We start from the raw sequence: 57,671 nt of genomic DNA, 5'->3' as shown, positions 1-57,671 counted from the left end.
TTGTAGTTGCCAAAAAATGGCAACCACCGTCGCCGTTATGATTGCGGCCACCATGGCGAGTTCGGGCTCAAAGCGCCGGTAGCTAAAAAGAATCAGAGCTGCAATCGGTGCAACCGTTATCCAGGGGTTTAAATCGAATTGTTGAGCCAGTGCCTGTTGTAAATTTGCCACCTGCTGTAAACTGCTGTCATGAACCGGCAACTGCCAGCCGACAACAAAGAAGACAATCAACACCAGCACAAAAGTCGGCCCGGTGGTCATGGCCATAGATTTTATGTGGTCATATAAATCCGTGTCGGTGCTCATAGCCGCCAGATTGGTGGTGTCGGAAATGGGCGACATTTTATCGCCAAAAGTGGCACCGGACACCACCGAGCCGGCCACCCAATACAAAGGTAAACCCACCGTTTCGGCCATACCCATCAACACCACGCCCAAAGTACCGACGGTGCCCCAGGAAGTGCCGGTGATCACTGACATCAAAGCACACAATACAAAGCCAATCGGCAACATAAGAGCGGGCGTCAGCCAGTCCAGTCCGTAATAAATTAACATCGCGACCGTACCGCTTTTCATTAAAGCCGCAATCAGCAAACCGATAAGCAAGAAAATATATATGGCCGGTAAAGCGCGTGCAATGGCGCTGTTCATAAATTCCCGTTGACTGATGTACTGAAAGCCAATCAGGCGGGCATTCAAGCCGACCCACAGCAAAGCGAAGAACAGGGCCACCTGTAATAGATGATCCAAATAAAACATGCCGGCGGCGATAATCAGAAATACCCCGGTAAAAACCATGACAGCGTGACCGAAACGGACTGTTTTAGGTTGCATAGAAACCTCTTTTAGGGGTTTAGTTTACTTCAATCAGTTTAAGACGCCAATAAAAAACCACCGCTTAGCTGACAACAACGGTGGTCTCTCATAATGACAATACTTAAAAAAACTGGTGGTTTAGTCCAATATAAAAACCGGCGCCCGGACGGGCATAACCATACACTTCTTGGTAGTTTTCATCAAAAGCATTCTCGGCGCGTAAATAAGCCTGCGTTCTTTCGCTAAAGGCCCAACTGGCATTAAAGCTGACTGTGGTAAACCCGTCAAGATAAACTTTCTCAGTGACAAAAGTACTGGGTGAAAAGAAATTATCCAACTGACTGCTTTGGTGATGAATGGTGCTGTACAGTCGGCCGCGCTGTTGGGCAAAATCATAGTTTATGGTGAGACTGGTAATATGCGCCGGGCGTCGAACTTCTTTGTGGGACTGACCTTGGGCATCTTCTTCGGTGGCATCCGTGTAGGTGTAGTTGAAACGACTTGATAAATGTGTTGTCCACTGCCCGAGCCAACTGAATTCAAGACCCTGTCGCTCACTGTCATTCAGCTTATTTCGGGCGGTAAAAGCACCGGCATCCAAATCAAATACAAACCCATCAATCTCATCGGTTAAATCCTGATTAAAGTAAATAAAGGCGAGCTGATGATTGTGATAATCCATTTCATAGGCCAGTTCATAGGATCTGGATTGTTCGGGTTTCAGGTCCGGGTTACCGATAAATTGGGCCGGGAAATAGCCAAAGCGTTCAATAAATGAAGGGGCTTTGCTGCCGGTGCCAAAAGTGGCGCGAATTCTCTGTTGCTGACTCAGTTGATAGCGGCCGGCGAGCTGAAAATTGCTGACATCTTCAAACACACTAAAATCATCATGCCGGGCGGAGGCTTGCCAGTTGAATTGCTTATTGATTTGACCTTGCAATTCAATGGCAACACCAGTGACTTGATAGGATTGACTTTGATTGGGATCACCAAAATCAGTGGCAGTTCCGGCTTGGGTAAAATCAACCGAGCGGTGATCCATTAATATATTCAGACGATCTTTGGCCTGACTGCCAAGCCGCCATGAATTGAGCACTTTCACTTCATGGGTTTCTGCGGTGGTGCGGCTGTCGCGACCGTATAGCGAAAAATTTTCACTCTTGGTATCACTGTAATGGTAATCAAAGCGACTGGACCAGCGGCTGTTTTCGGGTTTTATTCGAAACTGTGCCATGGCGGTCGTTAAACCACGCTCTGTCCATAAATCTGCATCCACCGGTAAACCTGTGACCATAAAATCAGTGCCGTCATATTCATTCATGGCATCACTGTGAGAAAAACGCACACTGCTGCTGATTGCATCAGACCAGCTATTATCCAAACCAAATCGTGCCGTGAGGTTTTCAAAACCATCCTTTTCATCACCTTGCAGACTGATGTTACTACCACCGCTGTCGACACCGGTGATACCGCCGTGAAGCCCCCAATTGGATTGTGCATAACCACCTGAAACTGCGGCTTTCAGGCTGTTAAAACTGCCATACTCCAGTTCAGTTTGCAGGTTTTTTTCTTCGGTCTGTTTGGAAATAATATGAATCACTGCCGCCAAAGCATCGGTGCCCCACAGGGCACTTTGCGGACCACGGATAATTTCGATGCGTTCAATGTTATCCAGCAGCGCATAATTAAACAGAAATTCATCGTTACCGCCGGCATCATTTAAGCGCACACCATCGCGTAAAACCAAAACATGGTTGGCTTCGGCACCGCGGATACGTAACTGGGTCTGGGTGCCGATACCGCCTGACTGGTTGATGGCAAAGCCGGGAACGGAGCGCAATAAATCACTCAAATAAAGGCTGCCCGAAGCATCAATTTCATCACCATCAATGATGGTTAACGTGCCACCGTAATCAATCGCTTCCAGCGGTGTTAAACCGGCGGTCACCACCAGTGGCGTTAAGTTTTTTTCAGAAGATGTTGTGTCAGCAGACACAGTTAAAGATAAGCATGCAATGAGCACACCCAACAAATAGGAATAAGGCATTTTACGCGCTCCTGTTCCACCCGAACATGGGATTGAGTTAAAAGATCAAACAGGCCGGTCTCCGGACTCAAGGTGTGTCTTTATGACAATTTACCATGCCTTCCCATGAAATTTCACAGTGGCTTTTATGGCAAACGATATGAACGGCTCCGTCCATATCCACTTTTTACCGTTGCGGGGGCAGTGTTGGGATTGAAATACTCGGTTTGATTTCGCACCAACTTCCCGTTTTGCACATCACAATCGGATGCGCACACCTGTTCGGCTAAGTGGCTGTAGTGTAGTGAAAAGCCAATGCGCTGTCAATGTGCACATCCGGTCAACTGTCGGTTTACAGGAGAAAAACCGGACACCAAAGCATGTCCGAATTGGCGCTTATTAATTCAAATAACTTATTGGGCTTCAAAAACTGCCAACGGCGCACGGCGACCCACATTCAGGCTTAATTGACCGTTTTGCAGGCTGTAGTTGTCGGTTAATTCAAAAATCTCTAAAAAGGCCTGTTCATCAAAATCCACATCCGAACAGGCTTTTAAGGTCGATAACATCTGGGTAAACCGGATTCGCATGCCTTCTTCTATGTGGTAAGTGCCGTTAAAAGTATTACAACCACTAAATCCAGTGACCCGGTTGTTATCTTGGTGTAATTCAAAGAAAACGGGTCGCTGCTGATTGTTGACCATGCCAACCGCTTGTCCCTCCAGGGTTTTCAGTTGCCAGGTTTGAGCGACTATATCCGCAACGTTTGAGGGCGACTTGTTGTCTGCCACAGAATCCTTTTGTGTTTGTTTGTTGACCGACATGTCTCCATCATTCTGAGAAGATCAGGCCGCCACCGAAAGCGATGCCAAAAGTATCATCCAAAATTTACTGTGGAGTGCTGCTGAGCAGCACGACCCGCCGAGCCGGTTGGTGAGCGTAGCGAATCAGAGGCGAAGAGCGCGAAGTTATACGAAGTGTTCGCCGTGGCCGCTTTCACTTTTGTCGGGAACAAAAGTGAATGAAGTCCCAAGAACACACCTTTCATTGCTTTTAAATCTCTTATTAAAAACCTCAGGTTATCACAGCCAACATTAAGGTGACGTAAGATTTAAATTAATTCAGAATAATCTCAGGGGCGGTGCTTTTTTAAATAATTGTATTTGGCCTGATATAGGGCAGTTGTTGTCTGATCATGGCTGTTTAACATGGCTTGTTTCATGGCATCAAGCGCCTGCTCTGGCTGTCCCAGAAAAAAATAGGTTTTGGCCAGACCGGCATCGGGTTCATGGAGGTATGGGGCCTGTCGACGTGCTTTTTTGTAGTAATTTAAAGCCTGTTGATATTGACCATCATGTAAGGCCTGATCGGCGATATCTATCCACTTAAAAGGGTCCGGTTCATTATAATCGTTGATGATATCAGACACCTTGTTTGCTTCCACGTGGCGGTTTTTTTGGGTTAAATAACGGTGGTAATTGCTCAGCAGCTCCAACTGATTTTTAGTTAAAGACAAACCGTAAACAAAGACCTTTTGAGCATACAGATCATGGCCCTGATTTTGATAAAGCACCGCCAGTAAATTCAAAGCGATGGTATTTTCAGGATCCAACTGAAGGGCTTTTTTGAGGTTCCAGTAAGCATTTTTTAGTTGCTTTCGTATTAAAGACTCAGCCGCCACATTGCTGTAATACATGGCTTTAAAGGCCTCCTCGTTAACCCGTCTTAAGGTTCGTGAGCCGGCGGTAGAAAAATAATCAATCTTCAGTTTGAGCGGTTTGCTTGAATAAAAATGAGTGTGGGCGACATTCTTTTCATAGATAACCGTTTGAATGTGTTGTGAACTGAGTATGTAACCACTGTCACGCTGAAAAACCGGCGGGGTTCGAGCCAGTTCATAGTAAATACCGACATGGGTGGTTTCAGCCAGGGCGTGGGTTAACATGGCTAAGGACAGACAGTTGCCGGCATTTTGTGCTAAAGCCTGTTCCGCGGATAAAGTTCGGGTGTAGAAATTAAAGTTGCTTAAGCGCTCTTGTAAAAATTCATAAATAACCTCAATCTCGAGTTTTGATCGGTTCTTTGGCCGCCGCAATTCACGTTTAAAAATCTCTTTTTGTTCAGCAGACAATGAAAATACCGAGGCTTCTGATTCCACCGGAATTTCCGGTTGCATCAATTCATCGATAAACAGATCATTGATGTTATCCTGAGTGGTGACGTGATAAGTTCGGGTTGTGCCACATCCACTGAGCAGGCAAGCGATGCTCAGCAGTAGAATAAATGTTAACGATGTCTTGTTAATTGGTGCCATACTTTTATTATAACCTAAGACGGCGGTTTAAGGCGACAATCAAATGGCCTCTTCGCCGGTTTCACCGGTTCGGATTCGAATAACCTGTTCCAGATTCTGGATAAATATTTTGCCGTCACCGACTTTGTTGTTGCCTGCGGTTTGTAACAGGGTATCAACAATGGTCTCCACCTGATCATCGGGCGCGGCGATTTCAATTTTCAATTTTGGCAGAAAATCAATCACATATTCGGCACCGCGATACAGTTCAGTGTGGCCTTTTTGGCGGCCAAAACCTTTTACTTCCGTTACCGTGATACCCCGAATGCCGGCATCTTCCAGTGCATCACGCACATCATCTAATTTAAAAGGTTTGATTATGGCGGTTATCATTTTCATCATCGGGCTCCTGAAATTACCATGGCAGCAACGCACCGTCGGCATGCCAGAATCCGCCGCTGTTGTCGAGATTGAGTGCTTCCATACGTTGAATTAAACCAGCGGCCGCTTGCGGCGCATCCACATACCCCTGGTGATCGGTCATATCGGTTTTCACATACCCCGGGTGTAAAGCCGCCACCGAAATACCCCGGTCTTTAAGATCAACGGCCAGACTTTTGGCGGCCATATTGGCTGCTGCTTTGCTCATGCGATAACCGTAACTGCCACCTGAATCATTGTCTTCAATAGACCCCATGCGACTGGTCACAATACCAACTTTCGCATTATCTGCCAAAACCGGTAATAGTTTTTCAGTGACCCGCAAAGGCCCCATGGCATTCACCACAAATTGCTGCAGAACAGAGTCATAATCGATGTCACCCAATCGGTTGCGCTTTAAAATACCGGCATTGTTGATTAAATAATCAATTTCACGGCCTTCAATCTGGTGTAATAAGCGCTGTATATCATTGTCATCGGTGACGTCGATGTCGGCGATGACTTCGACATCCAGTGCCAACAATTGTTGGCTCGGGGTGCGGCAAACCGCCAGCACATGATGACCTTTCTCTTTCAATTGCCTGACCAGTTCCAGGCCGATGCCACGATTTCCGCCGGTGACTAAGGTGTTGTGCATGTTTAGCTCCAAATATTAATATAATTAAATGGGACCTCTGCACAAGTCGTGAATTAAGTAAAAACGTCTGAAATCCCGAATTTCCGCGTCAGCATAATTCATCTGGAATGAATTATTACGGAAGCCCCGCAGGGGTGAAGCGCATGGAAGCGCTGAATAAAACTTAGCAATAGCTATTGCTATTACTTACGTTTCCTTCCTTGAACTTCAGAATTTCAATCATTTTTACAATAACTCAGACTTATGCAGAGGTCTCAAATGTTACGAACTTATTTTAACAAAACAACCTAACTGCGAACAGGGCATAAGCATTGTTTAGCGATTGACAAGACTGCGATTCAACGGAAACAACATGGTAAAACAACTGCCCTTATCAGGTGCACTGTCGATGTGCAGTTCTGCACTGTGTTTTAAACCAATGTGCTTCACGATGGCCAGTCCAAGACCGGTGCTGCCCTGTTGTTGTCTGGCGGAATCGGCCACCCGGTAAAACCGTTCAGTCACATGGGGCAGGTGCTTGGCGGCTATTCCAGGCCCGTTGTCTTTTACTTGTAGGCAAGCCCGGCCGGAGCGGTCAAACCAGTGCAGTTCAATGTGGGTGCCCGGCGGGGTGTGCAGTACGGCATTGTGCAGTAAATTCAAGCACACGCCTGTGATTTCAGAGGCATTACCTTTAAGCCATAAAGTTGAATCAATTTGTGCACTAAAATGATGCTGTCTGGCATCCACGCCGTGGCGAACATCTCTGAATAAGCGATTTAATAACCCCGGCATGTCAATCTGTTCGTCTTCACCGGCCAGCACGCTGTCATGTTCAATCCGGGATAAGGTCAGCATATCGGCAATAATTTGTGACATCCGCTGACTTTGGCCGTAAGCCTGATCAACGGCCTGTTTTACTGACGGCACATCCTTGCTGTGATTTTGTAAAAATTCCAGATAACCGGTAATCACGGTCAATGGTGTCCTCAGTTCATGCGAGGCATTAGCCATAAAGTTTTTGCGCGATTTTTGCAGGGCTTCCATGGCACTGATGTCGTGTGCCAACAACAGGGTTCGGTAACGATTAACCGCAATCAAGCGAACCTTAATTAAGTGCTCAGGTGCGGTTGGTTGGGCCATTTTTAAGCCTTCTTTGGCCGCCTTGTCCGGGGTAAAAAGCCGTTCATCAAATAAACGCATGATTTTAGAATCAGCAAACACCTGCTGTAAGTTTTTGTTTACATCTGATTGCGACAACCCGAACATCTGCTCGGCTCGTTCATTCACATATTTAATCATCAGTGATTTATTCACCAGCACCGTGGCATACGGCAAAGCCTCCACCATAGTTCTGAATTGTTGAATGAGCTCTTTGTTATTATCATGAACCGCTTTGGCTTTTTGCCGCTCATGAACCAGGCGATTAACCGGCGCAACCAATATCCCAAACATGTTCGGCGGTTCTAATCGCTGCTCACTGTGCTGAAACCATCGATACAGCCGAATCAATCGGCTTAGCCACCAGGCCAAATAGATCAACAATACAGCACCCGCCACAAACCAAAACCAAACCCCAAACCAGAAGCCGCTTATAATGGCTGTCGTACATACAACAACCAGACCTGAAAAAATCCACTTCTCTTTCACTAAACCGCCAGTTTGTAATGTTTTTGTCATATTTGATAGATATTTTTAACAGTCCAATATTAGTCGATAATTATGACAAACCAAGGATAAATCTGAAAATTTTAAATTCATTGAAGAAATTGTGTTTTAGCCATGTTGAAAAAAAATATAGTTGCCATTTTTTTGGTTCTCGTATCAGGTTCATTATGGGCCGAAACGGATGCAGAAACTGAATTGCAACGCTTAAAAGCGGAACTTAAGGTATTAACCGCCCAAGTTAATCGTATAGAACAGCTTTTACAAGCAGAAAAGGGTGACAGAACCGACCGCTCCGAAGCCGGTTCTGATGACAGTTCCGATACCAGCTCACAGCGCGTTGATATGACGCAACCAAAACTGCGTTTTTCCGGTGATATGCGTGGTCGCCATGAGTATTCTGACAATCGCCTTAAACCCGACAGACAACGCACTCGTATTCGATTACGTCTGGCCGCTGAAGCCGATCTCAATGACTCAACCACTTTACACATGCGTTTCGCCACCGGTGGTGATAACCCAACTTCTACCAATTTTACCTTAGGTGATAGTTTTAGTCGTAAAGAATTCGGGCTTGATCGGGCTTATGCCTCACACCAATTTACTCAACAGCAACGGGTTTTTTTAGGCAAAATGAAAAACCCTTATAAAAGGGTCGGCGGTCATGGCATCCTGTTTGACAGTGATTTAAACCCCGAAGGTCTGGCCTGGCAGTATTCGGGATCTGCCTGGCAATCCACACTGGGTGCTTTTTATCTGGACGAACGCAGTGATGATGACAATATCATGTTGTATGCGGCTCAACTGGGTATTCAGCAGGCGTTTAGTGACAGCCATTTACAACTGGGTGTGGGTTATTACGATTATAATCATTTGCAAGGAGCAATGCCCATCTATCAAAATAAACAACTGGGCAATCGATTTGACAGCCACAACCGGTTAATCAATGACTTTAATATCGCAGAACTGTATGCACAGTATGATGTGAGTCATTTCCCCAAACCTTTGTCCTTTTTCACATCTTATCTCAATAACACCGCCGCAGATGATGAAAATGAAGCCTTTATGGCCGGTTTTAAATACGGCTCAAGCAAACAAGCCGGTGACTGGCAGCTGGGCTACAGTTATCAATACACCGAAGCCGATGCCGTTTATGCCTTGTTTAATGATTCTGATTTTGCCGATGGTTATACGGATGCCCGTGGTCACAGCTATCGGTTTGGTTATGGTCTGAACCGCAACCTATCTTTTTCATTGACCTGGCTGGATGCGGTCAGGAACATGCATCTGGGCAACGCCGCGGACTATGACAGTATAATGCTGGATCTCAGCTATGACTTTAAATAGTCGCACCCACAATTAGGTTGGTCAGGGGCCTTTGGAGGTGTTAAAATTTAATCATGTCCCCATTCAACGTTGAGCCATGACCGATCAGAACAAACACGCAGACAACACTGACAACCTCGTATCAGACCCGATTGAAGAGATTGATAATCAGTCGGCAGACCACGATGAGAAGGTCTTAGCCAATGCGCTCAAAGCCACCCCAAAAAGGGGTCGCACAATGGCCGCACTGGGTTTGTTGGTGGCTGTGGTGGCCCTCATAACTGTCGGATGGCTCTATTATCAGATCGAATTCAAAAAAAATGAACCATCGTCATCACAACAATTATCAAGCAAAGCCGATCAACAGGATCTGGACAGCTTACAAAGCCGGGTTGACCGGTTAGCGCGTCAGTTGTCTGAACAGCAACAATCGATTCAAGAAAATCGGGAAAATCTAAAGCGGTTACAACAAGGCCTCGACAACCTTCCCGACGCCCGCTTTGACAGTGGTCCTTTAGAACAACAAATCAGCCGTCTTCAGCAACAAATCAATTCACTCAAAGATCAAACCGGGTCCGCGATTTCTGAGCCCCAGACAGCGTCGTATTTATCCGCTTTGGTTCGTGCCCAAACCATTGAGGCTTTAAAAATGGTGCAATTACTGCTTGATCAGCAACAGATCACACAAGCGGTGCAAGTTCTTAAGCAATGGCGCAACAACGAACATCTGCCATTGGCGGTACTAACTCGCATACAACAACTCATCACCACCTTGAGCAACACCGAAAAACCCGATGTAAATCGCCTCCGACAGCAATTGAACATGGTTAGAGAACGCCTCGCTGACGTGAAGTTAACCACTGAGAAGCCTCAATCTGAAAAACCGGCGTGGTATGAACGCTTTATCACCGTGCAAAAAATTAAGCCCGAACAGCAGGCCTTGAACAGTGCTGATCTACTGCAGCTTAAAGCCAATGTCGGTTATTTCATCGACCAGGCCGAATTGGCCCTAACCCTCAAACAACCCGATGGGTGGCGTGAAAATCTGCACCAGGCCGAACAAACGTTGACGAACACGGCTTTGGAGACCAAAGCGTTGGAACAACAAATTCAGCAATTAAAAGCCCAAAAAATCACCACCCAAATTCCCCAAGGGTTGGGTATTGATGCCCTGATTCAACAGCTTGAGGGCATCACCGAATGAAAAAATTAATCCTCACTGTGGTTATTTTGCTGTTGCTGCTGACCGCCGCCTGGTTGACGCCCCTGTTGTTAAAAAATCCCGGTTTGTTACAACTAGAAATTCTCGGTTATCAGGTGCAAATGACGGTGATCACCGCAGGTCTTATTATACTGGCCTTGCTGGTGGTGGTGTGGTTGCTGTGGAGTTTACTCAAAGCACCTCAAAAACTGGCCCGCAAGGTCGCTGATTACCGGCATCAGAAAAAATTTGATCAGGGTTTGCTGGCATTCAGTGAAGGTCATTGGCAGAAAGCCGAAAAGCTCCTGTTAAAATCAGCACAAAACAGTAAAAATCCTCAGCTCAGTTACATGGCTGCCGCCCGCGCTGCCCTGGCCCAACAAAATTTAGAAGCGGCCATGGCACATTTAGATGCGGCTGAAAAAACCGTGGAAAATCCCCTCACCATCGATTTAACCCGTTGTGAAATCTGGCTGAAAGCCGGCCACTTGCAACAAGCCCGGGATTTACTGGAAACCATTTTAAACAGCTATCCCAACAATCCGCGGGCAGTTCGCATGATGCTGCAAGTCAGTGAGCAGCAAAAAGATTTTCAACGCCTCAAACAATTGCTGCCCAAAGCCCACAAATTGGCTTTGGTCGATAGAAGTCAGACCGAAACCTTGCGGGATCAGGCCATACGTGAAAGTTTAATAAACGCCATCGACGAGCCGCATTTATTGTCATTGTGGTCAGAACTCAGTCGTAAACAGCAAAAATTTTATTTGTATGAATACTGTGAAAGTGGTTTGCGATTGGGTGCCTATCAAGCGGTCACCGATGAAATTGAACGCGCCCAGAAGTACAATTTTGACAACCAACTGGTGGGTTATTGGTCACAATTGCCGCATAATTTAAACCATCGACTGAAAATCGCTGAAAAATGGCATATTCAGCACCCCAAAAACCGAACGGTACTTATGTGTCTGGGGCAACTATATATGGCCAAAAAAATGTGGACAGAAGCCAGAGAAGCGTTACAAAAAGCCCTGATTCTGCAATCCGATGACCGGGTTAATCGGTTGTTGGCAGAGATCTATGAACATCTGGAAGAACCCCAATTGGCATTACAACATTACAGTCAGGCGAACAAAAACCCGACATCTTTATTGCCGGTTGACAAATCTTGATGTGATTTTATACACAAGTTCTGCACCCACAAACAAACAACAATCGGTTAAAAGCATTTACTCCGGTTTAACTTGCAAAAAATAATACAAGTTATTGATTTATAAACACAAAACCAGTTTGGATAAAATTTAACCATTTTGTAGAAACTTAAATGAGCTACTTATTGTTGGCCACTGAAAACCTGTTTATCAACACCTTTATCCACAGTTTGTGTGGATAAACTCATCATGTCAGGTACATTCTGAGCGCCAACAGCACAATCAACAACGCAAAACCCACACGCAACTGCTGGGTCGGCAAGCGATGGGTCATGTGGGCGCCGAAACGGGTGCTAAAAAAGGCCCCCGCCACAATCAACACCGTGGCGCTCCAGTCAACATAAGATCCGTTGGTACGCCCATGGGTTAAAAAAACGTAAGTGAGTGTGCCGCTTAAGGCAATAAAAAAGCCCAGCGCTGCTGCGGTACCGATGGCTTTTTGGATACTGATTCGGTGCCAATGCAAAAACGGCACTGTTAATGAGCCGCCGCCTATCGCAATCAACGCAGACAATAAGCCGATAATCAGGCCGGCCGGCCACAGCACCACGGCTTTTAATCGCTGGGGTCGATTTCTTTTGGGTTTAAAATCAAACAGCATTTGTGCAGCAATGAATAACATCAGTATCAAAAATACCAAAGCCACAGTGCGCCCTGATAACTGCAGTGCCCACCAAGAAGCCACCGCACTGCCTAATATCACCGCCGGTACCAGATGAATCAATAAGTGGCCCAACACAGCCCGATGCGCTAAATGGGTTTTGATGTTGATCAGACTGTTAAATAAAATCACTGACAGCGAGGTGGCCAGTGCCATATGGATGACCTGAGATTCAGCCACGCCCTGCCATAAATAATAAGCCGATAATGCCGGTACCATAATGGCCCCGCCGCCGATTCCGAATAATCCGGCGAAAAACCCCATCACCAGCCCCAGCAACAGCAGTAAAACTGCGCTGAGCATCACTTAACGGCGGCGACCAAACAGGGCTTTCCAGAGCCCGTTAACCACTTTGGTGGTGAGTTTTCGGGTGAAGTCTTTACCCACCTTGGTGGCATAGCTGTCGCGCGGGCGACCTCGAGATCTTTTGGATGCACTTTCGGCGGCTTCTAAGCGTGCCTGCTCGGCAGCTTTTTGGCGCGCGAGTGCCTGCGCCCGATGCTGTAATTTTTCATGGGCAGACTCCCGGTCAAGTGTTTGTTCATAAACACCACTCACCGGTGAGCGTGCCATGATGGCCTGACGTTCAGCATCACTGACGGGTCCCATGCGACATCGTGGCGGGGCAATTTTGACCCGCTCAACCACCCGAGGTGCGCCTTTTTCATCCAGGGTCGAAACCAATGCCTCACCAACGCCCAGCTGACTAATGACCTCAGCGGTTTCGAAATTCGGGTTGGGTCGAAATGAATCAGCAACGGCTTTGATGACTTTCTTATCTTTGGGTGTGTAGCTGCGCAATGCATGCTGAATTTTGTTGCCTAATTGCCCCAATACATTGACCGGAATATCCCCCGGTGACTGGGTACAAAAATATACCCCCACACCTTTTGAGCGAATCAACCGCGCCACCTGTTCGATGCGCCTGAGCACTTCGACGGGGCAATCTGAAAAAATCAAATGAGCCTCATCGAAAAACAGCACCAGTTTGGGTAACTCAGGATCCCCTACTTCCGGTAAGGTTTCAAACAACTCGGTCATCAACCACAACAAAAAAGTGGCATAAAGCTGTGGTTTCATCATCAAATCTCTGGATTCCAGAATACTGATGACGCCGCCACCGGATAAATCCTGGCGCATTAAATCACTGAGTTTCAGCGCCGGCTCCCCCAATAAAAACGCACCGCCTTGAGATTCCAGTCGCAATAAGCGTCGTTGGATGGCACCAATCGACGCCGATGTAACCCGACCGTAATCCAATGAGATTTGTTTTTGTTGCTCACCCATGTGCTGCAATAAACTGTTGAGGTCTTTGAGATCCAGAATTAACAGATTTTCATCTTCGGCGTATTTAAAAGCCACCGCCAAAACGCCTTGTTGCACGTCGCTTAAATCCAGTAAGCGGCTTAAATACAGCGAACCGATTTCCTGAAGGGTGGTGCGCACCGGATGACCGGCTTGTCGGAAAATATCCCAAAAAATGGTCGGGCGACCGGAATAATCGTAGTTTTCAATGTTGAGTTCTTTGGCACGGTTATCTAAAAAAGGTTTTTGTTTGCCGGCTTGAGATAAACCGGCCACGTCACCTTTTATGTCCGTGACAAACACCGGTACCCCTAACCGTGAAAAATTTTCTGCCAGCACCTGAACGGTCACCGTTTTGCCGGTTCCCGTGGCACCGGTGATTAAGCCATGTCGGTTGGCAAATTTTCCTAAGATGAGTGCGGGGTTTTCACCGTGCCCAAAATGTAAATTTTGACCGCTTTTCATCGTGGGTATCTGCTGACTAACCAATCCATCACGGCGGCCAGACCCAGGGCTTCACCGCCTTCAGTGCCGCCGGTGCGATCACCAAAATTCCAGCCATAGGTGTCTATGTGAACCCAGTCAATGTCCTCATCCACAAAGCTTTGCAAGAATAATCCGGCGGTGATACATCCGGCCTGCGGCAAGCTGGCACTGTTATTGATGTCGGCCACAGTGGATTTTAAATAGTCTTTATAGCGGGCCGGTAACGGCATCGGCCACATCTCATCGCAGGTTTTAACACCACTTTGTTTAATCGCCTCGGTGATTGCATCGCGGTTACTGAACACCGGCGTAATCGTCGGACCCATGGCCACCCGTGCCGCGCCGGTTAAGGTGGCAAAGTCAATCAGTACATCCGGTTTGGATTCGCAGGCGTAGGTCAGACTGTCGGCCAGAATCACCCGGCCTTCGGCATCGGTGTGACCGATTTCAATACTTTGTCCGCTGCGGCTGACCACCACGTCGCCTTGACGAAAAGCACTTCCTGAAACCGCATTTTCCACAGCCGGAATCAACACTTTTAAGCGCACCGGTAACTGCTGTGACATAATCAATTGCGCCAAACCCAATACATGGGCGCCACCGCCCATATCCTTTTTCATCCAACGCATAAACTGGGCTTCTTTCATGTTATTGCCACCGGTGTCAAAACAAACCCCCTTACCGACCAGGGTAAGCAAGGGTAAACTGTCATCATCACCCCAGTTCAGTTCAATCAGACGCGGTGCTTTGTGACTGGCCCGACCGACAATGTGAATGGTGGGGAAGTTCTCACTGAGCAAGACATCGCCCACCAGCTGATCAAATGACATGTCATGTTTTTCAGCAAATTCTTCGGCAAATTCAGCCAGTTCAGTGGGGCCCATATCATCGGCCGGTGTATTGATCAAGTCGCGCACGGTGTAAGTGGCTTCAACCACCGCCAGTTCATAACCAAACGAATCGGTATCCACCACCAGCTTGGCCTTGTCTTTGGGTTTTAAGTAACGTTCAAAGCGGTACTGACCAAACCCCCAGCCGCGTACCACCGCCGATGCCATGTCTTTGTCATCGGTTTCTAAATGGTAATGACCAGCAGGCAGCTGATTGATTTTTTCACAGATACTGTAAGGATTCAGGTCTTCAGACACCACCAGATAAACTTTTCTCAGTTTTCCTTCTGTGTTGTAATCCAGAAAAAATTGTCCGGCTTTTCTACCAAATCCCTGATTTTCGCAGACATTTTCTAAGTATTCACTTTGTAGTTTCAGCCATAAATCAAAAGCCGCTATATTAATGGGCTCGACTGCCACGCTGTCGCCCTGATAATCTGTGACAAAACAATCAACCATAATGTGTATTTTGAAAATAAGGATTTTTTATTATACGCTGTGTGGCTGTGAATATCGACCGGCGAATTATTCGGGCGCTAAAATCATGCGCATGTGGGGAATATTGTCTTCAAGATAATAATCACCGGTGGCCTCAAAACCCAATGCCTGATAAAACGATGACAAATAGGACTGGGCCGAAATGATGATGGGACGCTGACTGTCCCGGTCTTGGCAGAGACCTATGGCGGTTTTCATCAGCGACTGTCCCAGACCCTGATGGCGCTGTGTGGCGGCCACCACCACCCGACCAATATGAAAATCACCGAATTCATCGGTCACTATACGGGCATAAGCCACTATTTTTGAGTGGTCTGAGTTAAACACGTGCCGGGCACTTAGATCGCTCTCATCTATATCCGGGTATGGGCAATTTTGTTCGATGATAAAGACTTGTTGCCGCAGCCGGTAAATAGCCATTAATTCTCCGGTGGTCAATTCCTGGAAAGATTTAACTGCAAATTCACCACCTTGGGCTTGTCGGGTGTTTGGTTGGGTTGGCTCAGTCATTTTTAACAATGCGTGGATAATGCTTGGATTTAATCGCATCATAAAGTGGTTTTTCGTTCATAAATGATTCAATCAAATCCATGGTGAGGTGCACAGCGCCACGGTGTCTTTCCACCAGAGACTTGGCGGCCCTGCCCATGCGTTCACGCAAGGCTTTGTCCTTTATCAGGGCATCCATGTATTGCACAATATCGACACTGTCTCGAACCGTATAAGATCCGCCGCATTGCTCTAACAGTTCGGTGATTTCATCAAAGTTATGGGTATTAGGGCCGACCAGAACCGGTAATGAAAACACCGCCGCTTCCAGTACATTATGACCACCAATATTGGCGATACTGCCACCAACAAAAGCGATGTCTGAAGAAGCGTAAAATTCAAGCAACTCACCCATGGTATCAACCACAAAGACATCACCGTAAATATCACACAAACCGGCCTGACTGCGCAGTTGGGTATTAAAACCGAGTTTTCTGAAAGATTGGGTGGTGGTTTCAAAACGTTCCGGGTGTCTTGGAACTATCACCAGCATCAGATCCGGATGGCGTTCTTTAAGCACTGAAAAGGCCTCCAGAATCTGCACTTCATCATCGTGGTGGGTGCTGGCAGCAATCCACACCATGCGTGAATTTTGGTAATGGTCGCGGATTTCCTTGCCTTTGTCGATGATTGATTGCTCAATAATAATGTCAAACTTTAAACTACCGACCACGTAGATTTTTTCTGGCTGACAACCGAGTTGAATCATACGTTTGGCATCGGTTTCCGTTTGGGCCGCCACAAAAGCGGTGTCATTAAACGCTTTGGCCGCCAGAGACCCCACCCAGCGGTAACCTTTAAGTGACACTTCCGATAGACGGGCATTGGCCACCACAATCGGTACCTGTCTTTTTTTACAAAAACGAAACAGATTAGGCCAGATTTCGGTTTCCATAATGACCGCCAAATCCGGTCTGGTTTTTTTCAAAAAACGTTTCACCGCACCCGGTAAATCATAGGGTAAATAGACATGAAATACGCTGTCACCAAAAATTTGTTGGACCCTATCAGAACCGGTCGGGGTGATGGTGGTGAGTACAAAAGAATGGTCCTGATAGCGTTCCATCAAGGCTTTAATCAGAGGGATGGCGGCATTCACCTCGCCCACGGACACCGCATGAACCCAGATGGATTTTTGGATATTTTTGGGTGTTTTGAACCAGCCAAAGCGTTCATGCCAGCGTTTGAGATAAGCCCGGGTTTTAACCCCGCGCATGGCCAGACGCACCAATACCAGCGGTGTCAATAAGGTGGTTACCAAAGAGTATAAACGGCTGCGGATTTCTAAACTTTTCATGTTAACGCAGTATTTCACCATCTCCGGCGCGACGAATCTCGGAGGGTTTATTAAAACCACCCAGCGGTAAATCCAGGTAATAAGCCACTTGGTTGGACCACAGTGCAGCCAGTTCAGGGATATTGACGGGGGTGGCCTGGCCCCGTTGGTTGGCGCTGGTTGAAATAATCGCGTGATTCAATTGCTGACAGATTGCCACCACAACCGGGTGTTCGGACAACCGTACAGCCACCGTGTTATGGGGGCCTTTGACACCTTCCGGAACCAGCCGACTGGCCGGAAAAACCCAGGTGGTATGTCCCGGCCAGGTGCGCAGTGCAGCTGCCAGATGGTCGCCACAAACCGGTTGAATTAAAGGCAATATGTGACCGATATGACCGGCCACCAGAATCAGTCCCTGTTCCCGTGGGCGCTGTTTCAGACGCAGAATTTGGTTCACCACTTCGGTTTGTCGGTAATCGCCGCCAAGTCCGTAAACCGCTTCGGTGGGATAAACCAGCAGGCCGCCATGTTGAACCGCCTGTACAGCTTGATCGACGGCTGTACCGATGGCTGTCATTTTTTCTTACGCCGCCTTTTTTTCTTGGCCGGCGCTTTGTTCAGAATCTCGACACAATCCGCGTGACTGAGTGATTTTGGGTCGGTGTCTTTGGGGATTTTACCGTTCTTTTTGCCGTTGGTTACATAGGGACCGTAGCGACCGTTTAACACCTCGATACCGTCATCAAACTGTTGAATGATTTTATTGGCGTCGGCAATTTTCTTTTCTTTAATCAGTTCAAGGGCCTCGTCCAAGGTGATGCTGTAAGGATCGCCGTCTTTAATGCTGACAAACTTATTGCCATAACGCACATACGGGCCGAAACGTCCGATGTTGGCAGACACCTTCTCACCTTCCTCTGTTTCACCCAGATCGCGAGGTAGTTTAAATAATTCCATGGCTTCCTCAAAAGTGATGGAATCCAGATTTTGTCCCGGTAAAAGTCCTGCAAACTGCGGCTTTTCTTCATCATCTTTGGTACCGATTTGTACAAAAGTGCCGTATTTACCAATACGCACCGAGACCGGCTTGCCGGTTTTGGGATCGGTGCCGAGTTCCCTTTTGTATTGGGCCTCTTCACGGCTGACTGATTCTTCTTTGTGTTCGACCCGTTCGATAAACGGTTCCCAGAAAGATTTTAACAACGGTTTCCAGTCGGTTTCACCGCGCGATACCGCGTCCAGGGCATCTTCCAGTTTGGCGGTGAATTCATAATCCACATAGGTATCAAAATGGGCTTCTAAAAAGCGCGCCACCACTTTACCCACATCGGTGGGAATAAAGCGTTTTTTATCCAGCTCCACATAATCGCGGTTCAGTAAGGTGGAAATAATGCTGGCATAGGTGGAGGGTCGCCCGATGCCGTATTCTTCCAGCGCTTTGACCAATGTGGCTTCAGAATAGCGTGGTGGTGGTTCGGTAAAGTGTTGGTTGCCAATAATCTCCCTGACCTTAATCACGTCGCCTTTGGCCAGTTTTGGCAGACGGTTTTCTTTGTCTTTTTTAACATCATCGAGACCTTCTTCGTACACCGACAAAAAGCCTTTAATTAAAACGGTTGAGCCGTTAGCACGTAAGTTATGGTCATCACCGAAAGTAAAATCAGCCGCCACCGTGCCGATGGTGGCATGTATCATTTGTGAAGCCAGGGTGCGTTTCCACACCAAATCATACAGCCGGAACTGGTCATTGTTTAAAGCCGATTTAATATCGGACGGCGTAAAAGCCGCGGACACCGGTCTAATGGCTTCGTGCGCTTCTTGTGCATTTTTTGATTTGCTTTTATAGACGTTGGGTTTTTTGGGGATTTGATCAGCGCCGTATTTATCTGAAATAACACCGCGGATTTCTTTGACCGCATCATCCGCCAGATTCAGCGAATCGGTTCGCATATACGTAATCAAACCCTGAGATTCACCATTAATGGCGATGCCTTCGTATAATTGTTGTGCGATTTGCATGGTTTTGCGGGCCGTGAACCCCAGTTTCCTCGCCGCTTCCTGTTGCAAGGTGGAGGTGATAAAAGGGGGTGCCGGTTTGCGCTTGCGTTCTTTTTGGGTTAATTCGGTGACCGTTAATTCAGAACCGGCCTGTTGACGCAATTGCTTGAGAATATCGTTGGCTTTTTGTGCGTTACCAATGTCAAATTTTTTGAGTTTTTTGCCTTTAAACTGGTTTAAACTGGCTTCAAAAGCCTGTCCACCTTTTTTTAAATCACCGTGTATGGTCCAGTATTCGCGGCTTTTAAAGGCATTGATTTCATCTTCACGTTCTACAATCAGGCGCAATGCCGGTGATTGCACCCGTCCGGCGGATAAACCGCGGCGCACTTTTTTCCATAACAAGGGTGATAAATTAAAGCCCACCAGATAATCGAGTGCGCGCCGGGCTTGTTGCGCATCCACCAATTCATCAGAAATTTGTCGTGGATTGGCCACGGCCTCCTGAATTGCTTTTTTGGTGATTTCTGAGAACACCACCCGTTTAATGTCTTTGTCTTCCAATAAGCCACGGTCTTTTAAAATCTCCACCACGTGCCAGGAAATGGCTTCTCCTTCACGGTCCAAGTCCGTTGCCAGATAGATGGTGTCGGCTTTTTTGGCTTCTTTGATGATGGCGTCGATGTGTTTTTTCTTATCATCGGGCTCCACATAGGTCATCTCAAAGTTATTATCCGGATCAACCGCACCGGTTTTGGCCAATAAATCGCGGACGTGTCCGTACGATGCCAGAACCTTGTGGTCTTTGCCTAAATATTTTTCAATGGTTTTGGCTTTAGCGGGTGATTCTACAATCAGTAAATTTTTGGCCATAGGCTTTTAATGTTCACGGGTTTCTGCGGCTTCAAACAGCATGCGTTCCAAGTCGACGAAAGCTTGTTCCTGATCCGGCTGTGAATATAAAATAATCAAAGCCAGCCATTGTAAATCATCGACCTCAATGTTGTCAGCCTTTAGATACAGTAAACCGTCAATCAACAATTCAAGGCTGTGGTGGTCGAGGATACCTTGCGCCATCAGATATTGGATAAAATCGATGCCCTCATCTCCCACCATCCGACGTTCTGTTTCACTGAAGTGCCGACATGACGCAGCATCCTGTTTAAGTAGGGTGCCGGGTGATTGGCTGACCTGTTGTAACCATGTCAGGGCGTCTTCAATTAAGCCCGGACTAAAACCGATTTTCTGCAACCCGTTAATGATAAGTTGCCGGTGTCCGGATTCTTTTAAATTGTATTGTTCGGTCATGTAATTTTCAAAAACATAAACCAGAACATCCATCATATGTTGTTTCATAATTATCAGCGTTTTAAGTATTTGGCGCCGGCTTGCTTTTCAATAATTCCATTGAGTTCAAGAATCAATAAGTCCGCCGAGACTTCAGCGCTTGATAATTGAGTGGCGGTCACCAAATCATCAAAGCTAACCGGGTTGTGGTCAATATGTGCCAGTAATTGTTGTTGGCTGTCGCTTAAGTCCGGTTCCACCTGTTGAGGGATGCTCTCAGGCTCGAAATTGCTGACTTTTGCCATCTGCTGCCGAATCTGTTCACTCAGCATGGACATGCCGGGTTGTAACTCCTGCACAATGTCCTGCACCGACTCCACCAGCGCAGCGCCCTGTTTAATCAGCCAGTGACAGCCTTTGGCCATGGGATTATGAATCGATCCGGGTATCGCCATCACCGGGCGGTTCATATCGTAGGTCAGGCGCGCGGTGATGAGTGTACCACTTTTTTGGGCTGATTCAACCACCAAAGTGCCCAATGACAAGCCGGCAATGATGCGGTTGCGTTGCGGGAAATGGTTGGCCTTGGGCGGCGCATTAAAATCAAATTCGGTGATCACCGCACCCTGATGCATAATGTCTTTAGCCAGTCCTTGATTTTCTTTCGGGTAAATGCGGTTGATACCGGTGCCCATCACCGCCACCGTTTCGCCACCGGCATCCAGTGCCGCACGGTGCGCCGCCGCATCCACCCCGGCGGCCAGACCACTGGTCATCACCCAGTTTTTTTTGGCCAGTTCATAACAAAAAGCCCGGGCATTATCCAGTCCGCCACGGGTGGCGCGGCGGCTGCCCACCACCGCCAATTGGGGCAGCAGCAAAGTCGACAATCGGCCTTTGACAAACAACAGGATTGGCGGATCGGCGGTCGCCTTTAATTGTGGCGGGTATAAATCATCATCCAGGGTGATGATATGATTGGGTTCTTTTTCCAGCCATTTCAAAACATCTGTCAAGTCATTGTCCTGACAGTGTTGCAAATGGTTTTGTAAGGGTTTTGAAAGCCCCAGTTCTTTGGGGAAACGAGTTTGCTGAAGTATGGTATGTGCATCGCCGTAATAATCCAGCAATGAACCAAGGGTGGAAAAACCAAGGCCCGGTGCACGGTAAAGGTGCAACCAGGCCTTGATAAGGTGTTCAGACACCGTTAGGGTAACTTAACGTAATCGAACAGTTTAACTTGTCGGTTACCTTCGGTGATGATGGCGTATGAAATGTTTTCAAAAGTTTTAAACACCATGATGTGACCTGCGTATTCCATTGGCAAAGTCACCTGAGCTTTGGACGGTTTAAACAATGTTTTGAGGTCGTTTTTGGGGTGCATGATTTCATCACGGATGACTTTCTCAGGGCTGTAAATCGAATACACATCGCCCACATTAACCCCTTGCCCGTAACCTTTACTGATGGCAATCACCTGACGGCGACCACTGCCAAACAGGGCGTTATTTAAAGCCACAACCCGGATGTTATCATCATCCGCGGTGCCCGCTTTGGGCATAAAGTACGGATCAAAATTAAACGCGTCAATCGGCAAGACCAGGTCACCTTTTTTCACTTCCGTTTTGACATCAATGATCTCTAAAGTGGTGACATCACCGGTACCAACCCGGGTCACTTCAGCCACGCCGGTATCAGCCACTTCATAACCCAGAATTTTAACACTTTCCCAATAGGTGCGATCAATGTAATTTTTCCAGAACCGTGACATTACCGCGTCGGTGGTGTGAGGCGATGATTTTTTCCAGGGCACTGATTCGGTTTTGAATTCATCCGATGTTTCCCAGGGATAATTAAGTGGAACTTCCCGGTAAATAACGGTGGGACGCACAATGGCCAGATGATCGCCCTGACGGATATTTTTTAATCCCCGCACATAGATAAGATTATCTGTGGCTGCCACATTACGGCCCTCTTCGACGGCCACCACATAGGCGGCCAAATCAATGTCTTCTTTGTTGAGGATTCTCAGCTCACGCAAAAACGGTTCGATATCCGATAAAGGAATGGTTTCCACCGCCTGATTATGTTCTATGGTGCGCACTTCCGGGCCCATTTTAACGGTTGGATGTGACCGGTTAACGGTGATCTGGGGCTGACCATCCACATACACCAGATTCAATTCATCACCGGGGTAAATTAAATGCGGATTTTCAACTTGAGGATTGGCATACCAAATTTCGGGCCACAACCAGGGTGATTTCAAAAACACCGCTGAGATATCCCACAGTGTGTCTCCTTTTTGGACCACATATTTCTCAGGATGATCGGCTTTTAACTCCACATCCTGGGCATACACCAGACATGTGCTACCGAGAAACAGGGCCATGATTAGAAGTTGTTTTTTAAACATCATCAGCAACTCTTTGATTTCGCTAAAACTTTAGTTTAGCCATTTTAGGGATAAATTTAAACAAAAATTGTGATTCAGCCGTCATTTTGCTTGAAAAATAAGCGTTTTAACCTAAATTAACGGTATTAACTCAGGTAAAATAAAACAGTCTCACCCTTTTTTCTCAGACAATTGACTTTAACATGGCTTTACTTAATATACTCACTTTACCGGATAAACGCCTTAAAACGGTGGCTAAACCCGTGGTAAAAGTGACAGAAGAGATAAAACAATTGGCCGGCGACATGTTAGAAACCATGTATGCCGCACCCGGTATTGGTCTGGCCGCCACCCAGGTTAATCAACACATTCAACTGGTGGTGATGGATATTTCTGAAGAAAGAAATGAGCCCCGTGTATTTATCAACCCGAAAATCACCGCCCGCAACGGGGAACAGGTTCATGAAGAGGGCTGTTTATCAGTACCGGGTATTTATGCCGATGTTAAACGGGCAGAACAAGTCACAGTGGAATACATGGATTTAGCAGGACAACAACAATCACTCAATGCAGCGGGTTTATTGGCGGTATGTATTCAACATGAAATGGATCATCTTAAAGGCATTGTGTTTTTAGACCACCTGTCGGTTCTGAAACGCAAAATGGCTTTAAAAAAACTGGCCAAAGTGGCTGAAACTGTTCCCGTTGATTAAGTCCGCGCCATCATCGGGTGGGTTTTAATCACATTTTCATTACGTTCAGGCCCGGTTGAAATAATCGCCACCGGCGTACCGGTAAAGTCTTCAATACAGCGCACCAATTCTTTAGCTTTTGCGGGTAAATCCGCATAATCGGTGATTCCGCGGGTGGTCGATTGCCACCCGGGCAGCGTTTTATAATCGGGTTTAACTGCATGCCACTGAGCAGCAGATTGCGGGAATCCGGATTGATTGCTATAAGCGGTGCACAATTTGATTTCCTTAAAAGTGTCTAAAACATCGAGTTTGGTGATGCACAGTCCGGTGACACCATTGACCTGAATGGCGCGTTTTAAAGCCACCAGATCCAACCAACCACAGCGGCGTGGCCGACCGGTGGTGGCCCCGAATTCCACCCCTTGTTTGGCCAGCATTTCACCGTCGGCATCAAACAGCTCGGTGGGAAACGGTCCCGACCCGACCCGAGTGGTGTATGCTTTGGTGATGCCCAACACATAGTCAATATCGGTACAACCCAGGCCGCTGCCGGTGGCGGCGCTGCCGGCGGTGGTGTTTGAAGATGTGACGAAAGGATAGGTGCCGTGATCAATGTCCAATAAGGAACCCTGCGCCCCTTCTAATAAGAGTTTTTTATCGGTGGATTTTAGCCGGTGTAAATGTTCGGTGACATCGGCGATCATCGGTTGTAAGAAATCAGCGTGTTCACAGATTTGCTCATAAACCGCATCAAAATCAAGCGGTTTATCCTGATGGTAATGTTGCAATACAAAATTATGGTAGCTTAAGACCTCTTTGAGCTTTTCACCCAGGGTTGCTTTGTCGCACAAATCACCCATGCGTAAACCGCGGCGTGCCACTTTGTCTTCATAAGCCGGACCAATACCGCGCCCGGTGGTGCCAATGGCATTGTCGCCTTTACCGGCTTCCCGCAGCTGATCCAGTTTGATGTGATAAGGCATAATGACCGGCGCCGCCTGGGATATCAGCAGCCGATCACGCACAGACACGCCGGTGTCCTCTAATTGCCGGATTTCTTTTATCAGAGAACCCGGTTCAATGACCACGCCATTGCCGATAATACAGGCAACGCCTTCACGCAGGATACCCGAAGGTATCAGATGTAAAACGGTTTTTTGATTGTTAATAATTAAGGTGTGACCGGCATTGTGTCCGCCCTGAAAGCGAATCACGGCATCCGCTTGCTCCGTGAGCAAATCAACAATTTTGCCTTTGCCTTCATCACCCCACTGGGTGCCCAATACCACAACTGTTTGACTCATTATGTACTCACGACTGTAATAATTTAAATAGCAGGGCACCGACAATCATCATCACGGCACCCATTATGCGTAAATTTTTATCTGACATTTCACTGATGTTCAACAGCATTTTTTTCCATGCCTCAGGTGCGATAAAAGGCATGATGCCTTCTAACACCAACACCAGGGCAATGGCGGCTAAAAATGGATGATCTATCAAGGTTTTGTGTGCTTGAAGTACTTGAAGAATTCACTGTCGGGATCCAAAATCATCATGTTGTTCCCCGCCTCATCAAAACTTTTCTTATACGCTTCAAGGCTGCGATAAAAACTGTAAAACTCCGGGTCTTTTTCATAGCTTTGCGCATAGATACGGGTGGCTTCTGCCTCCCCTTCACCTTTGATCAAATTGGCTTGTTTTTCCGCTTCGGCCACCATAATGCGTACCGCCTTGTCGGTGGTGGCACGGATGTTAATCGCTTGTTTGGTGCCATTTGAACGGTGCTCTGCCGCTTCGGCCAGGCGTTCTGAACGCATGCGGTTGTACACCGATTCATTCACCGACTGGTCCAGGTTGATTTGTTTAATCCGCACATCCACGATATCCATGCCGAAATCCTCGGCCTTACTTTCGGTGATGGTCTGCAGATTATCCATTAATTCAACCCGTTGGGTTGAAATCACCTGATCCAGGGTACGCACCGAAAATTCCTCTAACAAGGCATTTTTAAAAACACCGGCGAGGTTGGCATTGGCACGCGCAATCGAGCCTTCATTGGAGGTGTAAAACAGTCGCACGTCATTGATACGCCATTTCACAAAGTAATCCACCATCAGGTACTCATTGTCGGTATTAAAAACCCGTTCGGGTTTGTTATCCAGGGTTTGAATCCGTTTGTCAAACTTACGGATATTGTTAATGATTGGCCACTTAAAGTGTAAACCCGGCTCATAGCCGGCCTGAATCACCTCACCAAACTTAAATTTAATGGCGGTTTCACGCTCACTGATTTTAAACAGAAAAAAGCTGGACAAAACCGCCAGAATCAAAACACCAATTAGCAAAGAAATGATTTTATTCATGGTTAGCGTCCCCGTGCTGTGCGGTTGGTTGAGCGCGAGCTGTTACTGCTGTTGCTTGATTGTGATGACTGACCGGCTGAACTGTCGGGTCTGACCACGGTGGTACCAAAGTCCAACACCTGGTTGTTGCTGCGTTGTTTCAGCATTTTATCCAGGGGTAAATACATCAGTTGGTTGTTATTATCTCCACTGACCATCACCTTGGGCAAACTGCCCAGGATCTGTTCCATGGTTTCTAAATACATCCGCTGACGGGTCACGTCCGGTGCTTGTGCGTAAGCCTGACGCAACTTATCAAAGCGTTCTGCTTCACCCTGGGCTTCAGCAATGAGGGCGTCTTTATAACCTTCGGCATCCTGAATGATTTTCAACACCTGACCCTCAGCTTTGGGTATTTCGCCTTTGGCGTATTCATTGGCTTTGTTGATAAAAGTTTTCTGATCTTCGCGGGCTTTCACCACATCATCAAAGGCCTCTTTGACATTAATCGGTGGATGCACTTCGGTGATATTGACCTGACGCACTTCAATCCCGGCCTTGTAATTATTCAGCATTTTTTGTAATTCAGATTGCACTTCAAAATTCACATCGGTGCGGCTTTCATTAATAATGTGATCCAAGGTGCTGGTACCGGCCACCTGACGCATGGCACTTTCAGCCGCCTGACTGACGGTGTTTTCAGGGTTGGCCAGATTAAAAAGGTAGTCATTGACCCGTTCTTTGTCCACCCGGTATTGCACCGAATAATCAATTTCAATCAGGTTTTTGTCCTCGGTGAGCATTTGACCGCTGTTGTCTTCCTGACGAATTTTTTCCACGTTTTCACGGTAAACTTTGGCAATCGGTTGGGGCCAGGTAAAACGTAAACCCGGTCGCATGGTGTGAGAATATTCACCAAACACCAATACCACACCCCGTTCAGATTCATCAATCCGATACGCAGACCCCCACAAAATCAGCGCCGCTAAAATCAATAAAACAATCGCCACCGAACCGCTTTGACCGCCACCGGACTGCCCCGATCGGTTACCGCCCCCAAAACCAAAGGTGCGCTTAATGGAATGGATGGCATCTTTGATAATCTGATCAAAGTCAGGGGGCTTTTGGTTATTGTTGGGCCGGTTATTCCGCGGTTCCTGACCGCCGGAATTGTTATTGCCGGGTTCATTCCAGGGCATACATTTCTCCAGTGTTACCAGTTATCTGTGCTATTTTCTTCTTCAAGATGATGTTTTTTTAATAAGGTTGCGACAAAATCCGCAGCGTTGTCTTCGGCTGTTTTTGCCAGTTGTCGCCATTTTTCCAGCGGTAATTCTACCTCAAGATGCCAGTTTCCACCATCATCAATGGTTTCATCCTTAATGGCCTCCAGTTGGTAAAAGAGCGCCCGCAGACGCGCCTGTGAAACCGGCAGTATAAACCGTAAACTAACATGGGTGCTGTGAATGTGTTCTTCAATGGCTTTCAGCAACAAATCGACCCCGGCACCTGTTTTTGAAGACAACCACACCTTATCCGGCACGTCATCACCCCCATCAATCCATTGCGGCGGTTTGCCGGATACATCAATTTTATTATAGATTTCGATAATAGGTATATCTTCAATGCCCAAATCCTGTAACACCTGATACACCTCACGCTTGTGATCGCGGTGCTCGGGGTTGGCATCATCAATCACATGCAACAAGACATCGGCATCCACCGCTTCCTGCAACGTGGCGCGAAACGCCGCCACCAGTTCATGGGGTAAATCTCGCACAAAACCCACCGTATCACTGATCACCGCCTGACTGCCGGGAATGGCGGTAAACTGCCTGACGGTGGGGTCCAGGGTCGCAAAGAGCTGATCTTTGGCGTACACTTCGGCATCTGTGAGCAAATTAAATAAAGTGGATTTGCCGGCATTGGTGTAACCCACCAACGCCATCATTTGCGTACCTGATTTTTTACGTTGTCGGCGTCCCTGTTCACGCTGTCGCATGACCTTTTCTAACTTTACATTCAGGGACTTCACCCGGGCATTGAGTAAGCGACGATCCGTCTCTAACTGGGTTTCACCGGGGCCACGTAAGCCGATACCGCCTTTTTGCCGCTCCAAGTGCGTCCAACCCCGCACCAATCGGGTGGACATATGCTTGAGTTGTGCCAGCTCAACCTGCAACTGACCTTCATAAGAACGTGCCCGTTGCGAAAAAATATCCAGAATTAACGTCCGCCGGTCCAAAACCCGCGCCTGCACCAGCCGCTCTAGGTTACGTTCCTGAACCGGCGATAAAGGTGCATCCACCAGCACCAGATCAGCCTCATGCTCTTTTACCAGTGCTGCCAGTTCTTCGGCCTTACCTGAACCCACATAAAATTTAGGGTCAACATTTTGGCGGGTGCTGACCAGCACATCCAGAATCTCGGCACCGGCACTTAACGCCAATTCTTTAAATTCTGCCATGTGCTCAGCATGATCCGAACGTCGTTCGTATTCCATCGGTGCCGGGCATAAAAGAATGGCGCGATCGCCGCGTTTGGATCTCTCAAACATTCGAAGAGGCCTTAAAATCAGCATGAACAGACCAGGTCGACGCTGTCGGGTGACCGGCTTGGATGAATTGACTGTTTTTAATCATGCATTAAAAAAAGCGGGCGAGTGCCCGCTTGACTTGAATTGGGTGACAATTAATCTTCACCTTGCTGGATTTTATAAGTGCTGATATTTTTTGACGGTACGATGGTTGAAATCGCGTGCTTGTAAACCAGCTGATTAGTGGTGTTATTTAAGACAATAACAAACTGATCAAAAGATTCCACAACACCTTGTAATTTAATACCATTCATCAAAAAAACCGACACCGGAATGCGGTCTTTACGCAACGCGTTTAAAAAAGGATCTTGTAATGTTTGTGATTTAGCCATATGGGTTACCTTACTCTTTATAATTATGTCGCCATTTTAACATAGCCTTCTTAATATAATGTTAGATAGCCTGTTATTCAATGTCCATGTCATCAACTATGGTAAAATTTATTATTTTTATTTACCACCGGTTAACAAAGACTTCATGTTTATTTCAACTGTTGGTTGTTCATAACCATTATTAAAGCCCGCACCTGTTAATTGCGAAACACAAACAAGATCGAACATACAACTAAGCTCATGTTCTTTTTTTAAGTGCTCTAAAATACCCATATTTTCACTGTTTTTCGCGCCAAACAAAACAAAACCTTGCTCAAATTCATCTTTCAGATTCCACAACAACTGATTCGGATTTTTATCGGCTCTTATAACCACAAAATTTTCTGCCGTTCTGATGTCTTCATTAATACCAACATAAAACAACCCTGGCAAACCATAATATTTATCCTGTACAGCAAAGCCGTCACGTTTAAACAGCCTTTTTAAATCTAACCCGTCTAATTTTATCGACTCAATACCCGTTAAGCTTTTTTCAAAACCAATGATTAACTTAGACTCGGCTGTTAAAGCGATGCCATCTGTTGTGCTGAACAATTGAGTATGGCCTTTGATCGCATTCAATGCAGACTTCAAAGTGCATCCGTTCACGGCTTGCGTGCTGATCGATGAAGGCGTATCACAATTGTCATCTTGTACAATTAATTGTCCGTTTTTGTAAAAATGGCTTCGCGCCAACACCATGCGGTCTTTAATTGGATAATTACGGCCTAAAACAAACTGAACATTATGCTCAACCCCAACTAACTTTAATACAGAAGGCGCTAAATCATACAAAGATTCAACGTGCACTGAGGACCGAGGACTTTTGTCAATTATGACACCGTATAGATTCCTATCTTCAACCTGTTTACCAAATAACTCTAATGATAAATCAGACCTAAAAACACCATGATCGCCGGTTATATAAACAACGGTATTTTCTAAAATACCGGCCTCGTCCAAACGATTTACAAATTGACCAAGCAACTGATCCGTACAATGAATGGCATTAATATAGCGATGACTTGTCTCTGAATAAGGCTCACAAGAAGGCGAAACAAAACCTTTCAAATGGGTTCCAATTGATAGAATTTGAGTATGAAACGGTCGATCTTGTTTATGCAGTTCACTGACCCGGATAAAGGCTCTTTCGAATAAATCATCATCATTCAACCCCCACCAGTTATGATTTCTCCCGTTTTGATATTCCGGTAAATCAACAAAATCTTCCCAGCCAATTACCCGATCAAAGCCATGCCCCAGTAAGAATGCGGCCTTACCGGCAAATTGCTTTTTAGCACCCCCAAAAAACTCCTGGGTAAAACCGGCTTTATGCAACACATCTGGATAACATGGCAAAGCTGAATAAGTACCTTGTTGTGAAGCTATTGTGTTATTGCCCATGCGCATATCAGGAATAAATCCACACATAGAAGTAATTAAACCGTCCATAGTAAATGACGCAGATGATATGTAGGGATAGAGCTCCTGATAACGTTGTTTAAATTGATTTAGATTAGGCGTTAAGTTTGGGTAACGGCTCGACTCAGTAAAGACACGACTAAAAGATTCCAAATAAACAACAATCAGGTTTTTGTGGTTACTGGACCGTATCTTAATGTTGTTTTTATCCGTGGTAATAGGCTGAATACCTAAAAAATCGAATTTTTGTAACTCTTCAGCCGACATACTTTTAACTTGGCTTTGCGAATAATAATCCATGCCGGCTTTATAGAGTCTGCCTACGACCGTAAAGTGTCCCCACAAAACAAAGCCCAATAAACTAAACGCAAAAGTTATCCACTGTAGTCGATGTCCCGTCAGTCGTGTTGCCGACATCATAAACCATGTCAACAAACCCACAACAACCAATACTGTAAGCAGAATATACTTGTATTCTTTTAAACCCAAGATAACAGCATCTAAACTGGTGTGATACATGACCTCTTGCCCAAAGGCCATCCCGGCAAAGTCAACAATCGCCAATTCAATAAAAATCAACAAAAACACCGAGAGGATGACAACAACTTTTAACGTCATCGATATGATTTGACTGAGCCTATTGCGTGAAACCACCGGCCAAGTGAGCAATAACAACAACAAACACAAAGAAGCCATTATTATTAGATAAAAATCCGGCTTATCCAATAAGATACCTTTGTTATAAAGAACATTTGTTTCAGCACTGACAACAAGCAACAATGCAATTAAACCCACAAAATAAACTATTCTTAAAACCATCACTAAAAACAAGTTGTCAGAGAAGCTGAGTCATCGAGATTTAAGGCATGATGACTCTTTAATGAATTTCCAATGTATTGTAATACCTGAATATCCATATCTTCATAATCAAGATTTATCGCTAATTTCTTTAAGATTTCTTTATTGCTTGTTTTTACCACAACCAACAAGTGATTGGGATTGCTATGCCGCCATTTTAAAAATTGCTGTGTACCAAGTAAGGTGTCTTTATAGTAACGGTGCTCCATAATTTTCATATCTGCATTAAGTTCAAAAACAAAAAAACCATTGCCTAAATTGAAATAATTAAGTGAATAACCCTCATAGTAAAAGTGTTTAAAATGATTTATATCATCAATCAAAAGCTGGTTACTATTATCTGAGGATTGACTTTTAGACTTGAGTTCAATGTCTACTTCACAGCCAAGCACCTCTTCTGGCGCTTTGTCAGAATAAAATTCAAGCAATTTGTTTGTTTGTGCTAATAAGCTTTTTTTATCACAAGAATTTAATGGCCAGGATAGTTGTTTGGCTGCCACTGTACATTCACCGGCTTTGTTAGCAATCATGGTCTTTTTTTCAATGTCCCAATCCGAATAACGCGTGGCATATTTTTGATTGGCTTTGGCATCTGAGAACAAGCTTTGTCCATATAAAAAACCGGCATTGTGGCGGACATCCAGCATATCAAGAATTGTGGGCGCTAAATCATAGCTGGATAATACTTCATCAGGAAGTGATTCCGTAAAATTTGTTAAGCCAATCAATGTACGATCCTCAACCATATCGCCAAATAGTGATTTCATTTCAGGTGTCGGAAAAACGCCATGGTCCGCCACGATAACCACCAAGGTATTTTCCAATAAGTTTTTATCATTAAGTTTTTCAAAAAACTGTCCCAACAACTGGTCAGTACAGTGTATGGCATGAATAAAATTATCGTTGGATTCCTTATAGGGCAAACATTCCGCATAAGGATAACCCGGTAGATGTGTGCCCAGTGTTAACAATGTTAAATTATAGGGCTTAGCTTTGTCCGCCGTCTCAATCACCTTAATTGCTTGTTCGAACAACTCGGTATCGCTTAAGCCCCAAACACCCGCCCGTTGTTTCATGCCCTGTTCCCGCCAATACTCCCAACCCCAGACATAATCATAACCATGATCTTCAAAAAACTGCCCTTTACCGGCAAACTCCATGGCGGCACCGCCTAAATAATATTGGTTATATCCGGCTTTTTTTAACACGTCTCCCAAACAAGGCATTCTTGATAAAAGCTGACCACTTCTTAAAAAGGTATTATTGCCTGCGGTCATCGGCAATAGAGTGCCACATTGACTGGAAATAATGCCTTCAATGGTTACATAAGAAGAACTCAAATGTTTAAATGACTGAAACTGCTCACTTAGTTGATTTAGGTTTGGTGTTAAATCAGGAAATTTTGGATGCTGAGTGAGCCCCTCGTTAAAGGACTCTAAATAAATCAAAATTAGATTTTTTGAGCCAACTTGTGTTTCTGCATGTAAATTCATTCTTGGTGTAATCCGGTCATTTTTCATGACACCTAATTCCACATACTGCTTAATACGTTGTTCATCCAGGTTCGATGCATCTATACGTAAAAAATCAAGGGTAGAATTGTACAGCCGAGCATAGCCGGTCAAAGGTAAAATTAACAGAGTCAACCCAATAGCTAAAACTGTGATAATCAATCGTTGATTTAATGTTGGGAGTTTTTTATAGATTTTTCTTATTAAATACACATAAAAAAATAAAAGCACAAAAAAACTCAACAGAAGCCAAAAGTAATCATTCAGACCAATCCTCACCGATTCCCACTCCATATGGAAAAAAACCTCATCGGTAAAACCTCGACCTGAAAAGTCAATCAACACCATTTCAAACAAAAATACAAAAAGGGTTAAAAAATAAACAACTAATAAAACCCCTCTTAGAAGTACATTTAACAGTTGCTTTTTTTCCTCAGCACAAAGCCAAAACCCTAGTCCGATTAATAAAACAAGAAAACTGGCAGGCCACAAAATAAACCATTGCGTTGAAAAGTACAGACTGACAAAACCGAATGGCAGTAATAACAAAAGAATTAAGATTAAGAATTTATTCATTTACCGGAATAGAAAACGATTAATGACCAGTTTATCAACGATGTATTTAATAAACCAACAACCAATAGATAAACTCACAATTTTCATTTATTGACGCAAACAAAACTCAGGCGTTAGTTTTGGATGTCGTAATCGCAAGTTATCACTGGGATTTAATTGCATGGCGGCCATCAGTTGCGTGGGCTGGATGGTACCTGCCAACATCAGTTCTTCATCCAGCTGATGAATACGGTCGATAAAAGCAATGTCTTCAGGGTTATTAACATCAAAGTTAGGGCCCAAGCCCCGATCAATGAAAATCAAAATCAGGTTAGCAAAAGGTATAAAGGTTTCGAAGTGAAAGTTTTTGATTAACAAAGGCAGAACATCTTGCGCTCGGATACCCTCAAAACTGTCTGAAGAACAATCATGATTAACATACTTCTTTTGCTCCTTATTTAGCTGATGGTTGTAGCGATAACGAGGCGGCATTTGTTGCCAAATTTTCTTTAAAACCTTAACCGCTTCGGGCCAGCGCTGGTGGCCGTTGCGACCGATAATATCGGAGGTAATAAAATAGCCTTCAGGAGGTAAGGATTTTTTAATTTCGGCAAATAAATGCTCAAGTTTAACCACATGATGTAGGCTTTGGTTAGCAATAATCAAACCATAAGACTGCTGACTCTCCCAGCTGTTAAAATCAGCTTTTAGAAACCTCAAATGATTGGTAACACCTTCTTCTTCAGCCAGTTTCAAACCTCGCGCGAACATGGTTTGATTAATATCCATACAATCAATAATAAAATCATGGAAACCTTCTTTTCGTAGGGTTTTGGCTAATCGTACTTCTGTGTCACAATTTCCAGAACCAATACTTAAAATCCGCATGGATCCGTGGTGTGTTTTTATAGCTTCTTTTGCATAATACGCAAAAAAGCCATCCGGATGACTGAAGCCAAATTTTTCCAGCTGAGGCCGTAAATAACGATTCGACCAATAATGGAATATGGGCGGCAACTCATTTAAATCCTCTACCAAATCAAACCGATTAGTCTCATTTATAATCCTTTGATCATAATCAAGCTCCATACGATGCCTGATTTTCAAAACATAATTATAGGGCGGTCTTAACATGTTCTTTAACCAAGTAGGCATAAGTGTTTTTATAAATTGCAGACTCATAAGTGACATTTATATTTGTGTTAATATAGGTATTTGATATTGTAGGTTATTTAAACTTCTTTGTAACCTCGGTCCTGACCTTTAATATTTGTTTACTAAGTTGTATTGCAATAAGCTATTATCGCCAAAACCACATCCTGACGTTCAAAATATCATGCCATCAAAATCCATGTCAATGTTTCAAATCAGCTCACAGCAAGCCTATCGACAATTGCTAAATGATAACGTCATCCAGCTAAAAAAACTCAAGAAAGTAGAACAGTCAATTTTTAAAACACTTACAAAACAGGATGACATGTATATTGATGGTTTTAGTTGGCCGGTACAAAGTAACAGCCGGTTTTTAGTGGATAATCTGTATCAACACCAAGGCCAGCCTAATTTACGAGAACGTTTGGTTTGTCAGAAAACCCAATTCAACAACAGAATTCGTGGCGCCATCCATGTTTTTGAGCAATTTTGTCGACCACACAAAAAAGATGCCATTTATCTCACCGAACAGCTGAGCACTTTGTTCAAATGGCTGATTAAAAAGTACCCAAATACCGTGGGCAGTGAATTTGTTACTGCCAGTACTTGGCGAAATATTATTCGCTTTAAACTCAAATTATTTCCTCGTCGGCTCAATCATCAAGACTTAACCCACTTGGAATACGCCAATGAACAATTTGATTATGCGTTGTCCTTTGATTGTTTTGAGCACATTCCTGATTTCAAGCAAGGCTTAACAGAAATTCTTCGTGTTCTAAAACCCACAGGTAAATTACTGTTCTCTGTACCTTTTGATGTCAATGCAGATGAAACTTTGGTGCGGGCATCCATTAATGACAACAATGAAACGGTGTTTCATGTTGAGCCGGAATACCACGGCAACCCGATGTCAAAAGAAGGCAGCTTAAGTTATTACACGTTTGGCTGGGATTTATTAAATACCCTTAAATCCTTGGGATTTAGTGATGCTTATGGGCTCGTCTATTGGTCAAAGAAGTATGCTTATTTGGGTGGGCCGCAACTATTACTGTGCGCTGAAAAATAAACTTATTTATCAAAACCAGGTGGTTGATAGTCATCCACAAGATATAAGGGGCGCTGTTTGGTTTCGTTAAACATACGGCCGAGGTATTCGCCGATAATGCCCAAAGCTGTCAGCTGGATGCCGCCGAGGAACAGAATGACCACCATTAAGGACGGATAACCGGGGACATCGGCACCCAAAATCAAGGTTTTGACAATAATTACCAAACCATAAATAAACGCAAAGGTCGCCACCATCATGCCAATCCAGGTGGCAAAGCGCAGTGGTAAATAACTGAAGGAGGTGATGCCGTCGATGGCAAAGCGCCAGAGTTTATTGTAATTCCATTTGGTTTGACCGGCGGCACGCGGTTCACGTTCAAAGAAAATTTGTTTTTGTTTGTAACCGACCCAGGCGAATAAGCCTTTCATAAAGCGGTTACGTTCGCGCAACTGGCCCACCGCACGGTAGGCTTTTTTGGACATTAGTCGAAAATCACCGGTATCTTTGGGAATTGAGGTGTCGCTCATGGTGTTTAAAATGCGGTAGAACCAATTGGCGGTGGTTTTTTTTGCCCAGGATTCGCCCTGGCGTTGCTTACGCGTGGCATAGACCACATCATAGCCCTCATGCCAGGCGGCTATCATATCGGGGATTAATTCCGGTGGGTCCTGTAAATCCACATCAATCACTATCACCGCATCGCCATCGGCATGATCCAGGCCGGCGGTCAGCGCCTGTTCTTTTCCAAAATTACGGCTTAACGATAAGTAGCCGTAACGACCATCGGCGGCGTGTAGTTCTTGCATTTTATGCAGACTGTTGTCATCAGAGCCATCATCCACAAACAACACCCGCCAGTCAATGTCCAGTTGTGACATGACTTCATTCATCCGCTGTCGGAATACGTCCAAGACATCCTGTTCGTTATAAACCGGTACAATGATATCGACAGATGGCATAAAAGACTCAGTGCAAAAGGGTTATTGTAGTCAAATCAGACGCGCAGGTCATTATCGCTGAACCACTATTTTACCAACAGAAACTTTAATCGCAGCCCGGCAAGCAAAAAGACAGCACAGGCAATCAATACACCAACCGTATTGGCCAGTAAATCCATCCACTCGAAATACCGGTAACCGGTGAGGCTTTGCAAGATTTCTATAACAAGTCCCATTATGATAAATAAACTCACCACCAGCCACCTGTTATAAGCCAAATGCAAAAACCAAAAGGTCATACTAAAATAAGCCAGTAAATGACCCAACTTGTCTCCACCTTGAACGCTATCCATAGGTACGGATAAAGGCATCAGCGATAACAGCCAAACAGTGACCACCATCAGCCAGCCAATCATTAACCCAAAGTACTTATTCACAACCATTGTTTAATCCATTGGCGATAATTATCGTGGCAATGCCGCCAGCTAAGATTATGACTGACCGCCTTTAGTTCACAGGCCTGTTGTAGCTTGGCAAAAATAGCCCGGGCTTGTTTCTCAGGTTCAGCAGGTATTACCGGGTATAAATTTTCTGGCGGATATAAATCCGGATAGACCAGGTGATTGGGCGCCAAAGGCCGACAACCACAAGCCACCGCTTCGAGCATGGCAACACCCTGAAAATCATGATCTGCGGTGGATAGCACCACATCGGCGTGCTGTAAAACATGGATGTAGTCCGCCCGATTGTCCACATAACCCAGGGTTAAGCATTGATTGGCATGTTTGTCCTTGATGGTTTGCATGGCTTTTGGAATTTTTTTAAAGGCGCGACCCAGAATGTGAAATTTGATGGGCAGGTCGTGACTTAATCGTATTAAGGCCAAAAGGGTTTCAGGCCCTTTGTCATGTTCCCAGCGGTGGTTCCAGACCACCTGTAGTGCATCTGATTTGAATGGCGTTTTAAGGGGTTGACAGTCATCAGCAATCGGCACCGGCAACAGCCGGCTTTTTGCGCGCAGCGCTGTGAGAAAATTTCTCGGCACACCATCGGGCATTTTTTTTAAAAACTGCAACGCACCGTCAAAAAAGCTGCGGCGGTTGTAGGCGCTGTTAAACACCAGTTCATCGGCCAAATAGGCTGCCGTCAGGTTTTTTAAACACACCTCTGCGATTCCGGTTTGTCGGGGGTTGTGCGGGTAGGCAAATTGATTCTCATGAAAGTATAAAAGATTCGGTATAGATGCTAAATGTGGGTAAAAGCCACGAACAGCCGTTAAATCGGTCATTGAGGTGGCAATCAGCAAATCGTATTTTTGTTGTAACCGCGCGTCGTGCAGGTTTTTAAAAATGAGGGCATTGGCAGCCATGCGCCAACTGAAAAAGCGGTCATTCAGCGATAATATATGCCATTCAATATTGTCAAGATGTCGACTCAGGTTCTGGTGCCAGTAACGATGGGATTCGGCGTCATAGGCCGACAGCAACAATACCCGTTTTTTCATTGACCTCTTTTCAGATCGTCTTTTAGGCGATCAACAAAACCCATCACCGCATCCTGGGCATTTTGGGTGGCATTGAGACTGGTGTATTTCAGCTCGCTGCCATAGCCGCTGCCCAAGGCATCGCCTGTGACCACATCATAACTGTCCACATCCAGCTGTGCATTCACCAGCACAGACTGGCGACCATAGTATTCAAGCATCTGCTCGCCGACAAAGTTGACATTGGCCACCACCATTTGCTGACCGCCATAACGGTCCAGACGTTGTCGGATATCAGCCATATCAACACCCTGATGCATGGACTGGGACAAACCCGGTACAAACTGTTCGTTCATAACTTTTAAACCGGCAGATTTGAGTTCTGACTCGATGATCTTTTTGATCGGATTTGCTACCGCAGGGTCACCGAATACCAACACGGCCACGCCTTTATCGCGTTTAATGACCGGTTTTTGTTTGGTTTTTTCTTGCGCCTGTTGGGCCACGGTTTTGCCTGGTACTTCAACTTTAGCGATCAGATTTTCAGTGTTCGTATTATCCACAGACTGATTGAGCGATGAATCTTCGATTGTTGATGCTGTCCCCTGTGTTTGATTGAGGCTCGAATGCTCTATTTGACCTTCAATACCGGCATTGTTTGCGGGTGAATCAACCGCAGCAAGCTGCAGATTATCTTCAGGCTGTTGCGCGCTGTCTTGATTGTCGTTATCCGCTTGTTCATCCGAACCGGCCAGTAATTGGGCGCCCCAGGACAATAAACCACCACTGCTTGCTTGCGATTGTTTGTTTTGTGCCTCAGCAGTTGTTTGGTCTTTGTTCATGTCGTCACTGATGGCCTGTAATTCAGCCTCTGATTTCAGCGGCACATCAGCCAGCGTCATGGGTTTCTGGCTATCAGACATCAAGGCATTGACCGGCGTGGCAGGCTTATTCAGTGGGTTGGGCAAGTAGCCTTGTTGTACCGCCAACACCACACCACCAGCCAGCACCAAAACCACCACCGCCACTTTCCAGATCCAGCCGGATTTGTGGTCATGCGCACGTTGGTTATTGGGCGCTGTGGGCGCGGCGTTGGCCAAAGTTTGTGCAGCCTGCTGAGTGACTTGTTGTGATATTTTTTTGGGCTGAACCGCTGCTTGCATGGACTGACTTTTGATGGTTTTTAAATCCGACACATCCCCCACCGGACCCAGTTGTTGTATGATTTCAGCACAATCCTGAAAGCGTTCCTGAGGGTTTTTGGCAATCATTTTTTCAAGGATGTAGTGGGTTTTCTTGTCCACTTTTTTATTAATACCGCGGATATCGGGAATTTCAGATTGCACCACTTCCAGCATCAGCCCCAGGGGACTGTCATTTTCAAAGGGCACTTTGCCTGCCAGCATTTCATAAAACACAATACCCAAGGCAAAAATATCCGAGCGCTTGTCCACTTCCTGCCCGGTGCATACCTCAGGGGATAAATAACCCGGCGTGCCGACAAATTCGCCGGTATTGGTGAGTTTATCACCGTATTCACGGGTCTGAGCAATGCCGAAATCCACCACCTTCACCGAGCCATCGGTGCAGATCATCAAATTGGCCGGTTTAATGTCACGGTGTACCAGATCATGTTTATGGGCTTCACTGAGTCCGGCACAGGCCTGACGGAGTATATTTTTGGCGTCATTGACATGTAAAATACGTTTGCCGGTGAGTAATTCGTCCAATGAAATACCTTCTAAGAATTCCATGGCAAAAAACGGCTGTTTGTCTTCTTTGCCGATGTAATAGACCTGGATCACATTGGGGTGATTAATGGCCGCCATGCTTTTGGCTTCGCGGGTAAAACGCTCAATCAAATCCTCGTCATTGAGCAAATGTTCACCCAGTGCTTTAATCGCCACATAGCGATTTAAGGTCGGTTCAAAAGCTTTATAAACCACCCCCATACCGCCACGTCCGAGTTCCGAGACCACTTCATAATGACCAAATTTCTTTTTCATGGTTTTCCCCAAATAAATCGACAACACCGCTATTATAAAACAAGCCTTTGAATGTTAGCTTAACCCAAAATCAGCACAAATTGTGAAGACGGTCACTTTTTTGGGTGTCTTTTTCACGCTTACAAACCATAAAAGGCTGTGCTGGCCCATATGATAAGGTAAAATGAGCCGTTTTTTCTCACTTGATCGGCCACCAAAACGCCGGTCTTTAAAATCAGGACATAGTACCATGCGCAGCCAATATTGCAGCCAAGTCACAGAGCAGATGTTAGATCAACCGGTGGAAGTTTGCGGTTGGGTTGACAAACGTCGGGATCACGGTGGCGTGATTTTTATTGATTTACGTGACCACACCGGTTTATTACAGGTGGTGGTGGAACCGGATAATCAGGCGGCTTTTCAGATTGCCGATGACGCCCGATATGAATATTGCCTGCGGGTCACCGGCACTGTGCGTAAACGCCCTGAAGGTCAGGCTAATGAGCGGCTGGCCAGTGGCCGGATTGAAGTGGTGGTGGATCAGTATGAAGTGTTAAACGAGGCCAAAGCCTTACCCTTTATGCTGGACGAACAAGCCGGTGAGCAAGTGCGCTTAAAATACCGCTATCTGGATTTGCGCCGGGGCAAAATGCAGCACAATATGCGACTGCGTTCTCGCTTAACCCATGCTTTACGCCAACATTTACATCAGCGAGACTTTCTGGATATTGAAACCCCGATTTTGACCAAAGCCACCCCTGAAGGCGCGCGTGATTTTCTGGTGCCGGCCAGAATGCATCCTGGGCAGTTTTACGCCATGCCGCAGTCACCCCAACTGTTTAAGCAATTATTGATGATGTCCGGCATGGATCGCTATTATCAAATTGCCCGCTGTTTTCGTGATGAAGATTTACGTGCCGACCGACAACCGGAGTTCACCCAGTTGGATGTGGAAATGGCCTTTGTGGAACAGGAAGACGTTCTCAATACCGCCGAAGAATTGATTCGCAGCACTTTTAAAGAAGTGCTGGATATTGATTTACCCAATCCTTTTCCGCGCATGACCTACGCCGAAACCATGCGCCGTTATGGTTCTGACAAACCCGATTTGCGCATTGATTTAGAGCTGGTGGACATTGCTGAAGCGGTTAAAGAAACTGAATTCAAGGTCTTTTCGGCACCGGCCAATGATGCCAACGGACGGGTGGCGGTGCTAAAAGTGCCGCAAGGCGGTCAAAATTTCACCCGTAAACAAATTGATGATTATGAGCCTTTTGTCAAACGCTATGGTGCACGCGGACTGGCCTGGATTAAAGTCAATGACAAAGCCGCCGGTCGTGACGGCCTGCAGTCACCGATTGTGAAGTTCTTAAATGACGAAGCATTGGCAAAAATCATCCACTTAACGGCTGCAGAAGACGGCGATTTGCTGTTTTTCGGTGCCGGCAAATATGAAGATGTGTCTCAGTACATGGGTGCTCTGCGGCTTAAGATCGGTGAAGACACCAACCGGATGGCCGCTGAATGGCGACCATTGTGGGTGGTGGATTTTCCGATGTTTGAATACAATGCCGATGAAAAACGCTGGGATGCTTTACACCATCCGTTCACTGCACCGGCCTGTGACATTAATGCCTTAAAAGCTGCACCCGATGTCGCCCTGTCCAAAGCCTATGATATGGTGCTCAACGGGGTTGAACTCGGTGGCGGCTCTATTCGTATCCACCAGTCTGATGTACAGTCAGCGGTTTTTGAGCTGTTGGATATCAGTGCCGAGCAAGCCCGTGAAAAGTTTGGATTTTTACTGGATGCGCTGGATTATGGCTGTCCGCCTATGGGCGGCATCGCCTTTGGTGTTGACCGCATGGCGGCTTTGATGTGTGGTGAAGATTCCATCCGTGAAGTGATTGCCTTCCCCAAAACCGCCAGCGGTGCTTGTCCGCTCACCGAGGCACCGTCAGATATTGATAGCCGTCAACTGGCTGATGTTCATATCCAAACCCGCTTACCGGAGGTTGATGAATAAGTCAGCCTCACAAGCCGTTGTTCTGGTGCATGGTCTGTGGATGAAACCCTGGACCTGGATAGGTTACCGCCATTTTTTAGAAGATCAGGGTTATAAAGTTTATCTGTTTGGGTACAAAACCACCCTCAGAAGTTTTGATTTTAACATCAATCGACTGGCGGCATTTATCAACTCACGACCTGAAGATGTGATTCATCTGGTGGTGCATTCCATGGGTGGTATTTTGGCCATTGAAGCACTGCCTAAACTGACTAAACCGGGTAAATTGTTGTTGATTGGTTCACCGATTAACGGCTCCAAAGTGGCCCAAAAACTGCATCAACTCGGTTGGGACAAAGCCCTGTTAAAACACGCCGCCCAACCGTTGTCCACAGGCATTAAAATCCCGCTAAAAAAACGCGAAACCATGATGATTGCAGGTGATTCGCCATACGGTCTGGGCCGCTTTATCGCGCACTGGAATAGCCGCCATGACGGCACCGTGGCTTTAAGTGAAACCCGCGCCGACTGGCTGGATGCCCACAAGGTGGTACACACTTCCCATATGGGGTTACTCAATAACCGTGAAGCCAAAGAACTGACCCTTGACTTTTTGCAGGAATAATTCATTCATCTTATTTTTACCCTTGTTTTTGTTAGAATAGATTTTTTTCAATCACTGGAGTCCTTGCATGCAAGAAGAACAAGCTGCTGAAAATGTTGATTTTTTAACCGAAACCAAAAATTACCTGATTGATTTAATCAACAATCCCGAAACCATATTGCCCATCGTTAAAGGCATTGTGTTGGCTATTTTGATTTACTGGATTGGTAAAAAAATAGCCCGCTGGATGTCGAACATCAGTTCCAAGGCTGTGACCCGTTCTCATGGTGATCAGATTCTCTCAAGTTTTGTCAGTAAGATTGTTTATTATCTGTTGCTGGCACTGGTGATTATTATGGCACTGACCCAGCTGGGCTTTCAGACCACGTCACTGATTGCCGTGGTGGGTGCCGCGGGATTGGCCATTGGTCTGGCACTCAAAGATTCACTGGCAAATTTTGCCGCCGGTATTATGTTGGTGATGTTCAGACCGTTTCGTATCGGTGATTTTGTCGATGTGGCGGATGTCAGCGGTACGGTCAAGGAAATTAAATTATTCAGCAGTTACCTGCGCACCACCGATAATAAAAATTTAATCATTCCCAACAGCCAGATTATTAATGATGTAATTGTCAACTATTCGGCCAAAGACACCCGCCGGATTGATTTGGTGATTGGTGTCAGTTATGACGATGACATTAAAAAAGCCAAACAAATTTTGCTCGATACCCTCACCGCGCACGACAAAGTGCTCAGTGATCCAGAACCCAAAGTGATGCTCAATGAACTGGCAGATTCGAGTATTAACTTCACCGTGCGTCCCTGGGTCAGTTCTGACGATTACTGGCCAGTTCGCGCAGAATTACTGGAACAGATTAAGCATAACATTGAAGCCGGTGGCTGCAGCTTCCCGTATCCGCAACGGGATATCCATTTATTTCAAAAATCATCTTCATAAAGGTGTTTGTTAAGCACACAGAGCAAGAAACGCTCTGTGTGCTTACGGTTTGTGTGCCACCATCACCAGCCGTTCGGCCGCCATATCATAATCAGTACCTTCAAATGAACCATATACCTGAATGTCTGAAAACCCCGCACGTTCAAGCATTGTGGTTAACTCACAGGCACTGTAAACATAATGCTGATAAGCCCACCGATAGGCCCGATTCCCACGCACCAAAATCCATTCATTGCTGTACACCGATAAATTATCGGTCAACAAAGGGCGTTCAAAACGCACATCGCCATTGTCATACTCAGTACAATGCACCGGTTCAATGTGCATGGCGGCTTGTTCTTTGGAAAACACATCCAGCACAAAACATCCTGCCGGTTTGAGCCATTGAAAAGCATGGTTTAATATTTTTTGGTTGTCTTTTGAATCATCATAATAGCCAAAAGAAGAAAACAGATTGGTGATTAAGTCAAACTGTTGTTGTGGTGCATATGCCAATAGGTCAGCCTGTACCAAAGTCGCATCCAAATTTTCTTGCTCTACATGATGGGCAGCCTGATTCAATAAATAAGCGCTTAAATCCACTCCGGTTACGCTTAATCCGGCACGCGCAAAGCCCATAATATGACGACCCGGTCCACAGCCTAAATCCAATACGGAGGTCGCCGGTGTAGCACATAATTTAAGAATGTTTTTACACTCTTTGCCGGCACGGATAAAACTGTCTTCATCAAACATGCAGTCATAAAAAATACGCCACATGTCTTCATGCTCAAACCAATGATTCATAACATATGCAGAAGTCTTAGGTCTCTATTCATAAAAAAGGCATCTTGGTGAACCAAAATGCCTTTATCTCTAAGTAATGCGCCGGTACTAAGTGTCTTCGCGCTCATCCACAGTGCTTGAATCCTGGGCATTTTTAGCCACAGAAGCGATGCCGTTCATGCAGCCGCTTTCGGATTTATACATCTGGGAGCGACCGATTTCCTGGCCGTTGCTGGCTTTAAGAACAAAATACATGCGCCCGTCTTTAGCTTCCCTGCATTCAAAATTGGCCTCATTTGCGGCATGTTTTTTTACCGATTCAATACCGTTCATACAACCATCGGATGATTTGTAACCTTGCGATTGTAAAATAACTTCACCGTTGCCTGCTTTGAGTACAAAGTAATCTTTACCGTCTTTGCCTTTGGTGATACAAAATTTTCCTGCCATAATAGTAACCTCTTGTTATTGTGATGACTTAATTTCATGCACTGATATCTTGACCTGTGCAGAGATATCAACTTCATTTTAAACAATGCATGAATTAAGCCAATTTAAAAAATAATCCATCCACTACGGACATTTGGTGCTAACCATATTAAAATAGCCCACTGCCAAAGTAAATCATAAAATATCTCATTTTTTCAAACCGGAAGACGATTGCCTAATTCACATTTTAATTTTGCACTTTTATTAACGATTCTGTCGGTGACAGCTGATGCCCAGGTCAATGGTTGTCCGTTGATAGACATGCCATTGAATGAGAAGCATCGGGCTTGTTTCGATGAACCTGTTTATGACGGCAAAATACGTCTTGATGCCCGTGAAAAAAAACCGCTTGATGACCATCGGTTTTTAATCAGCGGTGATGTGTGCGTGAAACAAAATGACCTCAGTTTGCTGACACCGGCGCTGATTTATAACCACCGGGATTCGACTGTGCAGACCAGGGGTATTGTTCAGTTACAGAACAAATCCCAGCGCTTATCGGCCATGTCCATCTCCATGAATACCGTTACTGAACAAGCAGAACTGCGCGAGGTTAATTATTTTTTGATTGATTCAGACATGAACGGTCAGGCCGATTACATGAAAATCGGAGATAACCAATCCCATTTACAGGCAGTGACCTTTTCCACTTGTTCACCGGCAAAACGGGACTGGGAAGTGCGGGCTGAACAGGCCGATTTGAACCACAGCGAGGGTGTGGGTACTTTTAGACATATGACTTTGCGCATCAAAGATATACCGGTTTTGTATCTGCCCTATGCAAAACTGCCGATCAATGATGATCGTCGCAGTGGTTTTTTGGTGCCGGGAGTTTCTTATTCAAACACCACCGGCCTTGATTTGTCGATGCCTTATTACATCAATATTAAGCCCAATATGGACATGACCCTGACACCGCGATATATTGCCGATCATGGTGTTATGTTGGGTACACAATACCGATATTTAACCGATCGCAGTCGCGGTGTTTTTGAGGGCAGTTATCTGCCCAACGATGATAAACGCTTGCGCGATCGCAGTTTAATCGATTACCGTCACAGCACACTATTCAATGATGGCTGGCGATTTGACAGCCACCTTCAGTCCGTTTCTGACAGCCGCTATTATGAGGATTTTTCATCCAGTGCTTACATCACATCTAAGCCTTATCTGATGAGTCAAATGAGTGTTCGCGGCTCATCACCCACCTGGCAGTTTTTTGCCGGCATTAATGAATACGATGTGCTCAGTGAGCAAGTCACAGCTGACAAAGAGCCGTATCGAACCCTGCCGGAAATCAGTTTTGACTGGTTTAAAAGCCGATACCAAGAGCAATTCAGTTATGGATTGCAGTCTGAACTGATTAATTTCTATAAACAAGATGCCATCGGTGCGTGGCGATCTGACATAACGCCGTGGTTTGAAAAACAATGGACCACTTCGTGGGGGTATTTAAAACCCAAACTTCAATACCGCAGCACCCGATATCAATTTGACGATAATCGCCCAGATATTCAACGGAATTTACCCATTGTTTCTGTTGATTCGGGCCTTGTTTTTCAAAAAAATCAATCAGAAGGCGCCTACAAAACCATTGAGCCGAGGTTGTTTTACACCTATGTGCCTTACCGTGATCAGTCCGACATCCCGATTTTTGACAGCCGCGAACTGAGTTTTGGCAGCGCTTTGTTGTTTCAGACCAACCGTTTTTCCGGTGCCGATCGCCAGTCCGATATGAACCAGGCCTCTTTGGCTTTGACCCAGCGCAGTTATGATGCCGGCGGGCAGGAGCGTTGGAACTGGACCATTGGTCAAATTAATTATTTTGAAGATCAAAAAGTCCAGATAAACGACGCACCCCAGACCATCACCCAGTCGCCGATTATTTTTGACTATAATTTATTTTTGTCCCGCTACTGGTCAGCAGGCTTATCGCTCCATTACAATGAAAACGAATCACAATTGGAGCGCGGTTTATTTCGCATTCAGCACAAAACTGATAACAGTGGACTTTACAATCTGGCCTACCGGTTTAGACGTTCTAAAATTGAACAGTTTGACGCTTCGGCTGTCATACCTCTTAACCAGCGCCATCGAATCATTGCCCGCTGGAATTATTCGACCCGAAGCCATAAAACCATTGAAGCCTTATTCGGGTATGAGCACAAAAGCTGTTGCTGGGCCTTTCGCCTGGTGGCCCGCCATTATCTGGTGGATGAGACCGGATTGACCAATAATGGTATTTATGCAGAAATACAATTAAACGGCTTGGGTTCTTTAGGTAGAGACCCGAGAGAATTGTTACAACAATCCATTTTAGGATATCAAGAAACTTTTTAATTATGAAAAAACTATTTTATCTCTTATTAATTTTATCGCCTTGGGCACAAGCAGATCAGTTTTTAGATGACATTGTGGCCGTGGTGGATGATTCGGTGATTATGCGTTCAGAATTAGAACGTTCTGTGGAATCCATTAAAAAACAAATTGAAGCCACCGGCAATCCCTTACCGCCCGCTGATGTGTTAAATAAACAGGTTTTGGAGAAATTGATTGTACAGAAAGTTCAACTCCAACGGGCTGAACAAGTGGGTATCCGGGTATCTGATGCGGAAGTGGATGCCACCTTAACCAATATCGCTCGTCAAAACGGTATCACCCTGACACAGATGCGAGAAACCATTGAAAAAGATGGTTTTAATTTCAGTGATTTTCGGGACGATATGCGCAAAGACATGATCACTGAGCGGGTGCGTTATGCCTATGCAAACTCGATGGTGAAAGTCAGTGACCATGAAGTTGATTTGTTTCTGGCAGACAATGAACTTGATCAGGGTGAAGTGGATATTCAGCATCTGCTGATTGCGGTTCCCGAAGGTGCCGATGAAACCACCGTTGAAGCCAAACGTGCTTTGGTTGATGATTTGCGTCAGCAGTTGCTTGATGGCGCCGATTTCGCAGTGATTGCCACACAATATTCGGACGGTCAAAAAGCACTCGAGGGTGGCCGTTTAGGCTGGCGTCCGGTGAATCAGCTGCCGCCCATGTTTTCAGAACAGGTCAAATCGATGACGGTGGGTGAAATTACCCGGCCATTGCGCTCTGCCAGTGGTTTTCATTTGATTAAACTGGTGGACAAACGTGACAAAACCACCAAAATGGTGGATCAATATAAGGTCCAACACATTATGATCGCCAGCGATGAAATTGTTTCTGCCAAAGACGGCATGAAAATTATCAACGATTTATACAGTCAGTTACAAAACGGTGCAGACTTTGCGGCACTCGCCGAAGAACATTCTGATGATTTTAATTCAGCCCCCCTGGGTGGTGATATGGGCTGGCGAGCCACCAGTGAATTGGGTGCGCGCATGGGTGCTGTGGTAGAAAATTTAGACATCAATGAAATGTCCAGTCCGTTTCAGACCGATGCCGGCTGGCATATTGTTAAGTTACTCGACAAAAAGCAAGCCGATGTCACCGAAGAATATAAACGTCAGCAAGCTGAACAGGCCATCCGCGAACGTAAAATGCAACAAACCATCGAAACCTGGGTGCGAGAAATTCGTGGAGAAGCTTTTGTGGATATCCGACTTTAAATTGTATGAAGCTGGCTGTGACACTGGGCGAGCCCGCCGGTATCGGAATTGAATTACTCGCCCAATTAAAGCATGAACTGGCTGATTGTGTACTTGTTGGTGATCCCGGGCTCATTCAGTCCTATTTACCCCATTTTCCAACGGACCGCATTGAAGCTGTTTATCTGTCCGAGCCAAATGAACTTGGCCGGCTTAACACCGCCAATGCGGGCTATGTTTTAAACACCATTAAAACCGCTGCTCTGGGTTGTTTGTCCGGTCGTTATGATGCCATGATCACCAACCCGATTCATAAAGCTGTGATCAACGATGCCGGCATACCTTTTTCAGGGCACACCGAATATTTAGCTGAACTCACCCATACCCCGCAAGTGGTGATGATGTTGTTAAATCAGGTGATGAAAGTGGCATTGATGACCACCCATTTACCGCTCAAAGAAGTTGCGCAGGCCATCACCGGGGATAAAATCAAATCGGTCATCCGTATTCTACACCATGATTTACAACAAAAATTTGGTGTACAAGATCCGCACGTCGCTATTTGTGGCCTTAATCCTCACGCCGGTGAAGGTGGTCATTTGGGTCATGAGGAAGTTGAAGTTATTACCCCGGCATTAGAAGATCTGCGGCAACAAGGTTATCAATTGAGCGGACCGATACCCGCCGATACCCTGTTTACACCTAACCAGGTAAAAAATTATGATGCCATTTTGGCCATGTACCATGACCAGGGTCTGGCACCGCTGAAGTATGCCGGTTTCGGGGAATCGGTGAATATAACCTTAGGGTTGCCCATTATTCGCACCAGTGTTGATCATGGTACCGCGCTGGATATTGCCGGTCGCGGTATCGCCGATGCCGGTAGTTTAAAAGCCGCAATTAACCTGGCGCGCCACTGCGTCAAGCAACAACAAAAACATGCGTGCTAAAAAAAGCCTGGGTCAGAATTTTTTGCGGGATGAGTCCATCATTGCGCAAATTATCCAACTCATCAGACCACAGCAAGCCCAACACATGATTGAAATTGGTCCCGGTACCGGTGCCCTCACAGATCATCTGGCGATGGCGAATGTGCCTTTAACCTTGATTGAATTTGATGCGGATTTAATCGGTCCGTTAACACAGCGCTTCAACGACAAACCGCATGTTTCCATTTATCATCAGGATGCTTTGCAGCTACAGTTAGATAAGGGGCCTTATGTGGTGGTCGGTAACTTGCCGTATAACATTTCATCACCTTTGCTGGTTCATTTGATGAAACAGTCGTCACGTATCGATCGGGCTGTTTTTATGTTGCAAAAGGAATTGGTGCAGCGAATTTGTTCGTCGCCCGGCGTCAAAGCCTTTGGCCGTTTGTCGGTGATGTTGCAACACCGTTTTGATTGTTTTGAGTCACTGACGGTGCCGCCAGAGGCTTTTCAACCGATTCCAAAAGTGGATTCTCAACTCATTGAGCTGATTCCAAAACCAAAGCCGACTGATGTTGACTTAGCCAGTCTTGAGTTTATTGTTAAACAAGCCTTTGCCCAACGCAGAAAAACCATCCGCAATAATTTGAAAAAATGGTTTAGTGATGACACTTTAATTTCGCTGGATATTGACCCGCAACAGCGTCCCGAAACCCTCACCGTGCATCAATATGAACAACTGGCACTTGATTACCATGCGCATCACTGATTACGGTCAATTACCGTCGTGTTTTATCACGGCCACCGATACCGATGCCGGTAAAACCCATGTGTCTTGTGAGATTGTGCGGGCCTGGCAGCAACAGGGCTATTCGGTGGCGGCTTTTAAACCCATTGCCACCGGTGCCATCAGCCATAAAGGCCAACGGGTGAGCGAAGATGCCCTTAAGCTGGCCGCCGTCACCGGTCAAACAGCCGGCGAAATCAACCCTTATTTGTATGACAAACCGGCTTCACCGCACATCGCTGATATTAATCAAAGCTTTGCTTTAGCCGACTGCCTAAAACAGTTTAAACAATTGCATCAACAGGTGGATCGGGTTTTGGTGGAAGGTGTAGGTGGCTGGTGCGTGCCCTTATCAGACACCCTGATGCTCAAAGATTTGGCCATTGCCATTGGCTTACCGGTGGTGATGGTGTCGCGCATTGGTCTGGGTTGTATCAACCACAGTTTATTAACCTTTCATCAAATCCAACGAGATTGTCATTTATGGTATGGCTGGATTGCCAACATTAAGGATCCTGATTATGCCGATATTGACAGTAACATAGGCGCCATTGAACAACGCATGACTTCAGGCACTGTGAAAACATGACCCAATTACGCTAAAATAATTGATTTGGGAGTATCACAATGTACAAATTTCTCATTCTTCTGGCCTTATTCAGTGGCACAGCAATGGCTGAAAAACTGTCTTTTCAGGAAAATCTTAACCTATCCACAGACCGCATCAGCGCACTGGATGTGATTAATGGTGCCGGTGAAATCGACATCAGCAGTTACGATGGTCAGGACATTCAGGTCAATGCCACCATTGAATCAAAAAAATACCGCTCGATGGAACGTTTTAAAGAGGTTTTCGAGCGGGATATGGTTTTTGCCCTGGATCGGGAAAGCGAATATGCGGTTCTACGCGGACACAACAAACCGAATCTGCGTAAAAATCCGGAGATTCAAATTCACCTCGACATTCAAATTCCTGCCGATCTCGATGTCGATATTGATGATGGCAGTGGTGCCATTCGCGTTATTGGTTTAACGGGTCTTTTGGAGATTGAAGATGGCTCCGGCGATATCGAAATCAGCCAGGTTAGCAATCACATCGACATCGATGACGGCTCCGGCGGCATAACAATTAACCGTGCCAAAGGCAGCATCGAAATTGAAGACGGCTCCGGTCCAATCAGCATCACAGACAGCCAGGGAACGGTTGACATTGATGATGGTTCCGGTGATATCACACTCAACCGGGTTAACGGCCATAAAGAAATTGAAGATGGGTCGGGCGACATCACTGTAAAAAATAGTTCAGGCGATGTTGATATTGACGACGGTTCCGGCGATATTACACTGGCAGAAGTCAACGGCGCTGCCGTCATTGAAGATGGATCGGGTGACATTTATATTGACGCCTTAGGCGGTTCATTAGACATTAAAAGCGCCGGTTCCGGCAAAGTCATCATTGACGGCGAAAACCGCACCCAAGAATTCAATTAAACCCGGAAATTCTATTAACTTTAAAATTTAAGAACAAATAAAGGCGCTGAAAACACATTAATTTCAGCGCCATTTTTTTATTTCTCTTGTTTATCTCGCCAGTAATTGTTAGCGATGGCGATGGTTTTAAATTCTATCGCCACCAACTCCGCGGCACGCATTAATAAAGCTGCATCATCCTGGTATTCCTTGCGCACGGCTTTTTTAATGTCGCCATCTTGCTGAATGGCGCCGATGGTTTTACGCACCATGGTAATGGCCAACATCCGGCCCTCTAAAGGGGTGTCGGTGATGAGGCTTGGCATATAATCATCGTTTTTTTGTGTACGCATGGTTTTATTTTCCTCGGCTTGTGAAATAGTCAGTGTCAGTATTAAAAAAAGACTGCTGAGCCAAAGCAGTGATGTTTTTATTCGCATAAAATCCTCCGTTCATTATATTATTTCAAAAAGTTAGGGAACCGATCAGTGGCGTGCTGTTGGTGACAGGCCACACAGGCTGCCTGCATGGATTGATACAACTGTAACTGCTGTTCTGTGTTGCCGGCTCGGGCGGCTTCAGCCAACTGAGCGCTTAATTGATGAAAGGCCTTGTCCTTTTCAATAAAGGCCGCTGGTAATGTTTGTTTAAGAACCTGTCTTTGTTCATCGGTTATTTTCTGCGCCATAATAAAACTGTCATGAATGGCTTGCGCCTGCTGCGCCACCAGCGCATAATCAGCACCCACCAGTCCGGTCAGTATTTTTGCCATGCCTTCGTTAATGGCCTGCATTTCCTCAATCAGCAGACTGCGTATCGAGTCCGGTAATTGACTACCGACAGCCTGATCAGTTTTAGTTTCAGCTTGTAAGGTTGTTACCGCCAATAGTAAAAACACTAATTTTATTAATTTATTCATTTGTTTTCTCTCTCACTTGATCTTTGGGTTGCTGTTCACTGATTTTTCGACCACTGAACATGGCTGATATAATATCGCCTTCGCCTTTAATTTCACTCATAACAACCGCGAACACATGCAAAAAAATCAATCCACTTAACACATAAAAGTTATACAAATGCACTGTGATAAACGGTTTTCTAAATGCCCGCATACTTTGATAAGCCGCTTCATTGTAGAGTTCCGGTGCGTACGGCAGAATGTCTGCAGGGGTCACACCGTCGGCCGCAATCCAATCGGCGAAATAACCACCTAAAGGTGGATAAAAGACATCGGTGCCGGCCAATACCAAGCCGGTAACTGCTTGTACGATTAAGGCCAGCATTAATAGTAAAATCGCAATCTTACCGACTGGATTATGACCAATATAGAATTCAGGGCTACCTTTAATAAAGGATCCGATATAACTTCGAACAGCGGCAAAATAACCACGACCACCGGGTAATATCGCTCGCCAACGGGCATGGCGATTACCGAAAAAAGCCCAAACCATCCGCCACAATAAGTTCAAGGCGAAGACATAACCTATCCAAACATGAACAACTTTGAGATTTATTTTGGTCTGGGTGGCCGGTTGAAAAAAATCACCATTTAAGATAATCAGACCAATAAAACTTAAGCCCACAACACAGATAAAATTGACCCAATGAAACCACCGGGTTCCGGCGTCCCACACAGGATAAGATTTATAGTCAGGCATCGGCAATCAGACCTTTAAACCTATTACATTAGCACATATTTATTTTAAAAAGTTTGACTTGAATCAAGAAAGTAGCGCTTCTGACAAAACAAACAGACACAAAAAACCGCCCGGAGGCGGTTTTTGAATATAGAATGTCGAAGAAATCAGGCGGCCATCTGAGTTTTGAGTTTTTTCAAAGCCGCGGCTTCTAACTGTCGCACCCGTTCAGCGGAAATATCATATTTATCAGCCAATTCCTGTAATGTGGCTTTGTCATCCACCAACCAGCGGCTGGTGATGATATCCAGTGAACGTTCATCCAGCTTATCCAGCCCCTGAAACAAAGCGTTGTGGTTTTTCTCGTATTCACGGTCCTTAACCATGGTGGCTTCCGGTGAGGGGCTGTTATGGGTTAACCAGGCCTGAGGTGAAAACGCGTTATCTTCATCATCGTCACCGGGTAAGTCAAAGGACACGTCCTGGCCATGTAGCCGAGATTCCATTTCCACCACCACTTCAGGCTTCACATCCAGATCATCGGCAACCCGATTGACTTCATCCTGGGTAAACCAGCCAAGGCGTTTTTTGTTTTTACGCAAATTAAAAAACAGTTTGCGATGCGCTTTTGTGGTGGCCACTTTTAAAATACGCCAGTTTTTTAAAATATATTCGTGAATTTCGGCGCGAATCCAATGCACAGCAAAGGAAACCAGCCGTACTTTATGAACAGAATCAAATCGTTTGATGGCTTTCATCAAGCCAATATTACCTTCCTGAATCAAATCACCCACGGGCAGACCATAGCCGGCATAGCCTTTGGCCACATACACCACAAACCGGAGATGTGACAGCACCAGCGAATGGGCGGCTTCTAAATCATTGTGGTCTCTGACGCGGTCGGCCAGATCACGTTCTTCTTCAACAGTCAGAACTGGAATCTGGTTAACGGTGCTGATGTAGGCATCCAGTGAACCGGTCACAGAAGGTACGGGTAAGTTTTTAAGGGTTGTGGTTGTCATTATAAGTTTACTCCAAAGTCTGACATGGCTTTATTAAGCCCATGTAATCTTAAGAATTTGATGCTCGGTTAGACCTGTTGAGCACCACGAAAGTTCCGTCCTCCATTGAGCAACGGATTCGCAATTATAGCATAAAAACGTCTCAATTTGAAGTCTGATGGCGGCCACTAAAGCGTCGGAGGCTGACATAAACAATGGGCCATTTTAATCACTTCCCCTGGACGTCGGTTAAGGACCAGTTGTAAGTCTGCCATCATCGGCGACAGCAACCGCTGCAGTTGTGCCTGCCCGCTGAGTTGATGCGGTTCCAGCCAGGCGGCGGCCTGCGCGATGCGATCGGTGATGATTTGTTCAAACAGTCCCAGTTCTTTTTCCAGCCAGACCACTTGATAGTCATCCGCTAAAGCCGCTTTTTGTGCCGCATCGGCCACCGCCTGGTTAAGGTTACCTAAATGATCCACCAAACCCAGGTCTTTGGCTTGTTTGGCGGTCCAGACCCGGCCACGTGCCACTTGGTCCACCATGGACACTTCCAGGCCGCGGGCCATGGCCACGGCCGTGATAAATTGCTGGTATCCATATTCAATATTGGACTGAATCAGCTTGGCGAATTCAGGATCCAAGGGTCGGTCGGGATTAAAAGCCCCGACCCATTCGGTGGTGCCGACGCCGTCTGAGTGGATACCCAGTTTGTCAAATAATTTGGGCACGGTCATCAGCAGTCCATAGATACCGATAGAACCGGTAATGGTGCCTTCATTGGCCCAGATACTGTCTGCGGTCATGGATATCCAATAGCCGCCGGATGCCGCCACATTGGCCATTGAGACCACCACCGGCTTGCCGGCCACCTGCAGCGCTTCCACTTGGCGCCTGATTTGCTCTGAGGGATAGACCCCGCCGCCGGGGCTGTTGACCCGCAACACCACCGCTTTGATGTTTTTATTGAGGCGGGCTTTTTCCAGTAAGGCTGATGTGGAATCACCGCCAATGGTGCCACCGGGTTGTTCACCGGATAAAATCACGCCTTCGGCCACCACCACGGCCACCTGTTTATTGGATTTTACTTCGGGTAGATCCAGTGTCAGATAATCCTTAAAGTCAATGCCTCTGAAGTGGTTACCTTCATCATCAAAAGAACTGACTTCGGCAATCCGTTTGTGCATAAAGGGTTGTTTCATGATGCGATCGACCAGGCCCGCTTCTAAGGCCATATCTGCCACCGAACCGTGTTGGGCTTGTAAACGGCTGGCCTGATCATCAATGATTTCGGTCAAATTTGTTACAGACAGGTTACGCCGCTTTGCAATATCCGACAAAAATGTCTGCCATAAGTCATTCATAAAATGCAGGTTGGCCTCTTTGGCTTCTTCAGACATGCTGTTGCGCACATAAGGTTCGGCGGCTGATTTATATTCACCGACGCGGAACAAATGCACATCCACTCCGAGTTTATCCAAACCTTCTTTAAAATAATTTCGGTAGCCGCCAAAACCCTGGATAAACAAAAATCCCTGCGGATCCATCAGAATTTCATCGGCCAGACTGGCTAGGTAATATTGCGATTGGGACAAGGCGGTGGCCATGGCAATCACCGGTTTGCCACTGATTTGTTTAAATCGCTCAACCGCATCGGCGATTTCGCGTAAGTGGGTCAGACCCACCCCCAATAATTCGTCCGGATTAATCACCAAAGCTGTGATACTGTCATCCGTGGCCGCCATCTCCAGACTGCGTATAATATCGCGCATTCGGGTTTCCGGAACCCGTGTGCCCTGGATGGTTTGGATGGCGTGCATGGCCGGATCACCGGAATATTGGTCGACAATATAGCCTTTGGGTGCCAGCACCAGGGCAGTTTTATCGCTGACGTGAATTTTCTGACCGCCAAAAATAAGCCATAAAATCCAGATAAAAATCAGCAGCAATAATATATGCCGGGTAAAATTAGCCACCAGCACAAAAGGTTTGGTGAAAAAGCCGAAAAAGGTTCGGATGGGGGATGATTTTTGGGTTTCTGTATTCATAGGCGCTATTTTATGGTTAACTTACTGATGGACACATGGTGCAAAAGTCACGGTTTATGTTTGATAACATTTATTGTGACAGTTGCGTATAATACCTTTAAATGCCTCAAATTAGCCACATAATACCGCAATGAGACCTTCTTTCTGGCGCTACTTTCCGGCATGGTTTGTCTATGCTTTATTATGGCTAATCGCCCAACTACCCTATCGTGGACTGCGCGCCATCGGCGGCTTCCTGGGCTGGCTTATGGGCTCCGTTTTTCATGTCAGAAAACGGGTCATACGCCGCAATGTCCAGGCCTGTTTTCCACAACTCACTGAACAACAACAGGCAAAACTGATCAAAGCTAATTATAAAGAAACCGGCTATATGGTCAGTCAAACTTTATACGCTTTTTTTCACCGCTCCAACCGCCTGTTTAATCAATTAACCATAGCGGGTGAACATTATTTGCAGGCATGCCTGGACAATAACCGGGGCGTGTTACTGGTCAGTGGCCACTTTACCGCCCTGGATATCGGCGGACGTGCTTTATGCCAACGCTTCCCGGTGGCCGGTGTTTATCGACCGCACAAAAACCCGGTGATGGAATATGTGGTGACCCGGGCACGGACCACTTACGCCAAAGAGATGTTCAGCAGAGACCGTTTAAAAAGTATCGTGAAATACCTGAAAAAAGGCGGTGTGGTTTGGTACGCACCGGATCAGGATTATCGCCGCGGTCATTCGGTTTTTTCACCCTTTTTTGATGTACTGGCCAGCACCATCACCGCCACCCATCAACTGGCCCGCTTAAGTGGCGCCAACGTGCTGTTTTACCGTGTCAAGCGGATCGATAAGGCCCCCTTTTACCAATTGCACATTTCACCTCCGGTAGAAAATTTCCCTTCCCGGGACGCGCAACATGACACCGACCGCATTAATCGGGGTATCGAAGACATGGTGAAACAAGCACCGGAACAATATTTATGGCTACATAAGCGCTTTAAAACCCGACCTCAAGATGAACCGGATTTTTATGCCCAACCGGACGTTCGTAACAAGCCATGAAAATACCCCATTTAGACCCCGATTTTGCCAAAAGTCGTTGGCGACAATGGCCCAAAGCTTTTCGAACGGCTGCCTGGCTGGTGGCCGCTGTGTGGCTTGTTTTTCTGATTTCACCCCTGTTCAATCTGGCCTATTATGGTAACAAACCCCGTACAGCCGAAGGACTTTTGGGGATACTGACCATGCCTTTTTTACACGCCGGTTGGTCACATTTAATCAACAACACATTGCCTTTGTTTCTTACCACGGTGGCCTTATTCGGTAACTATCCGAAAGTGGCGAAACGGGTTTTAATTCTGGCCACAGTAATCACCGGAATACTGGTCTGGACTTTTGCCCGCAGCTCGAATCACATCGGTGCCAGCGGTTTATTTTACGCTTTATTAACCCGTGGTGCATTTAGAAAATAGTTGAAAAACAAGAAGTTACTCATAGCAAAATGCGGTATATTAA

At 45.9% G+C, this 57,671-nt stretch carries 53 protein-coding genes and 1 riboswitch (1 of these 54 running past the window's edge); of the genes, 16 read left to right on the top strand and 37 right to left on the bottom strand.

Going from position 1 to position 57,671, the window contains the following annotated elements; genetic code table 11:
- The 7 genes from IEV16_RS11805 to IEV16_RS11775 form a co-directional block, all read right to left on the bottom strand.
- Positions 1-834, bottom strand: partial view of a Na+/H+ antiporter NhaC family protein gene (locus IEV16_RS11805; protein ID WP_188365919.1) — the 5' portion only. Its footprint begins 558 nt before the window's first position; the window shows 834 of its 1,392 coding nt (coding positions 1-834); the start codon lies at positions 832-834; its stop codon lies beyond the left edge, outside the window.
- Between the two features lie 103 nt (positions 835-937).
- Positions 938-2,863 carry a TonB-dependent receptor plug domain-containing protein gene (locus IEV16_RS11800; RefSeq protein ID WP_188365918.1) on the bottom strand — a complete coding sequence of 642 codons (1,926 nt, stop codon included), beginning with the start codon at positions 2,861-2,863 and terminating at the stop codon, positions 938-940.
- 35 nt (positions 2,864-2,898) lie between these two features.
- A riboswitch (cobalamin riboswitch) is annotated at positions 2,899-3,139 on the bottom strand.
- A gap of 116 nt (positions 3,140-3,255) precedes the next feature.
- Entirely contained in the window at positions 3,256-3,666 is a 411-nt protein-coding gene (locus IEV16_RS11795; protein ID WP_188365917.1) for an META domain-containing protein, read from the bottom strand.
- Positions 3,667-3,974: 308 nt separating this feature from the next.
- Positions 3,975-5,156 carry a tetratricopeptide repeat protein gene (locus IEV16_RS11790; protein WP_188365916.1) on the bottom strand — a complete coding sequence of 394 codons (1,182 nt, stop codon included), beginning with the start codon at positions 5,154-5,156 and terminating at the stop codon, positions 3,975-3,977.
- Between the two features lie 39 nt (positions 5,157-5,195).
- A complete protein-coding gene (locus IEV16_RS11785) occupies positions 5,196-5,534 on the bottom strand; it encodes a P-II family nitrogen regulator (protein ID WP_188365924.1) in 339 nt (112 codons plus the stop codon).
- 16 nt (positions 5,535-5,550) lie between these two features.
- Entirely contained in the window at positions 5,551-6,213 is a 663-nt protein-coding gene (locus tag IEV16_RS11780) for an SDR family oxidoreductase (protein ID WP_188365915.1), read from the bottom strand.
- 315 nt (positions 6,214-6,528) lie between these two features.
- Positions 6,529-7,872 carry a PAS domain-containing sensor histidine kinase family protein gene (locus tag IEV16_RS11775; protein WP_188365914.1) on the bottom strand — a complete coding sequence of 448 codons (1,344 nt, stop codon included), beginning with the start codon at positions 7,870-7,872 and terminating at the stop codon, positions 6,529-6,531.
- Between the two features lie 102 nt (positions 7,873-7,974).
- Between IEV16_RS11775 and IEV16_RS11770 the strand changes: the two genes are divergently transcribed.
- From IEV16_RS11770 to IEV16_RS11760, 3 genes are all read left to right on the top strand, one after another.
- Positions 7,975-9,204: a putative porin gene (locus IEV16_RS11770; RefSeq protein ID WP_188365913.1), complete on the top strand. Its 1,230-nt coding sequence runs from the start codon at positions 7,975-7,977 to the stop codon at positions 9,202-9,204.
- Positions 9,205-9,280: 76 nt separating this feature from the next.
- Positions 9,281-10,387, top strand: coding sequence for a hypothetical protein (locus IEV16_RS11765; protein ID WP_188365912.1), 1,107 nt, complete (start codon positions 9,281-9,283; stop codon positions 10,385-10,387).
- Positions 10,384-11,553 carry a heme biosynthesis protein HemY gene (locus IEV16_RS11760; RefSeq protein ID WP_188365911.1) on the top strand — a complete coding sequence of 390 codons (1,170 nt, stop codon included), beginning with the start codon at positions 10,384-10,386 and terminating at the stop codon, positions 11,551-11,553. Before IEV16_RS11765 ends, IEV16_RS11760 begins: the two co-directional genes overlap by 4 nt.
- 226 nt (positions 11,554-11,779) lie before the next feature.
- Here IEV16_RS11760 and IEV16_RS11755 read toward each other — a convergent pair whose 3' ends face one another.
- The 10 genes from IEV16_RS11755 to IEV16_RS11710 form a co-directional block, all read right to left on the bottom strand.
- Positions 11,780-12,556: a sulfite exporter TauE/SafE family protein gene (locus tag IEV16_RS11755; RefSeq protein ID WP_188365910.1), complete on the bottom strand. Its 777-nt coding sequence runs from the start codon at positions 12,554-12,556 to the stop codon at positions 11,780-11,782.
- A gap of 3 nt (positions 12,557-12,559) precedes the next feature.
- On the bottom strand, positions 12,560-14,023 hold the full coding sequence (locus IEV16_RS11750) for a helicase HerA-like domain-containing protein (RefSeq protein ID WP_188365909.1): 1,464 nt from the start codon (positions 14,021-14,023) through the stop codon (positions 12,560-12,562).
- Positions 14,020-15,393, bottom strand: a complete 1,374-nt coding sequence (locus IEV16_RS11745; RefSeq protein WP_188365908.1) for a leucyl aminopeptidase family protein — start codon at positions 15,391-15,393, stop codon at positions 14,020-14,022. The genes IEV16_RS11750 and IEV16_RS11745 overlap by 4 nt, the downstream gene beginning before the upstream one ends.
- 66 nt (positions 15,394-15,459) lie before the next feature.
- Complete coding sequence (locus IEV16_RS11740; RefSeq protein WP_188365907.1) at positions 15,460-15,942, bottom strand: GNAT family N-acetyltransferase; 483 nt, start codon at positions 15,940-15,942, stop codon at positions 15,460-15,462.
- Positions 15,935-17,278 (bottom strand): lipid IV(A) 3-deoxy-D-manno-octulosonic acid transferase, encoded by a 1,344-nt coding sequence (waaA, locus tag IEV16_RS11735; RefSeq protein ID WP_188365906.1) that lies wholly within the window; start codon positions 17,276-17,278, stop codon positions 15,935-15,937. Before waaA ends, IEV16_RS11740 begins: the two co-directional genes overlap by 8 nt.
- Before the next feature lies 1 nt (position 17,279).
- The gene (locus IEV16_RS11730) at positions 17,280-17,837 is read right to left on the bottom strand and encodes an L-threonylcarbamoyladenylate synthase (RefSeq protein ID WP_188365905.1); all 558 of its coding nucleotides are present in this window, start codon (positions 17,835-17,837) and stop codon (positions 17,280-17,282) included.
- Positions 17,834-20,131 (bottom strand): DNA topoisomerase I, encoded by a 2,298-nt coding sequence (locus tag IEV16_RS11725; protein ID WP_188365904.1) that lies wholly within the window; start codon positions 20,129-20,131, stop codon positions 17,834-17,836. Before IEV16_RS11725 ends, IEV16_RS11730 begins: the two co-directional genes overlap by 4 nt.
- Positions 20,132-20,137: 6 nt before the next feature.
- Positions 20,138-20,614, bottom strand: a complete 477-nt coding sequence (locus tag IEV16_RS11720; RefSeq protein WP_188365903.1) for a DUF494 family protein — start codon at positions 20,612-20,614, stop codon at positions 20,138-20,140.
- 5 nt (positions 20,615-20,619) lie between these two features.
- Positions 20,620-21,750, bottom strand: a complete 1,131-nt coding sequence (gene dprA, locus IEV16_RS11715; RefSeq protein ID WP_188365902.1) for a DNA-processing protein DprA — start codon at positions 21,748-21,750, stop codon at positions 20,620-20,622.
- Positions 21,751-21,752: 2 nt separating this feature from the next.
- Entirely contained in the window at positions 21,753-22,961 is a 1,209-nt protein-coding gene (locus IEV16_RS11710) for a LysM peptidoglycan-binding domain-containing protein (protein ID WP_188365901.1), read from the bottom strand.
- Between the two features lie 179 nt (positions 22,962-23,140).
- On the opposite strand from IEV16_RS11710, the gene def reads away from it, so the two are divergent.
- Entirely contained in the window at positions 23,141-23,650 is a 510-nt protein-coding gene (def, locus tag IEV16_RS11705; protein WP_188365900.1) for a peptide deformylase, read from the top strand.
- Here the strand turns inward: def and IEV16_RS11700 are convergent.
- The 9 genes from IEV16_RS11700 to IEV16_RS11660 form a co-directional block, all read right to left on the bottom strand.
- The gene (locus tag IEV16_RS11700) at positions 23,647-24,936 is read right to left on the bottom strand and encodes an adenylosuccinate synthase (RefSeq protein WP_188365899.1); all 1,290 of its coding nucleotides are present in this window, start codon (positions 24,934-24,936) and stop codon (positions 23,647-23,649) included. The genes def and IEV16_RS11700 overlap by 4 nt on opposite strands.
- A 7-nt stretch (positions 24,937-24,943) precedes the next feature.
- Positions 24,944-25,135 (bottom strand): DUF2065 domain-containing protein, encoded by a 192-nt coding sequence (locus tag IEV16_RS11695; RefSeq protein ID WP_229728342.1) that lies wholly within the window; start codon positions 25,133-25,135, stop codon positions 24,944-24,946.
- A complete protein-coding gene (gene hflC / locus IEV16_RS11690; RefSeq protein ID WP_188365898.1) occupies positions 25,132-25,998 on the bottom strand; it encodes a protease modulator HflC in 867 nt (288 codons plus the stop codon). Before hflC ends, IEV16_RS11695 begins: the two co-directional genes overlap by 4 nt.
- A gap of 2 nt (positions 25,999-26,000) precedes the next feature.
- Positions 26,001-27,176: an FtsH protease activity modulator HflK gene (gene hflK, locus IEV16_RS11685; protein WP_188365897.1), complete on the bottom strand. Its 1,176-nt coding sequence runs from the start codon at positions 27,174-27,176 to the stop codon at positions 26,001-26,003.
- Between the two features lie 14 nt (positions 27,177-27,190).
- Positions 27,191-28,534, bottom strand: coding sequence for a ribosome rescue GTPase HflX (gene hflX / locus IEV16_RS11680; protein WP_188365896.1), 1,344 nt, complete (start codon positions 28,532-28,534; stop codon positions 27,191-27,193).
- Between the two features lie 134 nt (positions 28,535-28,668).
- Positions 28,669-28,905 (bottom strand): RNA chaperone Hfq, encoded by a 237-nt coding sequence (gene hfq, locus IEV16_RS11675; protein ID WP_188365895.1) that lies wholly within the window; start codon positions 28,903-28,905, stop codon positions 28,669-28,671.
- A gap of 117 nt (positions 28,906-29,022) precedes the next feature.
- Positions 29,023-31,185, bottom strand: a complete 2,163-nt coding sequence (locus IEV16_RS11670; RefSeq protein ID WP_188365894.1) for an LTA synthase family protein — start codon at positions 31,183-31,185, stop codon at positions 29,023-29,025.
- A gap of 2 nt (positions 31,186-31,187) precedes the next feature.
- A complete protein-coding gene (locus IEV16_RS11665) occupies positions 31,188-33,311 on the bottom strand; it encodes an LTA synthase family protein (protein ID WP_188365893.1) in 2,124 nt (707 codons plus the stop codon).
- Positions 33,312-33,398: 87 nt separating this feature from the next.
- Positions 33,399-34,379, bottom strand: a complete 981-nt coding sequence (locus IEV16_RS11660; protein ID WP_188365892.1) for a class I SAM-dependent methyltransferase — start codon at positions 34,377-34,379, stop codon at positions 33,399-33,401.
- Positions 34,380-34,626: 247 nt separating this feature from the next.
- On the opposite strand from IEV16_RS11660, the gene IEV16_RS11655 reads away from it, so the two are divergent.
- A complete protein-coding gene (locus tag IEV16_RS11655; RefSeq protein ID WP_188365891.1) occupies positions 34,627-35,508 on the top strand; it encodes a class I SAM-dependent methyltransferase in 882 nt (293 codons plus the stop codon).
- 2 nt (positions 35,509-35,510) lie between these two features.
- Here the strand turns inward: IEV16_RS11655 and IEV16_RS11650 are convergent, their stop codons facing one another.
- From IEV16_RS11650 to IEV16_RS11635, 4 genes are all read right to left on the bottom strand, one after another.
- Positions 35,511-36,449 (bottom strand): glycosyltransferase, encoded by a 939-nt coding sequence (locus IEV16_RS11650; protein ID WP_188365890.1) that lies wholly within the window; start codon positions 36,447-36,449, stop codon positions 35,511-35,513.
- A gap of 65 nt (positions 36,450-36,514) precedes the next feature.
- Entirely contained in the window at positions 36,515-36,871 is a 357-nt protein-coding gene (locus IEV16_RS11645; protein ID WP_188365889.1) for a VanZ family protein, read from the bottom strand.
- Positions 36,862-37,932, bottom strand: a complete 1,071-nt coding sequence (locus IEV16_RS11640) for a tRNA-queuosine alpha-mannosyltransferase domain-containing protein (RefSeq protein WP_188365888.1) — start codon at positions 37,930-37,932, stop codon at positions 36,862-36,864. The genes IEV16_RS11645 and IEV16_RS11640 overlap by 10 nt, the downstream gene beginning before the upstream one ends.
- Positions 37,929-39,917, bottom strand: a complete 1,989-nt coding sequence (locus tag IEV16_RS11635) for a serine/threonine-protein kinase (protein ID WP_188365887.1) — start codon at positions 39,915-39,917, stop codon at positions 37,929-37,931. The genes IEV16_RS11640 and IEV16_RS11635 overlap by 4 nt, the downstream gene beginning before the upstream one ends.
- Positions 39,918-40,146: 229 nt before the next feature.
- Between IEV16_RS11635 and aspS the strand changes: the two genes are divergently transcribed.
- From aspS to IEV16_RS11620, 3 genes are all read left to right on the top strand, one after another.
- Positions 40,147-41,922 carry an aspartate--tRNA ligase gene (aspS, locus tag IEV16_RS11630; RefSeq protein WP_188365886.1) on the top strand — a complete coding sequence of 592 codons (1,776 nt, stop codon included), beginning with the start codon at positions 40,147-40,149 and terminating at the stop codon, positions 41,920-41,922.
- Positions 41,915-42,526 (top strand): esterase/lipase family protein, encoded by a 612-nt coding sequence (locus IEV16_RS11625; RefSeq protein ID WP_188365885.1) that lies wholly within the window; start codon positions 41,915-41,917, stop codon positions 42,524-42,526. Before aspS ends, IEV16_RS11625 begins: the two co-directional genes overlap by 8 nt.
- A 67-nt stretch (positions 42,527-42,593) precedes the next feature.
- A complete protein-coding gene (locus IEV16_RS11620) occupies positions 42,594-43,463 on the top strand; it encodes a mechanosensitive ion channel family protein (protein WP_188365884.1) in 870 nt (289 codons plus the stop codon).
- Between the two features lie 42 nt (positions 43,464-43,505).
- Here IEV16_RS11620 and IEV16_RS11615 read toward each other — a convergent pair whose 3' ends face one another.
- Positions 43,506-44,249: a class I SAM-dependent methyltransferase gene (locus tag IEV16_RS11615; protein WP_188365883.1), complete on the bottom strand. Its 744-nt coding sequence runs from the start codon at positions 44,247-44,249 to the stop codon at positions 43,506-43,508.
- 87 nt (positions 44,250-44,336) lie between these two features.
- Positions 44,337-44,678: a YegP family protein gene (locus tag IEV16_RS11610; protein WP_188365882.1), complete on the bottom strand. Its 342-nt coding sequence runs from the start codon at positions 44,676-44,678 to the stop codon at positions 44,337-44,339.
- A 210-nt stretch (positions 44,679-44,888) separates the two neighbouring features.
- On the opposite strand from IEV16_RS11610, the gene IEV16_RS11605 reads away from it, so the two are divergent.
- From IEV16_RS11605 to IEV16_RS11580, 6 genes are read left to right on the top strand one after another with little or no spacing between them, the layout of a single operon-like run.
- Entirely contained in the window at positions 44,889-47,057 is a 2,169-nt protein-coding gene (locus tag IEV16_RS11605; protein ID WP_188365881.1) for an LPS-assembly protein LptD, read from the top strand.
- Positions 47,058-47,059: 2 nt separating this feature from the next.
- Positions 47,060-48,316, top strand: a complete 1,257-nt coding sequence (locus tag IEV16_RS11600; protein WP_188365880.1) for a peptidylprolyl isomerase — start codon at positions 47,060-47,062, stop codon at positions 48,314-48,316.
- 5 nt (positions 48,317-48,321) lie between these two features.
- On the top strand, positions 48,322-49,245 hold the full coding sequence (pdxA, locus tag IEV16_RS11595; protein ID WP_188365879.1) for a 4-hydroxythreonine-4-phosphate dehydrogenase PdxA: 924 nt from the start codon (positions 48,322-48,324) through the stop codon (positions 49,243-49,245).
- On the top strand, positions 49,235-49,993 hold the full coding sequence (gene rsmA, locus IEV16_RS11590) for a 16S rRNA (adenine(1518)-N(6)/adenine(1519)-N(6))-dimethyltransferase RsmA (RefSeq protein ID WP_188365878.1): 759 nt from the start codon (positions 49,235-49,237) through the stop codon (positions 49,991-49,993). Before pdxA ends, rsmA begins: the two co-directional genes overlap by 11 nt.
- A complete protein-coding gene (gene bioD / locus IEV16_RS11585; RefSeq protein ID WP_188365877.1) occupies positions 49,956-50,600 on the top strand; it encodes a dethiobiotin synthase in 645 nt (214 codons plus the stop codon). Before rsmA ends, bioD begins: the two co-directional genes overlap by 38 nt.
- Before the next feature lie 38 nt (positions 50,601-50,638).
- On the top strand, positions 50,639-51,502 hold the full coding sequence (locus IEV16_RS11580) for a DUF4097 family beta strand repeat-containing protein (protein WP_188365876.1): 864 nt from the start codon (positions 50,639-50,641) through the stop codon (positions 51,500-51,502).
- Positions 51,503-51,579: 77 nt separating this feature from the next.
- Here the strand turns inward: IEV16_RS11580 and IEV16_RS11575 are convergent, their stop codons facing one another.
- The 5 genes from IEV16_RS11575 to sppA form a co-directional block, all read right to left on the bottom strand.
- Positions 51,580-51,921 (bottom strand): hexameric tyrosine-coordinated heme protein, encoded by a 342-nt coding sequence (locus IEV16_RS11575; protein ID WP_229728341.1) that lies wholly within the window; start codon positions 51,919-51,921, stop codon positions 51,580-51,582.
- A gap of 20 nt (positions 51,922-51,941) precedes the next feature.
- Complete coding sequence (locus tag IEV16_RS11570) at positions 51,942-52,400, bottom strand: cytochrome c (RefSeq protein ID WP_188365875.1); 459 nt, start codon at positions 52,398-52,400, stop codon at positions 51,942-51,944.
- Positions 52,393-53,139 carry a cytochrome b/b6 domain-containing protein gene (locus IEV16_RS11565; protein WP_188365874.1) on the bottom strand — a complete coding sequence of 249 codons (747 nt, stop codon included), beginning with the start codon at positions 53,137-53,139 and terminating at the stop codon, positions 52,393-52,395. The genes IEV16_RS11570 and IEV16_RS11565 overlap by 8 nt, the downstream gene beginning before the upstream one ends.
- Positions 53,140-53,285: 146 nt before the next feature.
- Positions 53,286-54,140, bottom strand: a complete 855-nt coding sequence (gene rpoH / locus IEV16_RS11560) for an RNA polymerase sigma factor RpoH (protein ID WP_188365873.1) — start codon at positions 54,138-54,140, stop codon at positions 53,286-53,288.
- A gap of 167 nt (positions 54,141-54,307) precedes the next feature.
- A complete protein-coding gene (gene sppA, locus IEV16_RS11555; protein ID WP_188365872.1) occupies positions 54,308-56,167 on the bottom strand; it encodes a signal peptide peptidase SppA in 1,860 nt (619 codons plus the stop codon).
- 130 nt (positions 56,168-56,297) lie between these two features.
- On the opposite strand from sppA, the gene lpxL reads away from it, so the two are divergent.
- Together lpxL and IEV16_RS11545 are read left to right on the top strand one after the other, a co-directional pair.
- Positions 56,298-57,218, top strand: a complete 921-nt coding sequence (gene lpxL / locus IEV16_RS11550) for an LpxL/LpxP family Kdo(2)-lipid IV(A) lauroyl/palmitoleoyl acyltransferase (RefSeq protein WP_188365871.1) — start codon at positions 56,298-56,300, stop codon at positions 57,216-57,218.
- The gene (locus tag IEV16_RS11545; protein WP_188365870.1) at positions 57,215-57,628 is read left to right on the top strand and encodes a rhomboid family intramembrane serine protease; all 414 of its coding nucleotides are present in this window, start codon (positions 57,215-57,217) and stop codon (positions 57,626-57,628) included. The genes lpxL and IEV16_RS11545 overlap by 4 nt, the downstream gene beginning before the upstream one ends.
- Positions 57,629-57,671: the final 43 nt, after the last annotated feature.

It is taken from the genome of Marinicella pacifica (assembly GCF_014636635.1).
Taxonomy (GTDB): Bacteria; Pseudomonadota; Gammaproteobacteria; order Xanthomonadales; family Marinicellaceae; genus Marinicella; species Marinicella pacifica.
The sequence above is the reverse complement of the archived record's forward strand: the minus strand, read 5'-3'. Positions and strand labels throughout refer to the sequence as shown.

Coding starts and splice junctions, on each gene's coding strand:
- IEV16_RS11625 (WP_188365885.1), top strand. CDS start 41,915: ATGAATAAGTCAGCCTCACAAGCCGTTGTTCTGGTGCATGGTCTGTGG.
- hflX (WP_188365896.1), bottom strand. CDS start 28,534: ATGTTTGAGAGATCCAAACGCGGCGATCGCGCCATTCTTTTATGCCCG.
- IEV16_RS11655 (WP_188365891.1), top strand. CDS start 34,627: ATGCCATCAAAATCCATGTCAATGTTTCAAATCAGCTCACAGCAAGCC.
- IEV16_RS11800 (WP_188365918.1), bottom strand. CDS start 2,863: ATGCCTTATTCCTATTTGTTGGGTGTGCTCATTGCATGCTTATCTTTA.
- sppA (WP_188365872.1), bottom strand. CDS start 56,167: ATGAATACAGAAACCCAAAAATCATCCCCCATCCGAACCTTTTTCGGC.
- bioD (WP_188365877.1), top strand. CDS start 49,956: ATGAACAACTGGCACTTGATTACCATGCGCATCACTGATTACGGTCAA.
- IEV16_RS11780 (WP_188365915.1), bottom strand. CDS start 6,213: ATGCACAACACCTTAGTCACCGGCGGAAATCGTGGCATCGGCCTGGAA.
- IEV16_RS11755 (WP_188365910.1), bottom strand. CDS start 12,556: ATGCTCAGCGCAGTTTTACTGCTGTTGCTGGGGCTGGTGATGGGGTTT.
- IEV16_RS11720 (WP_188365903.1), bottom strand. CDS start 20,614: ATGAAACAACATATGATGGATGTTCTGGTTTATGTTTTTGAAAATTAC.
- IEV16_RS11570 (WP_188365875.1), bottom strand. CDS start 52,400: ATGAATAAATTAATAAAATTAGTGTTTTTACTATTGGCGGTAACAACC.
- IEV16_RS11785 (WP_188365924.1), bottom strand. CDS start 5,534: ATGAAAATGATAACCGCCATAATCAAACCTTTTAAATTAGATGATGTG.
- IEV16_RS11640 (WP_188365888.1), bottom strand. CDS start 37,932: ATGAAAAAACGGGTATTGTTGCTGTCGGCCTATGACGCCGAATCCCAT.
- rpoH (WP_188365873.1), bottom strand. CDS start 54,140: ATGACAACCACAACCCTTAAAAACTTACCCGTACCTTCTGTGACCGGT.
- IEV16_RS11775 (WP_188365914.1), bottom strand. CDS start 7,872: ATGACAAAAACATTACAAACTGGCGGTTTAGTGAAAGAGAAGTGGATT.
- IEV16_RS11615 (WP_188365883.1), bottom strand. CDS start 44,249: ATGAATCATTGGTTTGAGCATGAAGACATGTGGCGTATTTTTTATGAC.
- IEV16_RS11600 (WP_188365880.1), top strand. CDS start 47,060: ATGAAAAAACTATTTTATCTCTTATTAATTTTATCGCCTTGGGCACAA.
- IEV16_RS11575 (WP_229728341.1), bottom strand. CDS start 51,921: ATGCGAATAAAAACATCACTGCTTTGGCTCAGCAGTCTTTTTTTAATA.
- IEV16_RS11765 (WP_188365912.1), top strand. CDS start 9,281: ATGACCGATCAGAACAAACACGCAGACAACACTGACAACCTCGTATCA.
- IEV16_RS11580 (WP_188365876.1), top strand. CDS start 50,639: ATGTACAAATTTCTCATTCTTCTGGCCTTATTCAGTGGCACAGCAATG.
- lpxL (WP_188365871.1), top strand. CDS start 56,298: ATGAGACCTTCTTTCTGGCGCTACTTTCCGGCATGGTTTGTCTATGCT.
- IEV16_RS11795 (WP_188365917.1), bottom strand. CDS start 3,666: ATGTCGGTCAACAAACAAACACAAAAGGATTCTGTGGCAGACAACAAG.
- hflK (WP_188365897.1), bottom strand. CDS start 27,176: ATGCCCTGGAATGAACCCGGCAATAACAATTCCGGCGGTCAGGAACCG.
- IEV16_RS11645 (WP_188365889.1), bottom strand. CDS start 36,871: ATGGTTGTGAATAAGTACTTTGGGTTAATGATTGGCTGGCTGATGGTG.
- rsmA (WP_188365878.1), top strand. CDS start 49,235: ATGCGTGCTAAAAAAAGCCTGGGTCAGAATTTTTTGCGGGATGAGTCC.
- IEV16_RS11620 (WP_188365884.1), top strand. CDS start 42,594: ATGCAAGAAGAACAAGCTGCTGAAAATGTTGATTTTTTAACCGAAACC.
- IEV16_RS11760 (WP_188365911.1), top strand. CDS start 10,384: ATGAAAAAATTAATCCTCACTGTGGTTATTTTGCTGTTGCTGCTGACC.
- IEV16_RS11730 (WP_188365905.1), bottom strand. CDS start 17,837: ATGACAGCCATCGGTACAGCCGTCGATCAAGCTGTACAGGCGGTTCAA.
- IEV16_RS11660 (WP_188365892.1), bottom strand. CDS start 34,379: ATGGAGCTTGATTATGATCAAAGGATTATAAATGAGACTAATCGGTTT.
- IEV16_RS11665 (WP_188365893.1), bottom strand. CDS start 33,311: ATGAATAAATTCTTAATCTTAATTCTTTTGTTATTACTGCCATTCGGT.
- IEV16_RS11740 (WP_188365907.1), bottom strand. CDS start 15,942: ATGACTGAGCCAACCCAACCAAACACCCGACAAGCCCAAGGTGGTGAA.
- pdxA (WP_188365879.1), top strand. CDS start 48,322: ATGAAGCTGGCTGTGACACTGGGCGAGCCCGCCGGTATCGGAATTGAA.
- IEV16_RS11670 (WP_188365894.1), bottom strand. CDS start 31,185: ATGGTTTTAAGAATAGTTTATTTTGTGGGTTTAATTGCATTGTTGCTT.
- IEV16_RS11710 (WP_188365901.1), bottom strand. CDS start 22,961: ATGATGTTTAAAAAACAACTTCTAATCATGGCCCTGTTTCTCGGTAGC.
- IEV16_RS11790 (WP_188365916.1), bottom strand. CDS start 5,156: ATGGCACCAATTAACAAGACATCGTTAACATTTATTCTACTGCTGAGC.
- IEV16_RS11610 (WP_188365882.1), bottom strand. CDS start 44,678: ATGGCAGGAAAATTTTGTATCACCAAAGGCAAAGACGGTAAAGATTAC.
- IEV16_RS11745 (WP_188365908.1), bottom strand. CDS start 15,393: ATGGTTGATTGTTTTGTCACAGATTATCAGGGCGACAGCGTGGCAGTC.
- waaA (WP_188365906.1), bottom strand. CDS start 17,278: ATGAAAAGTTTAGAAATCCGCAGCCGTTTATACTCTTTGGTAACCACC.
- IEV16_RS11565 (WP_188365874.1), bottom strand. CDS start 53,139: ATGCCTGACTATAAATCTTATCCTGTGTGGGACGCCGGAACCCGGTGG.
- hflC (WP_188365898.1), bottom strand. CDS start 25,998: ATGAATAAAATCATTTCTTTGCTAATTGGTGTTTTGATTCTGGCGGTT.
- hfq (WP_188365895.1), bottom strand. CDS start 28,905: ATGGCTAAATCACAAACATTACAAGATCCTTTTTTAAACGCGTTGCGT.
- IEV16_RS11545 (WP_188365870.1), top strand. CDS start 57,215: ATGAAAATACCCCATTTAGACCCCGATTTTGCCAAAAGTCGTTGGCGA.
- IEV16_RS11635 (WP_188365887.1), bottom strand. CDS start 39,917: ATGAAAAAGAAATTTGGTCATTATGAAGTGGTCTCGGAACTCGGACGT.
- IEV16_RS11725 (WP_188365904.1), bottom strand. CDS start 20,131: ATGGCCAAAAATTTACTGATTGTAGAATCACCCGCTAAAGCCAAAACC.
- IEV16_RS11700 (WP_188365899.1), bottom strand. CDS start 24,936: ATGAGTCAAACAGTTGTGGTATTGGGCACCCAGTGGGGTGATGAAGGC.
- aspS (WP_188365886.1), top strand. CDS start 40,147: ATGCGCAGCCAATATTGCAGCCAAGTCACAGAGCAGATGTTAGATCAA.
- IEV16_RS11750 (WP_188365909.1), bottom strand. CDS start 14,023: ATGAAAAGCGGTCAAAATTTACATTTTGGGCACGGTGAAAACCCCGCA.
- IEV16_RS11770 (WP_188365913.1), top strand. CDS start 7,975: ATGTTGAAAAAAAATATAGTTGCCATTTTTTTGGTTCTCGTATCAGGT.
- def (WP_188365900.1), top strand. CDS start 23,141: ATGGCTTTACTTAATATACTCACTTTACCGGATAAACGCCTTAAAACG.
- IEV16_RS11650 (WP_188365890.1), bottom strand. CDS start 36,449: ATGCCATCTGTCGATATCATTGTACCGGTTTATAACGAACAGGATGTC.